Origin of the sequence: Vagococcus bubulae (assembly GCF_003950315.1) — a bacterium.
GTDB lineage: Bacteria > Bacillota > Bacilli > Lactobacillales > Vagococcaceae > Vagococcus > Vagococcus bubulae.
Window position 1 is genome coordinate 1 of sequence record NZ_NGJT01000016.1, and the last position, 53,408, is coordinate 53,408.

The window sequence follows — 53,408 nt, forward strand, 5'->3', positions numbered from 1 at the left end:
CTGTAGTAAAATTAGTCATGAGAAAGTCCTCCTATAAAATTTCGGTTGTGGTAACTTTAATTTTACAGAATGGACTTTCTTTTTATCTACCTAAAATTTCTATTTACACAAAATATTTTACGCTATCTTTTGGATAACCTCATGTGTCTTTTATTATTAATATAGTTATATATTTTTTAATAAATCTATTTTTTATTATACACTAAAAAAGAACAAAAAAGGTCGGAGATAAAGTTTTTCAATTGTCTGAATGTAAAACATTTCTGATAAACATCTATTGTAATATTACTTATAAAGCCATTACTATTTGAGTGTATTAAAAATATTTTTTAGTTGTCTAGCCTAATTTTACAATTGGCGTTAATTTAAAAAATAATGACAGAACTATCAAGTACAATGTTCAAAATAAAGACACCAAAATAAGGTATTTTTTGTCTTGGGAATCACCCTGGATTCAATATTACAATTAATAATGAGGTGAATAAAGAGGATTATTTTATTGAATTTCATCCTAAAACAAAGAAAACATTCATCCCTGTCATCACAGGATATCCTTCTTAATATAAAATAATCAAAAAAGTAACTATAAATAAATTAAGTCTTTCTGATGACTTATTCTCTGATTGCGTTCTTATTTTTGAAACTCCTGGTAAAAATACTGCCGTATTCACTTCGAAGCAACAAGACCAAAAAATATGTATTTCATATGAAATATACGCCTTTTTAAGGCATTTGGGAAACTTCTCTAGATAACACTCCTTTTGTTTGTATTAATCCATGATTGGTATGATGATATTGAAGAGATTGATGATAATTTATCGAAAAAAGGGGATTAATTCACTAAGTCCAGGAAAAGATTTTATTTGTGAGTATAATATGACGTTAGATTAAATCCATAAGAAACAATCTATAATCAGTATTTCCCATACTAATTATAGAGTGTTTTTCGACATGCTATTTGAGTAAATATTTTGGTAGTAATGTTAAAACCCTTCACTTAATTTGTACAATAAATTAAGTGAAGGATTGTTTATAAAACGATTTAATTATTTATCGATTTATTGATCTAGCAAAACGGGAAACGGTATGACGTTCTCCTCGAATTGCATCAGATAATTCTTTAATATTTTTTATCCCGACTAATCCCATATTAGCATCTCCAATATGTTGGATATCAATACCTAATATTTTATTTCTCAAACCGATTTCTCTGATAGTTTGCGGATTAGCGCTCTCTTGGGAGGTACCAATAGCACTCATCACTAAACGATTATTATTATGAGCCGTATCAACTGCTTCTTTGACCATTTCTTCTGTAATTCCCCAAACTGTTCCCACGGCTGGAACAAGAATAATATCCGCTCCTGCATCAATAAACGCTTGTGTAGAATCCTTACTTACTACAGGCTCGTCTACCCCGGCACTATGCATTTTACCAGCAATTATAACACCATTAAAGTATTTTTTTGCCAGTCTAATATTTTGTGCAATTAACTCGTTTGTTACACCTGTTCCCGGATTGCCTGTTAACAATATAAAATCGAAACCTAATTGATTCGCTAATTCAAAAGTATCTTTAGAAGCCTGTCTCCCCAAAGAAATATTTAATTTATTAGAAAACATCTCTGCGGAAGGATCTACAGGTTCGATATTAACACCGATTGGTAAACCAATCAGTTTCTTTAAATCGTGGATTATATCTGATGGTTGATGATTTTCTACATTTTGATACAACCCTTTAATTTCTGGAGACAACAAATCAAAACAGTTCAATAAAATCATATCTGCTCCATAAGATCTTGCAATTTCACTAGTGGTAATATCCTTAATCAAAGGCTCTTCTACAACTACATTTTCACTTAAAATAACTCGACCTTCACTTGCTTTGATGCTTTGAATTAAATCTTCTTTACTAAATGCTTCAATATCACTTGCATTAGCACTTATTAGTCTTTTAACCATCCTCTACCTCCAATTACTTAGGATCTGCGTAGCAAACACTATAAAGATCAATTATTTCTTTTGCTAAATCAATAAATGATATACTTGTCATTAAATGATCTTGTGCATGAACAAGTAATAATGTCACTTCCACATTATCTCCTGAAGCCTCTTGTGTTAATAAAGCTGTTTGTGCTCCATGAGCATCTACAATATGTTTTTCTGCCGATTCAATTTTTTGTCTAGCTTCATCAAAATGTTTTTGTTTGGCTTCTTGTATTGCTTCCATTGCATCACTTTTTGCATTACCTGATTGAACAATTAAACTCATAATTGTTGTTAATAATTCTTCTTTTGTTTCTCCCAAAATATCCCATCCTTCTCTTATAATTTACAGAGCATCAAAATCAAAATCTTCAAAGTTAATGTCATCTTCTAATTCTTCCGCATAATTTTTTTCTTCCTCAAGGTATTGGCGGTCCATCATTTTAACAAATGGATAATAAATGACCATACCTAGTAACAATAGTAAGACTTGTAATACTGCTCCTTGCCATCCACTTACTAAGAAACCTGAAAAAACTATTGGTGTTGTCCAAGGCAATTGAATTCCATTAGTAAAAGGAACTAATCCCCAACTCATCGCAAAGTAAGCAATAATTATATTAATTGTTGGAACTAACACAAATGGAACCAAAATAATAGGATTTAATACAATAGGTAAACCAAAGATAATTGGTTCATTAATACCAAAGAAACTTGGAACTATTGATAATTGTGATAATTTTTTGATACGTTGACTCTTACAAAATAAAACCATTACAATAACTAAAGATAATGTGGATCCGGCTCCACCAAATGTCGCAAACATATCTTGAAATTGTCCTGTAATAATATTTGGAATTTCCGTATGTGCCTTATAAGCTTCTAAATTTTCCATTGATAATGCTCTTAACACTGGATTAAAAACAGCTCCAACTACGCTACTACCATTTATTCCAAAGAACCAAAAGAAATGTAAGAAAAGATAAGCAACTATCATTGCTCCCAGAGTATTTCCTAAAGATAATAATGGTATTTGTAATAAATTAAAAATGATATCTTGTAAACTTCCATAAGATGTTAACGTTGCTAACCAATCAATGATAAAAAACACAAAAATAATCACAAAGCTCGGTATCAATGCTTCAAATGATTTAGACACGGTTGGTGGTACACTATCTGGCATTTTAATTTTCCAACCTTTTCTTACAACCCAAACAAATAACCTAGTTGCAACTAATGCTGTAATCATTCCTAAGAATAAACCACTTGATCCCATCCATTTTAGTGGTAAACTAGTGACTTCATAAACAGTCTCTGTATTTTCAGGGGTAAAAAATGTGGTATAAGGTGTTACTATAAAAAATGCTACCAACGAGATAATTGCCGCTTGCATCGCATCTTCATCAAACTGTCTAGCTAAACTATATGCAATCCCCGCTACTGCTAAAATTGTCATAACATCAAAACTAGCACTAGCAGGTACCATCATATGACTCGCCCATTCTTTACCAAGAATGGCACTCATCCACGAATCCCATTGATTCAGTGGAAAATTAGCGATAAGCAAGAAAAATGAGCCGACAATTAATACAGGTGTGGATAAAAGAAACCCATCACGTATAGCAATTAAATATTTGTTTTCACCAATTTTTTTTGCCATTGGTGACAATACTCTCTCTAAACTATCTAAAAACTTTTTCATCCCTCTCACCTACTTATTTTTATTATTTTTTGCTAATTTCAACGCTTCTTTTAAAGCTTTTTCTCCGTCCATCGCTCCATATATTTCTGGATCAATTACCATAACTGGAATCCCTTGTGGTTCATATTCTTCTTTTGTTTTATTAAGTAAAAAACGGACTTGTGGTCCTAGAAGAACTGCAATTGGTCTTTCTTTTTCAACAATTTCTTTAATCCTTGCAACTGGATATGCTGTAATATCTAAAGGTAAATTATGTTTCTTAACTACTTCCATCATTTTATTAACCATAATACTAGTAGACATTCCTGCATCACAAAATAAATATATTTTCTTTGTACTCATTTTTTATTCTCCATTCTTTATTTAGTCTATTGGTGCTTTAATTCTTTTTTCATATGCATCTAGCCATTCTTGGGTAATAGGCTCGATAACTGTTGTATGATTATCACCCATATTTGCTATGTAGATAGCTGCTTTATTTTGTGCATTCCCAACCGAAAAAGTAAACTCAACATTAGTAGCAACTCCCCAATCGCCTTTATTATTCATTGCAACTAAAGACATCGCTCCACATTTGCCGTATTTTTGAGTTAATTTATCGTGAAAAGAATATACTGCTTCATCACACGCTTCTTGTGGGGACATACCTTCCCCCATTTTTCGAACAATTTCGTAAGAGAGGATTCCTTTCATTAGGTCTTCACCCAGTCCTGTTGCGGCAGCTCCACCAATATCACTGTCCACATAAAATCCTGAACCAGACAATGGAGAATCTCCGACACGTCCTGGTTTTTTCATAAAAAGTCCAGAGCTAGATGTACCAGCACTCATACTCCCTGTTTTGTCGAGACTGATTGCCCCAATCGTATCATGCCCATCATAGGGACTAAGCGAGTGTTTTGCCATGTCATCTAAGCGTTTTTCCCATAGCCTTCTCGCCCGTTCGGTCAGCATGTTTTTTCTTTCGAATCCATTTGTCATGGCATACTTTGTTGCACCTTGACCAACTAAAAAGCTATTAAATTTTTCATGACTTAACTTTCTCGCAACAGAAATCGGATGACAAACATCTGTAATACCTGCCACAGCACCAATTTGAAACGTATCTCCATCCATAAACGCAGCATCCATTTCTAAAATACCCTCTATGTTTGGTAACCCTCCATAACCAACGGACTTGTAATAAGGATAGTCCTCGACATGTTTAATAATCATCTCAACTGCGTCATTAGATGTTCCTTCATTTCTTAGTAACTCTAAAGAAGACTCAATGCCGTCGTGAGACATTCGCCATGTCGCAATACTACCAAAATTCATTTAATCACCTCTTTATATTGTTATAACGCTTTCATTATACACTAGTATATACCATAATGTCTATACTGATTATAATGTTATTTTTAATCACAGACTAAAGCTAAAATTGCTTCCATATATATTTCCATATTCAATAATAAATCTTTTTCATCCATATATTCATCACTATTATGAGCTATCCCTTTTTGACCTGGAAATGAAGGCCCAAACGCAACAGTGTTAGGGAAAAAACGTGCATATGTTGCACCAGTTGTTGTCACTGGAGCACCATCTAAACCTGTTATTTGTTCATAGACTCTACTTAATTTTTTTACATGACTATTATCTTTTGGGAAACTTGTACTCTTTAATTGTCGAATAATTTTAATTTCACTATCTTTAGGCACAACTTTGTGTAATTGTTCTGTTACTTCTTCTTCTTTTGTTGAAACTGGATACCGAATAGCGATGCTTAGTTGAATCGTATTATGCTTAACTGTCAACTCGTAGGGTGTTAAAATTAATTTTCCACTATCTTCATCCTCAAAATCTAAACCAATCCCTTCACCATAATGTTTCTCTGAAAAACTCTCTTCTACCCATGAGAAATAATGACTCAACTGATTTGGTATTTCTTTGTTTTTAGATAGTTTTTTAGCTAGTGTAGTAATAGCATTTTCACCTAATTCTGGCGCATTTGATGGCGAACGTTTACCTAGGACTTGATATGACTCTTCATGAAACGTTGCTGTTAATTCATCTGGTACATGCGCGCTAGACTGATCACCTTTTATGATTAAATCTTGTAATACGTTTGAATCAAAATGCGTCGAAATAGTATAATTTACAATTCCTCTTTCTCCATAAACAACTGGGTATTTACAATCTGGTGTAAATGCAAAGATAGGGGCTCTTTCTTCTGCTAAATACAAAGGTAAATCTGAACTGCCACTTTCTTCATCCGTTCCAAAAATTATTCTAACGGGTTTGATTGGCTTAATCCCCATCTCTTTCAATAGTTTCAGTCCAAATAAACATGACATAATCGGTCCCTTATTATCTAAGATTCCTCTTCCGTATAATCTTTCATCTTTTTTACTCAATTTAAATGGTGGAAATGACCATCCGTCACCTGCTGGAACAACATCTAAATGTCCCACTATACCAATATAATCATCGCCTTCTCCAAATTGAGCGTAACCTACAGCATCATTAACAATATGTGTTTTAAAGCCATAATCTGAAGCTATCTTCATTACTTCTTCCAACGCTTGTTTTGGACCTATTCCAAAAGGGGCATTGTCCAAAGAGTCTCCCTTTACACTCTCAATTTGCATCACTTTATCTAAATCTTTATAAAATTCTTCTTTGTTTTTCTCTATTAAGTTTTTTATATTAACTGTCATCGGTCTTCTCCTTCATTATTTCCTCTTACTAAAGTATTTTTAAAAGTGTATCTATCAGCTCGATAGTACGAAATATCGTATAATATCGGAGTCGCGTTAATGGCAAATGTTATTGAATTTACTAAAAGTAAAGGATCTCCCACAGGAACATTTAACAACTCGGCCATCTCTTCATTGACTAAAATCGCTTCTATTTCTTGATGAGAATAGGCAATTTCTACTTTCGATTCAATCAATTTAAACAACGATTGATTAAAGTCTTCTTTTGACAACCCATCTACATATTTTTCACTTAAATAAATTTTTTCAATCGTCATTGGTTCATTATCTAAGCTTCTACATCTTACTAATTCATACACTGTATCAGATTCACTTAACTCTAATTGGGTCATTATTTTATCATCTAACTGTTTAATTTTTTCAAAAGAAATAACTTTAGTATCACTCGTTTTTCCATACGCTTTTGCGGCTTCAGTAAATCCTTGCAACCCATCACGGCCGCTTTGGATTTTTTGTTGTGACATGACATAACTACCTTTACCACGTTTTTTTACGATAATATTCTTTTTAATCAACAAATCTATCGCTTTTCGAATCGTTAATCTACTACATTCAAATTCTGTTGATAAATCATACTCAGATGGTAATTTTTGAGAGCTTACATAGATACCTTCTTTAATTCGTCTCTCTATTTCTTGTGCAACACTCACATATACTGTCTCCGTATTTTTTTTCTCTTTCACAAAAATCAAATCCCTACTTTTTTATTTTTTTCCCATTCTTTTTTTATTTCTTCTGACAAACGTATAATTCGCTTACCAACTTCTTCATATGACTCCGTTTCCAAGTTGGCCAGTGAAATTCTAATAGACCATTCATCACTACCAAAGTCATCTGTTTTTAGTAACAACAACTTTTCTTTTTCAGCTAATCTTGTTAATACTTTTGTGATTGTCCATTCAGATTGTAAATACTTCGAAAACGCTAGACCATATCGCGATTCTATCCAATCGATAAAATTAAACTCAAAATAATATGCTGTATTTAAAGATTCTACCTCTTCCTTGATACCTAAAGAATGAAACAATCGTTCTTCTCTTTCATGACATAAATTCATTACAGATGTTTTATAATCATCTTTAGTATCTAATAAAGAGTATAAACTAAATAGAGTCATCATGACTTGTTGAACAGAAGATAATCCCGCGGCATGATTCAAAGCAATATCTCGACTATCAGCTACCATGCGATCGATAAAGCGAATACTGTCACCTTTTTGATTGAGTGATTGATATCTTAATTTTAATTGTCGTTGTTGCTCAGATGGTAACTCACTAATTAATTTATCAAATATATTCTCTTGTGCCACAGCGACCGTCCCCACACGCCAACCTGTCGCACCAAAATATTTTGAATATGAATAAATACAAGCTGAATTATATGGTAATTCTACGAATAATGAATTAAAATCTGATACAAATGTACCATAAACATCATCAGTTAGAATCATTAAATTTGGATTATCTTTTTCTACAATCTCTTTTATTTGACGAATGGTTGATTGACTCATGGAATTAGCTGTAGGATTACTAGGATTAACTATAAATACCGCTTTGACATCTTTATCTTTTAGTTTATCAATTTCATGAGTCGGGTATTGATAGCTTAGATTTCCATCACAAATAGATTGTTCCGCATTAATTTTTAATACGTCAAAATCATACTGTGGTAATTCAGGAATTTCTAAATACGGGGCAAAACTAGGAACTAATAAAGCAATTTTATCTCCCTTATTTAAAATGAAATTGTTAACTAAAGTATCAAATAAGTAACAAATTCCTGCTGTACCTCCTTCTACCGCAAATATATCAAATGCCGTGTCAACACCAGAAAACAATTCATATCTCAAATAATTCTTTATTGGAGCTTCACAAGCGTCTAAACAACGAACTGGATTAGGATAATTATCACCTATGCTATAGTCTAACATTTTATCTAACCACTCTTGTTGATTCATACCAAAATAAACTACGCCATCTGTTAAAACTTGTTGTAAAAAAAGGGATCCTCTACCTGAGTTTTTTTCCAAAAACATTTGAAATCTTTTATATCTAGTTGAGTCATATTCCAGCATTCCACGTATCAAAAAATGGTTCATATCTGTTGTTTCCATTAAAGCAAATTGGGTCAGTAATATGAAAGCTTCTCTTGGAATAGGTGCTGTCCAATTAGGATTGCCTCGACCAGCGTTTAAAGATTTTCTTTCTGTCTGTATTTTTTTCTCCAATAATAAATTCAACTCAAACGAACTCAAATCCTCTAACATTTTTGTTTCCCCTTCTCTATATAGTATATACTATATAGAATATACTATTTTTGGTAACCTTTTACAAATGTTTTATTTCGTGAGTTTTTTAATAACTCGACAAAAATCCATAAAAACCATATCAATAGAATTCAATCCATCCACACGACTCAGTAATTCTATAATTTATACTGTTAGTAATGAAAGTTACAAGCAGTTTTTTATACACAAAAATATGCGATATCCGCTAGAATGAGATTGCAAAACAACAAACTAAGGAGGAAATCACCAAAAAAGATCTAGAAAACTAAAAAGCTTTCTAGATCCTAAATTCTAACGTTTGAACTATTACCAACAGTAGTTGACAAAGAACCGCAATTTATCAATATTTTGTCTACAGTCTGAACCACATCATTTATGATACGGTTCTCCGTACCATAAGTGAATGCGGTTTAGGGTTAAATAGAGTTCTCCGTACCATAAATAAATGCGGTTAATTTATTTTTTACTTCGATACTTCAAATATATTCTCAATCAGCGCTAATACGTTTCTTACTTCTTCATTTTTTACTATTGGTGTCGCGTGATTAACCACTACATCATAGAAATTTTTATAAAATCCATCATACTCTGCTGCTGCCTCGACAATTGGTAACGTGGTGGTCGCATCTTCTGAAGGAGGAGACATTGTTTTAGTTAATCCTTGTCCCGCTTTAATCGGTACTAAATTATGATGATCAATTTCCCCTGTTTGTTTAACTATCCTACCAGACAAATCCCAATCATCAATAACAGCTGTCCCTTCAAGTCCTTTGACATACCAGCGTGGTAATTTGACAAAATTGGTTGTGCCAACTTCAACTAATGCTTTTACTCCATTCTCAAACGTGATGTATGCAATAAAACCATCATCCACTTCGTCACCCAAGACATAGCTTAAGTCAGCGGACACCTCTTTTACTGGACTATCTACCATAAAAAGAAGTTGATCCAGTAAGTGAACACCCCAATCAAGCAACATGCCCCCACCGTGTTTTTCTAAATGACGCCAATCTCCTGGAATACCATTCGCACCATGAACACGTGACTCAATTTGAAATAACTCTCCAATCGGTTTCTTTTGATACATGTCTTGAATGATTAAAAAGTCATTGTCCCAACGTCTATTCTGATGCACCATAAACACTTGGCCCGTTTCGTTTGATACCAGAATCACATCATCTAATTCTTCGGTTGACATCATGGCTGGCTTTTCACAAATCACATGTTTTCCACTCGTCATCGCTTGAATAGCCAGCTCTTTATGCACATCATTAGGTGTCGCAATTAATACTGCGTCAATTGTCTTATCTGATAGCAAATCACTTAATGATTCATAAATTGTTAGCCCTGCATTCTTTGCTGCGTCCAAACGTTCCTTCTTTATATCATACGCCCCTACAACTTGCACACCATCTTCTTTTTTTATTAATTCACGGTGGTGATAGCTTCCCATACCACCGTAACCAATAATTCCTATATTAAGCATTTGACGACCTCCTATGCCCACCACATGTCAGTTGGTTTATCATGAATCATGATTGACTTAAGATTCGTCACTGCACGTGAGAACCCTTCATCAATTGACATCAATGGGTCTTCATGCTCGATACTTAGCACATAATCGTAACCATATAAACGCAACGCGCTAACTATGTCTGACCAATCTTGTAAACTATGACCACATCCTACTGATCTAAATGTCCATGCTCTTGATTGAACGTTTGTATAAGGCTGCATATCTGTCACACCATACATATTCATATTGTCTTGATCTAGGTAAGTATCTTTTGCATGGAAATGATGAATCGCATTTTCTTTTCCTAAAATTTTAATCGCACCAACTGGTTCAATTCCTTGCCACCATAGATGAGACGGATCCAAATTGCACCCAATGTTTTCCCCAGCTGCATCGCGTAATTTCAACATAGTGTATGGTGTATGAGCTAAAAACCCACCATGAAGTTCAATCCCGATTTTTACACCAGCTGCTTGACACTCGTTGTTAATATCTTTCCAATAAGGGATTAATTTATTCTCCCACTGATAATGGTAGATATCTGTGTAATCTGTTGGCCATGGTAAAACAGGCCAGTTCACAGAGGTATCTGTTGCATTTCCTCCACCAACACCAGAGAATCCATTTACCACTGGCACATTCATTAGAGATGCCAACTTAATTGTTTTTCTTAATAGATCGTCTGCTTCTTTTGCTTCTGCTGGTTTTGGTGAAATAGGATTATGATGTGCACTAAAGGCACTAATTTCTAATCCTTTATCATTTAATTTTGCTTGGTATTCTTTTCGGTTATCACTACTGGCAAGTAACGCATCCACATCACAGTGAGCACTTCCTGGAGACCCACCTGTTCCGATTTCAACCATTTGTAAGCCTTGCTCTGCTACTTTTTCAATCATTTGATCAAAAGATAAATTATTAAATAATGGGGTAAAAACGCCTAGTTTCATGTTTGTTTCCTCCTTGTATTATAACGTTTCTAATGGTACATGATGTCCATATGTTGGATAGGTGCTATCAATTGGATTACACCACTTCACTGCATTTTTAATCACTAGTTGAACTTGTTCGTTGTAATATGATGGATACGTTTCATGCCCAGGTTGGAAATAGAAAATTTTTCCGTTTCCACGTCTAAACGTACAGCCACCTCTAAATACTTCGCCACCTTTATACCAATTCACAAAAATCAATTCATCGGGAGCCGGGATATCGAAGTGTTCACCATACATTTCTTCTTTTTCTAACTCAATGTACTCGCCAACCCCTTCTACGATTGGATGGCTCGGGTTTACGTTCCAAATTCGACACGTTTCATCTGCTTCACGCCATTTTAAATCACATGACGTTCCCATTAACGACATAAAAATTTTAGACATATGCCCTGAATGGAGTACAATCAATCCCATACCTTGTAAGACACGTTGATGCACACGTTGAACAATCTCATCACTCACTTCATTATGAGCAATATGTCCCCACCAAACCAATACATCTGTGTTGTTCAGTACATCTTCTGTTAAACCGTGTTCTGGCTCATCAAGTGTCGCTGTTTTAACGTCAAACTCTTCTTTTAAAAAAGAAGCTAATTGTTCATGGATACCTTTTGGGTAAACCTCTTGTACAACTTTATCTGTCTTCTCATGTCTGTATTCATTCCATACTGTTACGTGAATCATTTTTCCACCTACTTATTAAGATATACTGGCTCGCCAGTTTGTGATGACTGATAAATCGCTTCTAAAATCTCTGTAACAACTAACGCTTGTTCTGGTAAAACAACTGGTTCTGTGTCATTTATAATTGCTTGTATCCAAGACTGTGCTTCTAAAAACGCTGGATCATTTCCTTCACCATCATAAAAATCAACACCACCTGTTTCTAGTTCAATGTGTTTTTCATACAGTAAACCATGATCTTCACCATTAATTGTTAACCCATCAAACATATCCGCGCCACCTTTTGTGCCCGATAAACTTGTTTTGGCTTCTCCGATTTGACGACTATTTAATGCCCAACTTGATTCTAAAGCAATCGTTGCGCCATCCTCCATCGTAATAAAACCAAATGCTGAGTCTTCTACTGTAAATTTTTTTGGATCCCAAGGTCCCCATGCATTGGCAGCATTTTTTGTTGGTGACAATTTATGATAGGTATTTCCCACAACATATTTCGGTTTATAATTGTTCATCATCCACAATGTTAGATCTAGCGCATGTGTCCCAATATCAATCAATGGTCCTCCGCCTTGTGCTTCTTCATCAAGGAATACTCCCCAAGTCGGAACTGCACGACGACGAATCGCATGTGCTTTACCATAATAGATATCTCCCAACTCTCCTTCTTCACATACTTGATGTAAATAGTTAGCTGCTGTTGTGAAACGATTTTGATACCCTATTGTCAATTTCTTTCCTGTTTCTTTCGCAGCTTCTAACATCGCTCTTGCTTCCTGACTTGTTTTAGCCATTGGTTTTTCACACATCACGTGTTTATCCGCTTTCATTGCAGCGATTGAAATCTCAGCATGAGAATTATTTGGTGTACAAACATGTACTACATCAATACTTTTATCAGCCAATAGATCCTGATAATTTTGATAAACTGTTGATTCTGCCGTTCCATACTCTTCTTTTGCTTTTTCAGCGCGTTCCACAATCACATCACAAAATGCGACCATTTCAACTTCTTCTACTTTGCTTAATGCTGGCATATGTTTTCCATTAGCAATACCACCACATCCAATAATCCCTACTTTTAATGTCATAAAAAAACCTCCATCGTTTTCTTGTTGATAGATTCATCATACAAAAAAATGATAAGGTTTTCTTCCTGTTATTTTGGTCAATTATTCCCATATATTGTCTTATGGTATTTTAATGGGGAAATACCCATATGCTCTTTAAAAACATGGTGAAAAGTTTTAACACTATTAAATCCTGAACGTTCTGCTACTTCAATCATTGGAATATTTTCATGAGACAGAATATATTTAGCTTGATTTAAGCGGTATTCTGTTAGAAATTGACTGAAGTTTTGTCCAGTATTTTTTTTGAAAAACCGTGAAAAATAGTATGGACTAAATCCAATATAATTAGCTATATCATCTAAGGTAATAACATCCTGAAAATGATTTTCTATATAGATAAAAACATCATTCAATCTTTCTAATGTTTGCTTTTGATGCGTTGATTCAACAAAATTCCCTTCTTTTAAGGTCTTACTTTTTTGAGGAATATCTCGATAGTACAACATTAATAATTGATATAAAAATCGCATAATAGCATACTCGTAACCAATTTCTTTTTGTTGAACTTCTTCAAAAAGTTTTTCTAAAATAAATCGCATCTCTTCTTCTAATTCTTTGCCCCAAAAACGACTAAAATTTTCTGCTTGTTCAAAGAGTGAGGTTATTTTTTTTTGATTAAATTGATTGACACTAGTTGTTTGAAAAACTGCTAAATCAAATTGATAAACAATCCTAGTACTGCCTGGTGAAGCTAAAAAATAATGAGATTCACCACTGCCAAAAATAAATACTTCTCCTTCTTGTACCTGAAATAATTGATTGTCATATCCAATATTAACCAGACCCTTTGTTACATAAATCATTTCTATTTCTTTATGCCAATGCGGTTCAACTACGACTTCTCCTTCATTTTCAAAGGCTCTAAACGGTAATATATTATTCCATTCTGGCATTTCCAAATATAAGCTCATCTCTTCACTCCCTTTTTAGCTAATTACTATGTTTTTCTATTTTTAAAATCTAACTATAAAAAAAGTGAAAGAAATTCTTCTCCCACTTAGTTTAAATATGACAAATTGTTGCTTAGTTTTAATCAATAAAATTTCTTATTAAATGATCTAACACAAAAATTTAAATCAATAATTCATTCATTACAAATTGTTACACCTAATTTTTTTAATCTTTTTATCACTAGTACTAGATTTTATACAAAGTTTATCAAGAGGAGATTCTGAAAAAAATCTCATGGACATTGTTTTTTCTCCCTTACCTATAAACACTTCTAAGCTACTATTATCAAAAATAATATCAACATTACTGCATTTAATACTATTATCATCTTTCCATTTTCTAGAATTCGTAAAATGTTCTTCTAATCCATCAATTTTAACTTTCAACGCGCTTCTATCTATATTGTAGTTTGACTGATTCTTTGTAAATACTATTTGTTCATTTCCATTATATAATTTTACTTCGAAATCTGCCAATTGTTCATAATCAATATGTAATATATATGATTTTCTATCTACTACAAATGAATATTCTTCTATGTTTTCAACAGAAAAAACATTATTTTTCTCAAAAATATAAGGCAACTGAAGTAACTTATTTCCTTCAATGGATAATTTTCTAAGAACTGTCATACAGCCTGCCCAACCATGATTTAATTCGTGCGTAGGTATACTTCTATCCCACATTTGCATCCAAGCAATCATTAAAACTTCTCCTTTATCGTTGGTTGTCACTTGTGGTGCATAAAAATCCAATCCCGCATCTATCTCATCAAAATAATGGTAACTAAACTGTCCTTTGTTCCAATCCATCTTTCCAACAAAATATAAAGAAGAACACTTATTTGAAAATTTATAATCTTTTTTAGCCATATTTATAGTTGATAAAATTAGAACATCGGAAGATTCAAATTCTATAATATCTGGACATTCTATCATTTCCCCATATGTACTGTCTAATGTTAATACAACAGATTTAAATTCCCACACTTTTAAGTCATCTGATGTATATAATACGAGTTTCCCCCTATTATTCTCTTTTGTTACAACAAACATATAATATAATCCATGCCTATATATCACTTTAGGATCTCGAAAATCAGTTTCCGAAATACCATTGTCGACATCCGCACTAACTATGGGGTTCTCTATATACTTATCGTAATGAATAAAATCGATAGATGTAGACAAACATTGTTGCTGCTTTTTAACTCCATCTTCTTCCATTCCTCCAGTATAGAATAAATACATTTTATTCTCTTTTATGATAGAGCTTCCAGAAAAACAGCCAAGATTATCATATTCAGAATCAGGTGCCAATGCTACTGGCAAATTTTTCCAAAACATGCCATCAACACTTACAGCATGTCCCCAATGCATAGGTCCCCACTTACTATCATATGGATAGTACTGATAAAAAACATGGAATTCATTATTAAAAAAAATAAAACCGTTCGGATCATTCATCCATCCTATTGGAGGTTGCAAATGTATATGTTGTCTATATATTTTTTTTACTCTTTTCTTATTACTATCAATATAACTATTAGCTTTGTTAACATCAAACACAAATACCACTACCTTCTATGGATTAGACAAGTATTTTTTCCCATTATCATATATACAAAATTCTTTAGTATCTAAATTTGCTTCAAGTATCGCTGTATCTGTCATTTCCTTATTTGTTCTTGTTATTTTTATCTCATTATCAGTTAGTGTTTCTACCGATATAGCTCCTTCTAAATCAAATGCTTTGGACTGATTCCTAAACTTAAATATAGAGAATAATTGTTTTACAACTGGACGCTCTACCTCTGTTTCAACCTCATCCTTTGTGTAATAATGTCTATTTATGTTTCTGCCTTCTTTTGTTTCTTCTAATAGCTTAATATCATTTTCCCCTGCTAACATACCAACATAATATACTTGAGGAATTCCAGGTGCAAAACACTGAATAGCTCGCGCAAGTAGATAACTGCTGTCATCATTTCCAAGTGCACTATAATAAGTACTATTTATTTGATAGATGTCCAAGTTATTATAGTGAGCAGATGAGTATATTTTTTTTACATTAGCTCCTACCTTATATAATTCTTCAGAAGTGTATTTTAACTCTTCATCTGTTAATAAATCTTTTGCATCAACAACACCTATACCATCATGAGTATCCAGTGTGGTGAATTGTTTCATGGGGCTAATATCTAACCATTCTTTTAATCTTATGCTATTACCACTATATAATGAATACAATACAATCATAGGTAACGCAAAATCATATATGTAATAGTCATGATCTGCTATTTTCATCTGAATGCTATAGTGTTCGTGTATCTCTGGTAATAGTTCCATATCATATTTCTTAGCTTCATTTCTAATAATTTCCAATAACCCCCATATTTCAGGCTCTACAAAAAAATCATTTGTATCTAATTTTTTTATAGCATAAGCAAACGCATCCAACCTTAGTATAGAGCATCCATGTAAAGCTAAATTTTTTATCGTATTTTTTATAAAATCTAGAGTAACTGTCTTTGTAACATCTAAATCTATCTGTTCTTCACTAAACGTATTCCATACTTCTGTTGTTTCACCATCAGCAAAAGTGATTTTTTGAAAAGGTGCCTTATCTTTTCTTTTATAAATCAAGTCTATATCCGCTTGATTAGGTCTATTATCTGGGAAAAACTCTGAAATTTGAATAAACATGTCTTTGTATTGAGAATTACGATGTTTCATTATAAAATCTTGAAAATAAACAGATTCTTTAGAGATATGATTGATCATAAAATCAAACATTAAATAATATTTTTGAGATAATTCTTCAATTTCACTCCAATTGCCAAAATTACTGTCTACTTCATCGTAATTAGTAGGTGCAAATCCTCTATCTCCAGTTGACGGAAAGAATGGCAGTAAGTGAATACCTCCAACTACTTCTGAAAAATATTGATCTAATAAATAGGTCAAGTCTTCTAGATTATGTCCCAAACTATCAGCATATGTTATTAACATAACTTCATTTTTTATTTTCATCAATCTTATCTCCTATATTAGTTATTACTATACTCTCAAAAGGCCTTAACGTGCAATGTCCATCCTCATTTATCACACTATCCTCATAATTACTTAAAATAATATTTGTAAATTCGTTACCTAAATTAATTGATTTTTTTGTACTTTCGTAATTAATCAATACTAGAATCTTGTTATGACCTAACTTTCTTTCATAAGCAATAATCGAACTCTCAGGTATATTAAATTCTCCAAATTCCCCATATATAACAATATCTTTAAAGATACTTTTAGTACGTAAAGCGACTAGTTTCTTATAATACGATAAAACTGAATGTTCATCTTCTCTTTGAGACTGAGCATTAATTAATTTATAATTTTCATTTACTGGTAACCAAGTATTATCTGATTTTGAAAAACCAGCATTTTTTGATCTATCCCATTGAATTGGGGTCCTAGAATTATCTCTACTTCTATTGTTCATATGCTCTAATGCTTCTTCTTCACTCATACCTGAAAGAACTGCACGTTTATATTGGTCTTTTGTTGCAATGTCATCGTAAATATCAATATTTTTTATAGCTATATTTGTCATCCCAAGTTCTTGCCCTTGATAAATAAACGGCGTTCCTCTTAGCATCATAAATAATGTTGCAAGCATTTTTTTACTATAATCATTTATATGTTCTTTAGGAATATACTTATTAATTGATCTAGGTTGATCATGATTCTCTAGATATAATGCTCCCCATCCGTTATTTTGTGTTATATATTGACTTTGATATATATTTTCTTTCATCTCTTCCCATGTCCAATTACGCTGTTTATACCACTCACCAGTTTCTGGGACATCGATATCAGTATAACTAAAATCAAACACCATTGAAAAATACCCATTATCTCCAATATACTCTTTTAATCTATTTTCTGGGACGTCAGCTTCTGCAACAGTCATACTATTATGAGGTAAAAATGTTTTCTCATTCATTTCATTTAACCACACTTCTATTCCAGGCTGATTTAAAATCCATTTACCTATAAATACTAAATCATCCTCACCATCTGGTTCAAAAAAACCATACTCAAATCTTTTTTTTATATTTAAAATAGCATCAATTCTAAAACCGGCTAGTCCTTTATCCAACCAATAATTTATCATTTTGTAGATTTCTTCTCGTAGTTCTTCATTTTCCCAATTTAAATCAGGCTGTTTTTTTGAAAAAGCGTGAAGATAGTACATATTTTCTTCACCATCGACTTTTTCCCAAGCACTCCCACCAAAATATGATCGCCAATTATTAGGAGGACCACCATCTTTTCCTTTTTTAAAAACATAATAATTTCTATACTTACTTTTTGGATCTGCAAGAGCCTTCTCAAACCATTCGTGTTCATCAGATGTATGATTTACTACCAAGTCCATCAAAATTTCTATATCGTACATTTTTGCTTTATTAATTAATTCATCCAAGTCTTCATTATTACCGAACATATCATCAACTTGATAATAATCTGATATGTCATAGCCTCCATCATCCATAGGAGATTTATATATAGGACATATCCATATAACATTTATACCTAATTCATTTAAATACTCTAATCGATTAGTTATTCCCTTTATATCTCCTATACCGTCTCCATCACTGTCCTGAAAACTCTTAGGGTAAATTTGATATACTACTGATTCTTTCCACCAATCTTTTTTCTTTTCCATATGGATTAAACTCACTTTCATGACACTAATTTATTTGATTGCTCCATCAACTACACCAGCAATGATTTTCTTTTGCATAATAAAATAAAAAATTAATATTGGTAATAAAACTAAAACTAAAGCTGCCATTGCTACGCTATAATTAGACGTATATTTTCCAAAAAAATAGAATGTTGATAAAGGCAATGTTCTTACATTATCATTAACTAATACTAAAGAAGGAAGTAAAAAATCATTCCACACCCATAAAACATCCAATATCGCAATTGTTGCTGTGATAGGTTTTAGAATTGGAAAAACTACTTTAAAAAACACTTGTAACCTATTAGCTCCATCAATAATAGCTGCTTCTTCAAGCTCAACAGGAATAGTTTTTATAAATCCATGAAACATGAATGTCGCCATACTTAAACCAAACCCCAAGTAAAAATAAATTAGCATTCCTCTACTATTTAACAATCCTAAATTCCCAAAAATTGTTACAAATGGAATCATCAAAGACTGAAAAGGAATAATCATTGATGCAACCATCAACATAAATATGAATTTATTAAACTTAGAATCAAAACGGACCAAGTAGTAAGCTAACATTGAAGAAAATAGAATTATTACTACTACAGAAATAGTTGTGATAATCAGTGAATTAATTAGAGCATTACCATAATTCATTGTATTATAAGCTTCAACAAAATTATCCAATGAAAAAATTTTAGGTAAAGACATTGGATTTTCTAATACTTCCATTTTTGTTTTAAATGAGTTAATCATTATTAGCAAGAACGGAAAAATATATAAGACAAATAATAATATACAAAATGTAAAAGTAATAATCTTATTTAAATTTTTCTGTAATTTCACTATGCCTCTACCTCCATTCTTTTCATCACTACTACCTGAGTTACTGCTATAGAAGCAACTATTAGAAATAAAATAACTGCTTTAGCTTGACCTGTTCCATAGTTTTGATATAGAAATGCGTCATTGTAAACATGCATTGATATCATTTCTGTTGACCTATACGGACCACCTTTAGTTAATGATAGATTCGTATCGTATACCATAAAACTTTTTTGAAGAGTCAAAAATATACTAATAGTAAAAGAAGGAATCATCATAGGTAATTTTATATTTTTTAAAATTTGCCAATTATTTGCACCATCCAATGATGCAGCTTCAACTAATGAGTTTGGAATACCTGATAATCCAGCGATATACAATAGCATCATGTATCCTGAATTTTGCCAAACACCCACTATAACTAATGCCCACAATGCCATTTTAGGGTCTGATAACCAAGAATTAGATAACAATTCTATTCCTGTCCCTTGACCTATATAAATAAGAATTCTCGCAAAAATGAATTGCCAGATGAAACCTAAAATAACACCGCCAATAAGATTAGGTGTAAAAAAACCCATCCTGAAAAAGTTTTGGCCTTTAAATCCACTGGTCACAATTAGCGCTAAACAAAACGCTATAACATTAGTTAAAATTAACGACCAAAAAGTATACTGAAATGTAAGTTTTAAAGAGTCCCAAAATATAGGATCTTTAAACGCATCCGTATAGTTTTTGAATCCTATAAACTCAGTTGAAATATTAGTACCTGTTGATTTAGTCAATGTCATATATATACCTAATAGAAACGGTACAATAATAACAGTTAAAAATACAAATATAGGAATAGCTGCGAATAATAGAAACATTTTCCCTTTGACTGAAAATTTTGAGCGTGTATTCATGAGATTTACCTCCTAATTATTATTGGAAAACAAGTGCTTATTTAGCACTTGTTTTCCAATAGTCTTCTAGCTCTTGCGCTAATTCTTTTCTATCTATTTCTCCAGATAGGTACTTTTGTAAAGAAGCTCCCATCGCAGGGAATGCAGTTGGTGGATATTGAGCATTCATCCATTCTAACGTTTTGTCTTCTTTTACATAATTTAAAATCTGTTTAGACAATTCATCGTTTGGTTCAACTTTAGCATTGTCATTTATAGGTATAAATCCCATTTTATTAACGTAGTATTCTTGGCCTTCTTCCGTTTCATATAACCAATTTATAAAATCTTTCGCTCCATCTTGCTCTTCTTTACTTGATTGTTCTCCATCAATGGCCCAAGTTTGAGGTACTCCGACCGATATTTGATCATTGCCATAAGCGTTTACTTTATCCGAGATAGGTACTGGTAAAATGCCATACTTGGTTTCGGGATTAGCTTCTTTTAGCTGAGGATATGCCCAATTCCCCATAAACCATAACCCAATTTCTCCATTCGCTAATGCCATTGTTGCAGCATCATAATCTGATGATAGAGGTGAAGATTGACTCATGTTATTTTTTTTCATTAGATCAAATGTATCAATCCAATTATTATATACATCATTGTTCATTAAATTTTCTTTCCCGTTCATCATTTGATCCATAAAAGCGTATCTCTGATCCTTATTCTCTGATTGGTCTGTAAATAATAAATTAGAATAATGAGCTCCTAATGACCAATCCATTGGTGAAATCTCAACAGCTGATTTCTCTGTCTGTTTTTCTATATTTGCCATCAATGTTTTTAGATCCTGTCTAGTTTTTACACTACTCGGATTAAATTTTCCTCCTGATGCTTTATCTAATACTTCTTGATTATATAAAAATCCAAAAGCTTCTATTGTTGTTGGGATACCAATAACTTTCCCATCGACTGTACCAGCTTCTAAATATTTTTTATCGATATGTGTTACTAATTCCATATCTGATAAATCTAAAAATTTGTCTTTCCATTGTTCTAATTCTGTATAAACACCCGTATTCATGAGTACTGGAGCATTTTTAGAAGCGTATAAAGAAGTAATTTTTTCCGTTGAATTCTGACCTGCTAAAGGAATTACTTTTACTTGGTACTTATCTTGTGAGTCATTGTATTTAGAGATAGCTTCGTCAAGTTCATTTGCTATCTCTTCTTTTCCTATTAGCATACTAATTTCAGTTTTACCTGAACTTTTTTTATTTGTATCATCTTTGGAACAAGCTCCTAGTGCAAATACTGTCAACATAGATACTGTACATAAAGCTAATTTTTTTAATTTCATAAACAATCTCCCTCTACTAATTATTTTGAAAAAGAATACGTTTTCTTTATAAGAAAAGTATATGTCAATCGTTTTCATATGTCAATCGTTTTCATATACTTTTTTTGTTGATTTATTGGTTTTCTATAATATAATAGTATTCATATAATTATATAAAGGAGATTAACATGGCTAATATAGAAGATGTTGCAAAAAAAGCTGGTGTATCAGTTACGACAGTATCTAGAACTCTAAATAATCATCCCTATGTTTCAAAAAAAACAAAGGACAAAATATATCGTGCTATGGAAGATTTAGAATATTATCCAAACAACGTAGCTCAGCAGCTTCGTGGAAAAAGAAAAAAAATGATAGGTGTTATCATTTCCTATATTACTAATCCTTTCTTTGCCTATCTTGTCGATGCAATTGAAAAAACAGCTTTAGAATATGGGTACACATTAGTTGTGTTACAAACTCGTGGAAACCAAAAATTAGAAAAATTATATGTTGAATTAATTCCAAAAAAGCAACTAGATGGGTTAATTATTACCAATCTAGAAAATGCAACCCCACAAGTCATTAATTTGATTAAAGAAGGGAAAATAGTTTTATGTAATCGCTATATTGGAAATAAAGATATACCTGTTATTTCTATAGATGAGGAAAAAGCGAGCTACGAAGGAACAAAATACTTAATCGATAGTGGACATAAAAATATCGCATTTTGTACAGGGAATGTTAAAAACACGCATGATTATAGGTTCAAAGGCTTTCTAAAAGCATTAAATGAATCCAATATACCATTTGATAATTCTTTATTTTTTGAATATATATTAGGTGTTGACGGTGGGAGAAGTTTTATTAAAAAATTCATTGGTTTAGAAAATCCACCTACCGCTGTATTTTCAAATGGAGATGAAGTTGCAGCAGGGATAATAAGTGAAGCAAGAAAATATAGTGTTAAAATTCCCGATGACTTAGCGATTCTTGGCTTCGATGACCATCCGCTAGCTTCTCTTACAAATCCTGAAATTACAACAATACATCAACCAATTACAGACATAGGCGAAATTTCAACATTAACACTTCTTGCAAATTTAGAAGGAACAAGTTTACCTGAACCAAAAGAATTAGAAACTTCAATTATTATAAGAGAAACTACTTAGTTACCCACATGCACAAAAAAATAAGATTCAAAAAACCTGTTATTAAGGATAATATAACAGGATTTTTGAAAATAAATTATATTATAATAATTATTAATACTTCATTTTTTATCTCTAAATGTTGTAATACCTAAAATCATACATTTCTATTACGTACGGTTAACTTATTTTCTGATAGTACAATATTAATATTGCTCAAATCATCAGGTATATCATAATTATGTACTTGCAACAATGTTCTCATTCTATCAATATGATCACTCTCGTTAAGATTATCACTCGTTATTTCTGTCAAATTATGTAGTAGTACTCCTATTCCTATAACTTTAGTATTTCTTAAATTTATTTGAGTACTGTCTGTAACAATATTTGAATCAATATCTCTAATCAGACCTTTATGGAATAAATCTAATAATTCTTGATAAATAGAAATCACATTATATCCATCTAGTACTTCTTTCTTTTTTGGTAAGTAATGATAATCATCTGGCAACGTTTGACCCACGCCAACCATACCTAACAATAATAGCTGCCTATAGCTTAACGATTCAAATAACCTGATCAACTGACTGGCTATCTCTTTTGATATGGTCTCATCACAACTAATATTCGCTATTAGATTCGCCATATATTTTATCTTCTTTTCTTCATATTCTCTTTGACATACCATTAGAGCTCCTTCAGCTATTTCTTCAAAAGAACTTCTCTCAAATTGATTAGGTTCAAAAAAATTATCTGTTCGTAATGATTTTTGACTTTCAAAATTTTCATTTAATTTTTGTGCTGTTAATGTAAAAAGAGCTCCAACTTTCACACTTTCTCTAGTAGACATATTTCTTTCAGAAAAATCATTTCCCGTTTTTAAAAATAAATCCCAAATATGAGTTAATGCTCCTGTCAAAAAAGCTGTAGGCATATGGTCTATCCCATTAACCATACCTTCCGCTAATGATGCCGAAGCTCCTGTTTGTATAATATGACTACCATTGGTTATCATTTTTTTCATTTTTCCATTCATTTCTTTCATATTACTACTCCTTAATTATAATAAAAAGAACAGATGTTCTCTTTTTATTATATCACCTATTTTTATTATTTAAAAATAATTTTGGAACACGGATTTGTATTTTTATAAACGAAATCCTATTCTATCTTTGTATACAAAAATAGCCATATCTCCTCGAGATATGGCTTCTTGATAGATAGTATTCAGTTGATTGACTATGGCTTCATCAAAGTAAAGGTGTAACTGAAATTGATCTTTTGTCTCTTTGTTAAACGTGATTTCTTTGATGAAAGATTGATAGACTTGCTTAATCTCCTTCTTTGAACTTTTATTTATGAATTGTTGAATCGCTTCTAATATCCGACTGATATCAGTGACTTGAATCGGTTGATTCTTAGTTTGTTTAAGACGTTCTATCTCTCGTTGACGTTGTTGAATCATAATGGTATCGTTCTCTAGTTGTTCCAATCGTTCTTTCAATTCAGAATATAACTCAGGTGTATCATCTAAGACTTGCTGCCACTTCGCTTGTTTCGTTTGAATTTCAACAAGTTGCTTCTGTAGTGTTTGTGATTCTTGTTCAGCTTGACGGGCTTGTTGGTTGATTTCCTTATTCAACGCATCCACTAACCCTTCCAGTATCTCAGGCACTTGAATGACTTCTTTGAGTCTATCTGCCACAAACTGTTCGGCTTTATCAGCTCTTACAGAGTTCGCATGACAGACACTTGCCCCCTTATTTCGAAAATTAGCACAAGAGTAGTATCGTATCCGTTTCTTCGTCCCATCTTTTAGCGTATTGGTTGTGTTACTTGCTGCCATCGGTCCACCACAATCTGGACATCTGAGTAGCCCTGTCAAAAGGTTTTCTCCTCGCTCGTTCCATTGTGGCTGTTTCTTCGCAACTTTCATGCGTGTCTGGACACTCTCAAATAGGGTTTTGTCAATGATTGGCTCATGGGTCCCCTCAACCACTATCGGTTGAGGGTTCTTTCCCTTTCGTCTCTTCTCTTCCCAATTGACATACTTCGCATACTCTAAATAACCACCATACGTTTTATTCATCAAAATATCTTTAATAGCCACAGTTGAAAATGAATTACCTTTCACTGTGTGATAACCTAAACGGTTTAAGTCATTGGCTATCGCACGATAGCCTTTTCCATTTGCGTAGTCTTGATAGATTTTTCTCACAATCACTGCTTCCTCTTCTTGAATCACTAATCGCTTTCGACCCTCATCATCTACCGTACTCACATATCCCAACATGCGTCCACCCGCAAATCGTTTTTGATCTCGCACCAATGATCGCATTGCCAGTTGAACATTCTCACTAATTTGATTCCGTTCAAACTCACCAAATGACCCTAATAGTTGAAGCATTAATCGTCCTGTACTCGTACTAATATCAAACTGTTCACTAATCGAATAGAAACTCACATTATGTTTATAGAGTTCTTCTGTAGTATTTAAGATATCTCGATTATTACGACCTAAACGAGAGAGTTTCCACACTATCACCATATCAAATAAGTTTTCTCTTGCGTCTGTCATCATACGCTGAAAAGCTGGACGATTCTCTGTCCGTTTTCCACTAATCCCTTCATCCGCGTAAACTTCATAGACATCATACCCTCGTTGTAAACAAAATTGACGAATGACTTGTTCTTGTGCGGCCAATGAATACCCATGAACCGCTTGTTCTGTTGTCGATACTCTTAGATAGAGTGCTGCCTTTGGTTGGTCTAATGAATCAGACAACGTCTGATTGAATCCGAATGCCATATAAAAGAACCTCCTTTAATTGTTTGTCTAGTGTAACTTGTACGTGGTCAATATAAGACCAAATGACATCTTGAATAGTATTGTCAGATAGATGGAGTAATTGAGTTACTCTCTCTTCTAATTGTTCTTCAGTCAACGTAATAGATGTCACATCATTCAGTTGTTTTGTGAGTATATCTAGTTGTTGAACCATCTCCTTTTTGGATAGTATTCCTTGTTCATATTGATCAAATATGCAAGACTTCCGTTTCATCAAATCACTCACAGTTGCCTCTTTTTGCTTCGCTACTTGTGATAGCTGTTTCTGTAGTTCATCCAGTAATATTGTGAGATTATTGGTCTCCGTCAGATACGTTTTAATAGAGCTTAGTACCTCTTTTTCTATGGTTGGGGCATCCAATCGATAGCCTATACAGTCTTCATAACCACACGCATAATAATGATAAGTATGCTGGTAGATACTATCACTCTGCATTTTTGGGCTTAGTTTTCTACCACAATGCGGGCAGGATATTTTCTTTCTTAAAGGATACTCTCGTGTATCCCTCTTCTTTGGTCGACGTCGTGTTCGTTTTTCTGTGGCTTGTTGAAAGATATCTGGGTGAATGATCGGTATCACATCATGTGATAGGTACGGTGTTAGATTCTTACTGCTGTGTCCAATTTGTCCAATATAAACGGAATGGCGTAAGATAGTGGCAATATGATGTTTCTTGAATGGTTTACCTCGAAAGGTCTTTCCTTCTTTTTGAAGTTGTTGGGCAATTTTTTGATAGCCCATTGAAGTGGACGTATAGAGAGAAAAAATTTGTCGGACAACCGTGGCTTCAGATGGATGAGCAACAATCTTTCCTTCTTGATACCGATACCCAAAGGGGACTTTTGCACTCAATACTTTCTTTTCTAACTTCTTCTGTGCCAATCCTTGATTGATATTTTCAATCGTGACACTTCGTGTGAACTCAGCTAGTGAAAAAAGGATTTGAACAAACAACAATTGAGTGGCTTGTTTGTCACCTAAAGAAGAAGGTATCGGCTCTAACACCGATACCACTTCAACATGATGTGTCTGACATAATTCAAGGAAATCAAGCGCATTGGAAACATTTCGGGAAAGTCGATCATACCGTGTCACATAGAGTGTTCTGGATTGTGTTGAGGATGTTACCCATTCGGTCAATCTGGCAAAATCTGGACGATTGATGGTACTTCCTGAAAGACCATCATCAATGAACCACTTGGATATATCTTGTTTGACATGTTGTTGGATGACTTCCTTCTGCATCTCAATCGATACCTTATGGTCTCTTCTAACCGACGTTCGACAATAGGCTACATGCATTGTTTCACCCCTTTTCCAATCTAAACTTCCCCGATTTCCCGCTCATTTTTTAGGCACTAGTCAATACTTTAGACTCATTCAAACTCATCCTATTCCCATCAATCATCCTATCTATATTTGTACAAAACTATAGATAGAATGACAAAGTCGGGAAATCGGGAAATCTATTTTCTATATGAGTGATATGCCTATTTTTTTGACGGGTTTTCGGGTATTGGATAGTGAATGAGATATGGAAGTAGGTGTTTTGAAAACTCCTCCATGAATCGTTTGTTATCAAATTTCATCCCATCTTCTATCATTTGAATGCTCCTTTCTTTGCCAATCTATCAGCCATATCATTATATTTATTGTGACTATGCGCTTTTACTTTTACAAAAGATAGATTGATTTTTTCTACTTTCTTTTCCATATAATAAACATATGCTTCAGATATAGGTACGTTGGCCTTCCACTCACCAGAGGCCCATTTTTCAATCCCCATATAATCATAATGTATCGTTACATGGTCATACCCATTTTTGATAGCATAATCAATGCCCTGTAATACGGCAACAATCTCACCACCCACTTGCTTACTGCCAGTATATTTAGGATTCGAACTTTTTCCATGCTGTGTAAACTTAATATCATCTTCTATCACAGCAACAAATCCCCAACCATACTGTTCCTTACTTTGACACCATGATCCATCTACATAGATATCAACGGAATTAGAAAAATCAGATTCAGATATAGAAGATTGAGACACTTTAAGTGTCTCATCTCCTTTTGATAAATAACGCTCTGCTTCTTCCAATGAAGAAAAGGATTTATATGTTGCTCCTGAAAATCCCTTTACGTGTTTTTCACATTCTTTCCAAGACGTATACACACCTGGACGAATTCCACTTTTTACTGCATAGTATTTACTCATATTTAGACTCCTCCTTCTGTTGATTACCATGAACATCAATTGGAACGCCAAGAAGCACAAATTGTGACTTATTCGAATCTCGGTAGTATAAACGATCTGATTCGGTTTTAGTAATACCAGTCTGTTTCCATTCTTTCAAAATTGAAGTTGCTGACGGTAGGCCTAAATCAACAATGATGGTATCAAACACTTCTTTACGTATTTTTACATACCCATTTTTTGTATTAATTTCTCCAAGGTAATCACCAGAATTTATTGGTTTATCACCATCAATAGAGAAAAAATTCTGTTTCTTTACAATCCATGAAATCAATAATTCTAGAGTAGTTGCATTATAATCAAGTAGTAAAGCTTGTTTCTCAATAATGCTACACAAAATCGTATCCATTCCATCTATATCTAAACTAACCTCAAAGCAATGTTGGATTAGTTTAGCCGTTAGCATCACAGCTGCTATACGTTTGATAAAACGTTGTACTTTATTATTTGCTTTTGGAAATCTTTGATGATATTGACTGACAATATCATCAAAGGAGCTCGATAATTCTGACACATTATAATTAGTCAAAAATTCTGCAAACATAGGGGCAGCAAAACCAAAGTTTTTTTGAAATACACTCTTAATTTGTTCAGCGTGTTCTGAAGATTTTGTATAGTTTAAGCCTGCTAATTCATAATACCTAGCACCTAACCCGCCATTCTTTTTAGTATATTGTTCAAGCGATTCCTCTCCAGTTACTAACACTTGCGTGACAAAAGAAGCTCCCTCCTTCATCTCACTCGTTTCTGATAACCGATCTTTTTCTTTCCCATTGCCAATATTATAAATCAAATCGCTAACATCACTGGATGAAGAGGATGATAGATCATCAAAACATAGCATAATACCATTAAGGCCTGCCAAAGACTTAATCATTGAATTCTTAGTAGATGAAAAAGACTTCATCAAGCTGCCAGCTTTTTGAGAGGTAGGTTCACCAAAACAACTTAGAGCTAAAATAGCTGAACAAGTTTTGCCTGTTGAACTATCCCCAAATAGATTGACTACACCAGATCCAATATCCTTTCCGAGTGTAAAAGAATCAAATGCTATAAAAACACTGGACAAAGATATTGATAGTACCAATTCCAACTCGACATTTTCTAGGACAAAGTCTTTAATACCTTGTAGCCACTGGTCGTAGCTACCCACTTTATTAAGTGATAGATTACCACCAAAAGATAAGTCCTCACTATCTTTTGTAACAAATGACAAAACATCCTCTTGCAGGTACCAGCCAGCTTGATTAATCACTTTAGTTGTTTTTACCATTTGCTTTTGCAACATTAAATAACGAGATAGTTCAGAAGAATACATAGGATCAATAGCTACTCCATACTTGCTAAGATAATTAATTTTATTTGGTAGTATTGCATCTGGCTCAATCATGATTGAACTAAACTCCCCTTCAAAATAAAACGTTAGCTGGTACTGTTGCTCCATGGTTTCCTTACTTTGCAAAATACGAGAAATGAACACTGAGCGGCTTATTCTGCCGTTTGGTCCTGAAACAGCATTTTTATCGACACTAAATTTATCTGCAACTTCGATTTTTTCTCCTGATTCTATCACACTTTTAAAATCATTCATTCTTGATACCTCCTATTTATTGATTATTTGAAGCATATGGTTGTAATAAATTAATTACTTGAATCGCAATGAGGTCTGAGTAAGAATGATGAAGCCCTTGCCCTTCCCTATATGTGATTAATACTTTAGCTCCAATAATCTTACTAAAATCAATAACGTGCTGAGACCAACAAATCCTTCCTATAGAGCTTAATACTGCACGTTGAACATACTTATCGTTTAGATTAAAGACAAATATATCTGAGCTAATAGATTCTGTCCCCTTTGATAAAGCTATTTTTAGTGTCAATACGTTATTACTAAACTCAACGAATTCAACTGTGCCCAAAAAATAACGTAAATAATCTTGAGGAACCTGATAACATGGAAACATAAAAATTACCCCTTTCAGATTTTTATAATATTTACTTACCGGTAGTAAATTAGTTATAACAACCAACGAGATGTTTGAGCATATCGCGTTGCCTGTTACAACTAATCTACTACATAAAATAAAGAACGTTTTTATCATTATTTACAAATATCAAATAATGATAAAAACGTTAAAATAAAAAGGTTCTTTTTTATTAAAATTTTTTAATAACCTGTTTAAAAAACATAAAATGGTATAATGATATATAAACTTTTATCTTAAAAAATTGGAGGAATGAGATATGACAATACTATTTCAAGATATAGTCGATAATGTACTCTACTTGAAAGAGGATATTGAGTATAGTACATTGGAATTAGTTCCGTTAAATGAAATGCCAAAAAGTCAACTTCAGCATCTTTTCAGCAAAACAAAAGTCTTACTAAAATCTGTACCTGAATTTAGTAAAGAATATTGTGATTTATTAAGTTATTTTCCAAGTTCGAAAAAGCAGTCACCTTCAGACGATTTGTATTCATACTCAATCTCTACTGAAAGGGCAGTCATTTTATGGACAGTTTTATCAAGTCATTTCTTATGGAATAGGTCAAATAAAAAAACTACTTTAATTAAAGAAAAGTATATTTATAAGAATATAGCCCATGAAAACAACGCAATATTACCTAAAAATGAATATCACAATAATCGATATACTTCGAAGCATATCGAAAATAATAGATTTGATTTAATGCAAAATAATGATTTCAATATAAAACTAAATAATCATTTAGAATATAACAAAGCTTTTGATTCAGATGATATAGATCTTGATAAAAGACAAAATTTTATATTTTCTCTTGCTAATTTCTGTCATATTTTAACTTACAAAAATATTGATGATGTTGACAAACAAGCCATGGAAGTATACACACTTTTAACAACAGAAAATACTGATATTGACGAATTTTCATACCAAGATATAAATGAAAGATATAAAAATTTTTTTAGTATAGTTTCTGATTTTAATAAAAATACAGTCAAAAATATGCTATTGAGCATTGTATACCCTCATAGCGGACCCAATTATTTACAATCTATAAAGAAAAAAAATATTAATTTATTAAAGATGAGAAGAAAAAATATGAAAGCTGAAGACGAAAGATTACTGGACTCGTTAACTGATAATTATCTTTTTACCGATTCATGTATGGAAGAGCATCAGTCAAATATTGATAAAAGGATGTATAATAGCATAAGATTTGAATCAGACCTTTATAATTTTTTACAAAATTATAAAACTAAAGATAATGAGACAGATACTTACTAAATATACCAAATCACTTTTACTGTAATTTGATATAACTGCAACAATAATCCCCATAAAATCATTTGTCAGAAAAATGATTTCATGGGGCATTTATATTTTATTCATTTACTTATTCACTATCCAAATACAAAACTAGTCATCATAATGACATAGAGTATCAAACGTTTCACTATTTACCCTCCTTTTCTTTCTTTTTCTCACCTAGGCCAGATAAGTTTTTGTCTTGTATCGCTTGTTTCACACTTTCTTCCGTCACGTTAAGATGAAAATAATCTATTATTCCTAAAGACAATACCACAACATTACTGATTAAATATAGCCAACCACTTAGACCAAAACCCGCTTTAAAGGACACCGCATACGATGCCGCTGCCGCATTCCCTAATCCTACGGTATCTTTCACATTCAAGCGAATAACGATAAGAACTAATAGAGATGCAATTGGTAAGACAAATCGCCACAACGATTCTTTCTCTTTTAACTTATCAAATTGAGTCATCAATAGTAAAAGAACTGGTACTACCAATAAAACTAAACTATAAATAGTCGAGCCATTAAACAGTATATGATAACCTGAGATACCATAGGTATCTGTATACTTTCCAAACGATTCCCCGTAAGTGATCAAACTACCCACAAACAGTGTCACAATCATTACTATGCTACATATATTTCCTATTGTTTTCTTTGATAGATGTTGTTTCATGTTAAGACTCTCCTTTATTCCTATTATTTATGCCACATCGTTTTACGTCGCTGTATTCGTTCTTCCAATATAATTCTAGCTGACCTTTTTTCATCTAAGCTGTTCCCGTTATACATGATGTATTCTAATTCACTATCACTTAGTTTTCGATACTGGCTGTGTCGATTAGCGATATCACGATTAATGGTTCGATCTCTTTTTGTTACTAATGCATACAAGCTAACTAATCCCACGAGTAGTGCTATCGGAACTTGCCACCACTTAAATTCCGTATCCAGTTGGTCATTCACCCATGGTAAAATATACTTCACAATGATGTAGCCTATGGCTACTAAAAATAAGATGCCCATTCTCTTTCACTCCTATGTATCTTTACGTCTATTTATGAACTAAAATAGACTTAATCATTCTCTTCTCCCTCTTCTGATCGTCTCTCTTCCAACCATTTTGTAATATAAACTAACTCCTCTTCCTCTACTCGATTAGATGTACTATCTTGTCGAATGTCACGCAAAAACCGTCGCATTTGGCGTTCTGAATAATCAAATTTTCTAGCTAACTGTTGAAGCTCTCGACTCGATAGTTGATGCCCTTTTTGTGTTTCTTTTTTAAGATACTGTTTCACATAATCCGCACTAATTAATTTGGTTGGAAACGTGATAGTCAAACCTTTAAACTCCTGATATAGTCGTAACGCATCATCTAATGACGTGACCTTCGCAATTGTTTGATACACCTCATTCAAACTACTTAGTTCTTTCGTCACATAAAGTCACCCTCCTTCCCATCAATTAGTATCAGTGTATCGGGTTTCTTTGGCCATTGCCTGTTCGCTTGTCTAGTCTATTGTCACTGACATTGACACTCTATTCGTCAGACAGTCATTCCATTAGCTTTTACTATCGATCAACCGAATCACCTCACAAATAATCGTTGTCCCTACAGTCAGACAAAGCTTTACCCATTGATTCATTTGCTGTCCTCCTTTTCAGTTAATGTCGCGATGACTTGTTTCAAACACGCTATAATCACTTGTCTATAGTTAGTCATTCCTATCACACTCCACGACAATAGACGATACTAATTTAGGACCGTGTAATAATCCATATAACAGCTGAGATGAGTCTTTTAGCGGCATCACATACACGACATCTTCTACCCCATAACCATAAAAAGAGACCGTTAGGGTCTCTGGTAATCTATCTAGACAATCGGTTGGTATTAACTCAGGCGATAACTCGTCTTTTTCCAACTCAACGGTTTCTTCTGACCACTCCTCTTGCTTCGTTTGTTTCCCTGTTTCCTGCTCAAACCATTCTTTCCAATCCATTTTTCTGCCCCTTTCTTCACTTTCAATATATGACGGCTATTCAACCTAACTTTTGATGTTCACGAAATGAGTAGTAACGCTCTTCTCCAATAATCAAATGGTCGAGTAATTCAATTCCCAATAACTCACTCGCTTTATAGAGTTTTTCCGTTAAACGTTCATCTGCTTCTGAGGGTGTCGGGTCACCGCTCGGATGATTGTGTCCAATCATCAAACGGGTCGCATTTGATAATAAAACTGACTTTAATATATCTCGAGGTACTGCGATACTTTGATTTGCTGTCCCAATATGAACCAAATGAACCACTGTTGGTTCATTTTTACTATTTAAGCCAATGCTCACTAAATGTTCTCTGTCCTTATTTTCTATGAATAGACGAATTAACTCATAAGCATCATCTGATGTTTGACAACGTCTTGGACCATACAACAGACTAGATTCTTTCACTAATGATAGGCTCACAATTGATACGCGTTTACTTGGTAATAGAGTCATTCTTTTCTCTCCTTATAGTTTAATTTTTTTCAATGTCCATGGTTGATTTCGAATACTTGGGACAAGTGGATGAATAGGTCGATTATCGTCATCCACAATCGCCACCACTTTGTGTTGGTTCGTCTTAGTCAGTAGGGATAAAATCTCTTTCAACCGATCCTGTGCAAATCCTTTTTGCGTTACTGCTGATCCACAACCGATGATGATTTGTTGGACCTCTTTTTTGTTTAATACTTCTTTCAACAATTCATCTTCTGTTTCCCTATCCAGTAATGTTTCAGATAGTTTCTTTGTGGAGTCAATTCCTGAGACAAGGTTTGCGACCAAATAGCCTTGATATCCCATCTCAACCACATGGTTTTGAATCAACATGGTAGTTAGGTCATTTTCTACCCCGCTCACTGACACTGGCTTCAACGTAATCACTGCGACAATTGCCTGATTTTCTGATCCCCATGTCCGTTGTAGTAAATAACGATTCTTTCTGTCATCACTCAAAAAGACTTCATTTTTTATCGTATGCGTTTCTACTTTCATCTTGTTTCCTCCTTAATATTCTTCTGGTAGTAACATGGTTTGATCTTGGCCATCATCAATTGCCCATATCTTTTTCACACTAAGTGAGTGGTATTCTTCAAACAAGTGAAGATGATATATCTGTTTCACTTCTGGTTTTTCTTGGCGATGAACAATCGTTAATAGTTCATGTTCAGTATCCACATCAAATTCAATGATTTGTAGGTAATCCATTGTTGGTTCTTTTTCTTTTGCCCGTTGTAAAATCAACTGCCAACAAAAATATTGAAGTTGATACGGTACGGCTTCTTGTACTCCTTTTGTCACGTAATATTGATTCTGTCTATCAAACATCTCTTTTCCTCCTTCTATTTTTGTGTACACAAAAAAGCCCAACAACCTAATAGGCTGTTGGGCTCGTGGTTATAATATATATTTAAAAATTTTTTAATTTCTGATTATTTTTTTCAAAAATATCATATGGCTTATTCTAAACATTAACATCTTCTATAATAATTAAAATCTTCTAGTTATCTATAACGTAAAAATTATTACTTCTATTTGATTTTTATTAATAACACTGTTCTGTTAAATTCCTAGCTCAAAGTATTTTGATAAGTCACCAAAATATCTATTTACTAGTTCATCTGTCCCTGACGACAATAACTTTCCAATAATCAAAAAATGTGGTATTACGCTTTCTTTTTTAGTCATCAGAACATATCCTACACTCAAATCTGAGCTCGGTACAGTTAAAGTTATAGCTCCAACCATATTAGCTACTCGAATAAAGCCCTTGTTAGCTATATTTTGCTTCTTTTTTGTGAAATCAGAAAAATGACCATAAATGCTATCTCCTACTCCATTTAAATCGACTGGTCCTTCCTTTGAAATCACTAAGTCAAAAGTACTTAAATAATGCTCTAGATCAACTATTAATCCTCTTCTATCCTTGGTATACTTATCATCCATTCCTATTAATGTTGATCTATACTCATTTTCTGTTAATTTGGCAGCTTCTTGCAATGCTTTATTATCTATACCTATTGATATATTTGGCAGGCTGGAGATTTCAAAAAACTTAGTCATAATTTTTGTAATATGATCTAACTCCTTAGATATTAAGCCAATTGATGGAGAGAAGGGAATACCATCTGTTGATACCTTTAACTCTTCATTCACCTGATGCTTTTTTCCTAATCGTGGATGAATAAACCCGTAAAGATTTAAACAAATTGCTGGTGCTAAAACAGATCCCCCACCATCGGTTCCAATTCCAACATCATTTATACCTAAAAATACATTTAGTGCAGTACCGCTTGATGATCCTGTCATATAATTGCCAGTTAATGGATTAATCAGTTCTAAATCAATCGCTCGACCAGATAAACTTGCTTTATCAACTGTATGATAAATATAACCTAATTGATTTAATTCCGTAATAAAACTTTCTGGAATTACTCTAACTTCTTTAACACCTAAATAAAAGCCATTCTCTTCTGAAATATAATCAATACTATTCGGATATACTTTTTTTACCGAGTTATATCGATTATCTAGAGCTAAGAAAGTCTTCTTAGCATATCTCTTTATTCTATTTGCCATTTTTAAGTCTCCTAAAAAAAGAAACCATGATCAAAAGATCACAGCATATCTTTTATTAATTATTTAGATTTTTTAGAAATGATGTCCCATTCTGTGGTTTTGATACATTAAAGAAATCTGCCACAGTTGATCCCACATCTGCTAAAGTCTCTCTTAATCCTATCTCTATTTTTTCTTTTCCTGGACTATAAACAAGCAGAGGTACGCGTTCTCGGGTATGATTGCTGTGACCAATAGTCGGATCATTACCATGATCAGCCATAATAACTAAAATATCCCCTTCAACAAGAACTGGAAGAAGTTCCTTAATTCTTCTATCACTTAACTCTAATCGATCAGAATATCGTGCTACATCTTCAGCATGACCTGCTAAATCAGTTTCTTGTATATTTAATGCAATAAAACCTGTTTCGATATCTTTCACTTCATTAATCAAGCAATCAAACAAGTAGTTAGAGTCCACTCCTGGAAATAATCTAGTACTACTGGTTTGAATTATATCAGCAATCTTTCCTAAAAAGGAAACAGTAATACTTGCATTATCTAAAATAGTTGGTATTTGTACATTTTTATCGATGCCATACCCTAAATGAACTACTTGATATCCATAATTGTATACACCAGATTCAGGAGCATCTACTCCTGCAATCTCATCATTTTTTACTTTTCTAGCTTTTAGTAAATCGTCAAGAGTTACTCGTTCTCCACCAAAAGTTATTACTCTAGATACTTGAACAACTTCACGAACAACATGTCCCAAATCTTTTAAGTCTTCAAAACTAATTAAATCTAAACAAGCTGACACATTATAAACTTGCCCGTAATCAGTTTCTAAATTATCACCAACAGTAGCGACTTCATTAACCACAAGTATTTGTTTTCCTTTTTCTCCCACACGTCTAACTTTATAATTATTTTTTAATAAGTTTTCTTCAACTTCATCTATTTTTTGATTGAAAGGCTGAATTAAAGGAACTTTAGGAGTTGTTCCCATTATTTCCTGGTGACCTAAAAAAGAATCAGCACCATAATGCGCTAAATTTGAGGTACCAAATACTGCAGATTCCGATTTTTTATGGTCACCTATTTCATAACCTAGTGCATTCATCAACCCTAATTTTTCTAAAGTTGGTATTTTGATACTTGGATTTTTTTTTATAATATGACCTGCTGTACTACTTCCAATATCTCTAGGTCTAACTTCAGATACATCATCCATTGCTCCTATTCCAAAACTGTCTAATACAATTAAAACAAATCGACTCATATTATCACCTTCTAATTAAATTTCCTAAACTATTATATATTCCCTCTAATTTAGGATTTGCTGAGCTGATTCCTGAAACAACTGCGATGTCACTTCTTGTAACAAATATTTGTGTTCTAAAAGCCGCTATAACTGTCGATCCAACTGAATGACTATTTTTGGCAGTTAAATAATAATCTATACTCTCATTACCAAAAGATTCTATAGTATCTTTAACATAATTATTTTTTTCATCAATAACAAGTAGATTTTCCAAGTGTCCTCGTCGATAATATCCACCACCATAAAAATATGCTTTTCCATCTAAATTATGAGATACTTCGCTTAAGTAAACCATACTAGGTAATTCTTCTAAATCCATTTCAGCATGAAGTGGCGTTGTACCAGTTAATGCATGTCCTGGTTCACCCTGCGTTCCACCAATTTGTTTGATTAAAGGAATTGTTTTACTACAAGTAGCTGATGGAATATTTAATTCTGAAATATTGATATCATTCTCATTTAAAATTACTTTAGCCCTTTCAATAGTTTGTATATTAGTAGTTGGTTTTAATGCGTTTTTTCCATCAAATAAAAAACATGGAAACGAGGTAATTCCAACAATTTCTATATTTTTTAAGTCCTTGGAGAATTTAGAAACCGCCTCTAGATCAGCCAAGTGAAAGCCTCCAAATTGTCCCTCATATACCTCATCTGTCGGTTCGATTACCTTTAATAAAACTTTTTGTTTTTTCCTAAGCTTTTTTGCTACATTATTGATTTCTTCTAGCATTTCAGTTGAAAAAACTGTCATATATTTTGGGCCATAACCTATAACCTTTTCTAATAATGCTTTAGGCACTTGAACTAAATGTCCCACATTACCTATCGGAAGGTTATTTTCCATCATAATTATAGCTTCTTTGAAATCAACTACGACAGCATTTTTAATACCTATTTCACTTATTTTTTTAGAAATAAGCGGATTACGACCAATTTGTTTAGTCATATAAAACAGTTCAATCCCAGTTTCATCTGCTTTTTTCTTGAGTATTTTTGCATTTTCCACAATTTGATCTAAATCAAGCACATAAGTATCTGGTAAAATAGCCCCATCTCTATGCAATTTTATAGCAGCTTTAATTAAATTTGGATTCCTACGCTCTGTTGTTTCTAAAAACACATTACTCCTCCTTTAATAAATTAATTATATGTAAATATAGATAATCTAACTCTGCTTCTTCAAAGTCTTTATCAACCATTTTATTCAGATCCTGCCACAGCTCTTTAGAATGCCAGTATTTTGGATCGGATTCAATCTCTGACAGGACAAAATCATCAAGACTACTTATCAATTCATTACTTTTTCGCCTTGTATCAGCCATTGCTAAATGCGTCAAAAAAACATCGGCTTGTTCTATGCTATTTATTACTTCTCTTTCAAGAAGATACTGCAGTACTTTTAAAATATAATTTTGTGTATCCTCGTCAATTACACCACTATCAACTAATATTTTTAGCTTTTCTTTAATCATTACTGTCTCCTTAATATCTAGGAACTAACTTCCCATCTTTTACTTGCTGTTGAATATCCATGACATGTTCTAAATTGAAGCCTTTAGTAAAAAAAGCTTCCATTAATTGATCTTCCTGATGACAAACAATAACAGATGTGCTCATTTCATCGGCAAGTTGATTATTTTCAAAAGGTATATAATTTAATTCCTCATAATTTTTATCTCGAATTTCGTCAAAATTCCAAATTCCAGCATCTATTTGTCCATCCTTCAATGAATGTATAATTTGATGTCCTGGCATTTCAACTAGCTTAACCTGTATTCCATTAATAGCATCATTTGTCAAAATTTGCTGATCAAGGGAACTGTAATCTATTGCAATCCTCATTCCATCCTCAATATGATTTTTTTTACGATTAGCAAATAATACAACATGTCCACTTAAATAAGTCTGCTTACCAAAATTAACTACTATCCTCAACGGATCACCGTTTTGAATAGCACGTTTAGCCGCAAATTCAGATACAATTGCAAAACGATACATCTTCATTGAAATGGTTCTAATTCTTTCTTTAGATCCGCGAATATAGGCTAAGTTTAATTTGATATTTCTTTCCTTAAATTCTTCATAAATACCTGTAGCAAGTCCTTCATACAGCCTTGAGTATGGTAAAGTCATTGTCCCTAAAACATATTCTGATAAAGCATACTCTTGAAGAATTGAGTAATCAATTTTTTCTATAAAAGTTCCTAAGTGTCCTTGACTTTTAGTTGATAGAGCGCCCTCTTTTTTTAAAAACGTCAGTGCATTCTGAACAGTACCTCTAGCAACTTTGTATTTATCCTGATATTCAGTTATGCTAGGCATTTTGTCACCTTTTTTCAACTGTAATAAATCAGAAGCCAAATAATTAATTGTAACTCCTTTTTTTTTTAAAAATTGATTACCCACTTTTATTCCCTCACTTCTTCACTATATTTATCGCTTCTTTTAATATTCTTATTATTGTTTCTACACCTGCCCGATTAGGATTAATTCGAATCATTGACTCTTCCGCCTCAGGGTCTGTCTTTATAAATGTACCGGATACTCTATAAATAAGAGGGGAAAATTCATATTTTGATTCAGCACCTACTGGATGAGGCAGAGCCCCTAATTTTCTCGCTGCTTCTATTATTTCCTTTGCATTTTTTTCTAATAATTTAACAACAACAACTTTCGATTGTGCATTCACTACAAATGCCTTTTCAAGTCCCGGAATTATTCCCTCATTAATTCTAGCACATAATTTTTCACTGACATCTGAAGAAATAGCGAGCGACACTGGAGCATAAACCATTCCTTTTAAAACATCTAATGCTTCATGTCCCTGAACTTGACTACCCCCAGAATAGTTATCTTCTCTTAACTTATTTATATAATTTTTATCTCCAACAATACATCCAATACCTTCAGGACCTAATAATTTAAATGTAGAAAAGCATGCTAAACTTCCACCAAATTGTGTCCCAATACCTTTAGTTTTCATTGCTGAATAATTATCATCTGTTACTATAGGTAAAGAATCACTCAATTCTCTGATTGTTTTAATAACCTCTTCCAAATCATAAGAATCATCAATTTTTTGTCGGGTGACTTGAACTAATACTCCTGTTAATTCTTCATGAAGAATAGCCTCTTTAAGTAAATCCAATCTGTTGAAGTTTACTCTTATAATGCGAATTCCTAGCATATCAATTGAGACTTGTGTTGTAGGATAAACTGCTGCATCATGTACAAGCAAAGTTCCATTAACTCCAACTGAAGCATATAGCGCCAATCTGATAGCATTTGTTCCAGATCCTCTAACAAGAATTGCACTCTCAGCTCCAAAAAAGTCAGCTAGTACCCTTTCAGCCTTTTCCGTAACTCTAGGTTGATTTAGACCTTTTACTACACCTAAATCTCCCCTAGTTAAAATTTCATTTCCTGGAAAAAAACGAGTAATTGAATCGACTAATTTAAATTGTAGTGCAGTCGCTTCCTCTATAGTTAAGCTTTTCAATGGATATGTTTTCATTTTTTTAAACCTCTATTCATAAATTCTGCCGGATTTTCTTCTAACATTTTTGTAATAAATTTTGAAGAAACACCATTTTCTAATGCCAATGGAACAAATTTATCTAATAAATAAGAGTAACCAATACCGCCCATATATTCTAGATTTGATTTTCTAGTAATATCCATTGATAGAAAAACTCTATCAGTGTAACCTCTTTTTTCAATTTCTTTCAACATGTTAACTCTTAAAAGGTCAGGTTGATAATTTTCTTTTCCAACAGTATCAAATTCAACGTATACACCTTGATCTAACATATGTAAAATGTAATCAATATCCCCTGTTAAATCTACATGACCAATAACTATTTTGCACAGATTTGCACCATGTTCTTTAAAAAAATCGATTTGTTCATGTCCGTATGTTCCTAAGGTTGTATGTGTAGTAATAGGAATACCTGTTTCTTTCTGCGCTATAACCGAGGCTTCAAAAACTTTTTTTTCTCGTGGGGTCATCATATCTTTACTTGTGCCAATTTCACCAATGATTTGAGCTTTAATATCAGTGTTAGCAATTCCCTCATTGATCTCTTTAATCATGAAATCTGTTAATTGTTTAACTGTGTGGTTTGTTACAAATTCAGGTAAAAATTTATCTTGATAAAAACCTGTAGCTTGAATAATATTCATATTCGTTTCATCTGAAACACGCTTAACATACATTGGATTTCTTCTCATATCCATATTAGTTACATCTACTATATTACGAACACCTTTAGAATACAATTTTTTGTATTCTGCAACAGTTTCATCAAAACAATTTAAATTTGTATCATCAATATTTTTTAAACGTGATAAATCAATCGTTGTATGCTCATGCATGTATGTAATTCCTTTTTGTAATACCATAACTCTATTATCTCCTTTTTAACCAGTTACTACAGGTGTAAATAGACCAATTAAATTTAAAAGATTAACGATAATACCAAGTAGAATAGCTGCAATTGGTCCTACTGCTAACGCCACAACGGGTCTTTTCGCTTTTTGATTTAGTAATAATAACCCTATTACCCAGAAATACCCTATACCTGGCGCAATTGATTCTGAAGCCATTGCACCACCTATTAAAAGAGCAATCTCTAAAACTTTATTCATTGCTGTTCTAATATGTTCCCCCATCTCTCTAATACCAGGGAATCTATCTAATGCTTTCGCCATTACTGTTAATAATTGAACTTCAACAAACATTAACAGTACTCCCACAATAAATGCCATTATTGGGTTTCCTCTCAACAAAATTCCAGCAACAAAAACAAATGTTGTCCCTGCTGGACTATAAACACCTGTTACAATAGCTGTTGAGAATACTAAGGGAATAAAACCAATTCCTCTAGCAAATGCTGCAAGCGCTGCCTCATTAAATTTACCTTCAGACATAAGATTTAGAGAAATTGGGTCTCCAGCAATTAATAATAAGCTAGTCGCAGCAGAAATTACACCGCCTGTAACAGATAACCAAATCCAATTCTTCTTGATCTTATTAACACGTTCTAAGAAAACACTGACTAAACTTTCATTTGAATTACTTCCATCACTTTTTACTTTAATAGCATAATAAATCATAAAAATCATACCTACTAAAAGTGATAGCCCTTCTGCGCTAAGAGTTAGTGTTGTGCCATTCCCCAAATTAAATGTTCCAAATTGTTTAACAATAAATAATGTCAATAAAGTTGCAATAAAAGAGATACTTCCTTTTTTAAAACCATGTTGACTAGCAATTGCAACTGCTGGAAAAATACTAAAAGAAATAACAACTGGAGCACCTACTTGTGATAATGAATCCATAAAATTAACTGGCATTAGGGCAAATGCATCTACAACTGCTTGTAGCCCTAACACTAAACCTACTCCATAAATAGCACCTACTACCCCTGAAATTATAAGACCTTTTTTACCAGATGGAGCCCAAGTACCTATAATATCAGTCATTAAGAGAACACTATGTACTAATAAGATAGAAGCGCCAATTGAAACAGGAATACCGAATCCAATAACCAATCCAAAACTCATCGCAAAACTTGTAGCTGCTAATTCTTTTTTACTTATTTTTCCTTCTAAATACTCTGGTACAACAGGACGTAACCCATCATTAAAAACTGCTATACCTTTATTTGCTAAAATTGCTGCTAAACCACCTACAATAGCTATAGTCACTATTTCAACTAATTTCGAAGAGTCCATACTATTTTCACCATTTCCTTTTTAGTTTTATAATTTATCAAGTTCATCCATAATAATTGGTACAACAATTTCTTTATGTTGCGCTGTAAAACCAAAAGCCTTTTTACCAGATAACACTTCTTTTCTTATTTCTGCTTCATCCATCACTTTTGAAGGCATTGAAACAGTAACACAATTTTCACGTCCTAATAGTGCTAGTGCCATAGCTAAAGCACCCCCACCACCTGTATTACAAGCACCCATATAAAAATCTGCTTGTCCATTTTTAACAGCCATAGCTGCGTCTAGATCACTTTTTACATCAATATCAAAATTACCATTTCCATATTCCTCTACTAATTTCCTTACTTCTTCCTTATCAATTTGTCCACCTACGACTATTTTTTTCATTGTTATTTCTCCTTTCTCAATATACATTTTTTTGTATATTGAATCAAAATTATTAATACGCTTTCATTATAATTCATATTAACAGAATTGCAAGCCTTTTCTAAAAAATAGGGGTAAAAAAAGAACATAACTAAAAGAGTGGTGCTGACGCAATAAAGAATGGGACGATTCGATACAAACATTATCTGCGATGTCCCTTGTCGGGACATACTAATGTGATGCTTTTTTATGTATTTCTTTTTGATAACGGTATGACATATACACAAAAACTTAATAACTATAAAAAATACAATTTTGTAGTTGTGGAAGTTAAGATAATATTCCTAATACGAAATCAACATCTTACTTTTCTCCAAAGTATATGCAAGAATTTCTCCGTTGTATAGGTTCATCATAGAAGATAAATAAAATAGTTTTCTTCCAAATGATATATATATAATATCCGTTGCAAGTTTTTTAATGATTCATTAGATTTAAAATCACGATTCAATATTTTTTTGGAAACCTTGGATGGTTATACTACTTTTTTTTATTTTTACTTTGCATCTTCAATGATATTTTGCATAATCCGTTGAATTGTATTTTTACAACTTTCCTTTTCTTATTAATATAAAGCAGTTATTTTTCTATAACCATATATACTTATTTTTTCACATAATAATTGTATATCTGATTCTAACTCAGTTAATTTTTCGAATGGTTTATTATTACAACATCTATAATAGGTTAATCTAGGATTGTTAAACAAACCATATAAGTCAATAATAATCATATGATTTTTTCTATCGTTAACTATCTCTACGATTGTTCCGTATTTAGGGTAAGTTCAAAACGACCTACAAACATCTTTAAATCTAACACAATATTTAGACACAATGGGAGAATGCAATTTAACTATTTTGAATTTCTATTTAATTTAAAGTAACGAAACTGACATAAAAAACTTGTATAGGTAATAATTTATACAATAAAAAACAGTTGTGTAGATCATTTTTTAATAAAATTACATAATTAAGTTTACTTAGTAAAGACTAAAATCTATAAATAAGTTTTAAAATATGTTTTTCTGCTCATTAGAGAATCAAGTTAAGAATTTTTACTAATTAAAACATCCATTAACCGCATCATTTATGATACGGTTCTCCATTATTAATTCTAAAAGTTCGATAGATTTGTTCTGTTAAAACCAATTTCATTAATTGATGTGGATAAGTTAGTCGACCAAATGACAGTTTTTCATCACTTCTCTTTAACACATCTGTGGATAACCCAAGTGATCCTCCGATAATAAAAACAAATTGACTTCTCCCACGTGTTGTTAATTTATCTAGTTCGCTTGCAAATTCTTCTGAAGATAATTGCTTGCCTTCAATAGCTAACGCAACAACATAATCTTGGTCGCTAACTTTACTTAAAATTCGTTGTCCTTCTTTCTCTTTGACTTGCTCCATCTCTATCTGGCTTAGGGTTTCTGGTGCTTTTTCATCTGGTACTTCTATCATCTCTAATTTGCAATATCGGCTCAATCGTTTACTATATTCTTCTATCCCTTGTTTTAAATATTTTTCCTTTAACTTACCTACAGTAATAATTTTTATTTTCATATTTTAGCCACCTATTCTCTATCTATTTAACGTTTAAAAAGTTATCCACACTTATCCACATTTTTACTCACAGAAAAAAATTTCATATTATTGAAAGTTTTCCACTTATCCACTGATTTGTGGATAAGTGTTGTTAATAACTTTTATTTTTTATACACTTCATACTTTTTTCTTAATTTCATCATTTCTTCATAGTTTAAAAAAATATCTTAAGATTTTCAAGTATTGTTCAATAATAGCCACTAATATTAGACTAATGACTCATATATATCTTATAATAAATTAAACACTAATTTAAAGGAGGATGACATCTATGAGAAAAGACGTCACACCAAACGAAGAACAAAAACGTGAAACTATACATAAAAAAACTAATTCAGCTGCACCAAAACAATCATTATTTAAACGTTTTGGTATTTCCCTAGCTGCTGGAGCATTGGGAGGATTACTTGTAGTTGGAGGTTATACTTACATAAATGGTCAAAACACAACTACTTCCAATAGCGCCTCAACCACTACAGCACCTGTTGAAAAAGGAAAAACGACTGTGAGCAATGTCAATGTTAATGTTGAATCCGAAGTCACTAAAGCAGTAGAAAAAGTGGAAAATGCCGTTGTGTCCGTCACAACTTATCAAAAGAGTAACACAGAACTATCTGATATAGAAAAAATATTTGGTCAATCTGCAGAAAGTACAGAAGATGAACTACAAGAATCTGGCGAAGGTAGTGGTGTTATCTACAGAAAAGATAATGGTAAAGCTTATATTGTAACCAATAACCATGTCGTGACAGGAGCAAGTGCCGTGAGCGTCATGCTTAATAGTGGCAAAAAAGCTGATGCAAAAATTGTCGGAACAGATACTTATAGTGACTTAGCTGTATTGGAAATACCTGATACAGATGTTAAAACTATTGCAGAATTTGGTAACTCAAATAACATTAAAGTTGGGGAAACTGTGTTAGCAATAGGGTCTCCTCTTGGTTCAACTTTTGCAAACTCTGTTTCTCAAGGGATTATCTCAGCAAAAGATCGTATGATTACAAACCAAACCTCTGACGGGGCAATTATCAATAGTAAAGCCATCCAAACAGATGCTGCGATTAATCCTGGTAATTCTGGTGGAGCTTTAATTAATACTGCTGGACAAGTTATCGGTATTAACTCAAGTAAAATTGCTCAAGCAGCTTCAGGGGTTAGCGCTGAAGGGATGGGATTTGCTATTCCAAGTAATGAAGTAGTAAACATCATTAACCAACTAGAACAAGGAAAATCTGTAGCTCGTCCAATGCTTGGTATTAAAATGGTCAGCCTAAATGTATTAAAAGCTGAAGATAAGAAAAGCTTGCTAAAATTAGATGATAAAATTACTAATGGTGTCGTGATTGCCTCTGTTGAAAAAGATACTCCTGCTGCGGCTGCTGGGTTGAAACAATATGATGTAATTACTCAAATTGATGGTAAAGATATTGCAAGTACAGCCGAATTACAATCCATTCTTTATTCTAAAAATATTGGTGACAAGATGGAATTAACATACTATCGTAATGGTAAAGAAGCAAAAGCAACTGTTAACTTGACTCAAGATTCTAGCAAACTAGAAGAGCAACAAAAGAAAGCTCAAGAACAACAGACTGAAGAAAGTAGTAGTGCTAAGACTAATCCTTTTAACTAAATAAAAGAAGAAAGGCTCAACCAGCTAATTATCACTGTTGGTTGAGTCTTTCACTTTATTAAATAGCAAATAAGTCACACGCTTTGTCTGGATCAGTATCCATAATCTTCACTTGACCACCAGCATCAATATCATGCTGTTGCAAAATACCTGTGACAGTCATGTTTGCTAGTTCTTTCATATTATTTTCTTTACTTAAATGACCTAAATAAATATGTTTAGTACGATCACCAATTATTTCTGTGGCAGTCAATGCCCCATCTTCATTTGATAAATGCCCTTTATCCCCTAATATACGTTGTTTTGTATTCCAAGGATAGCGTCCCATACGCAACATATTTGGGTCATGATTACTTTCTAGTAAATAAGCATCAGCATTTTTTATGACACCTTTAACTTGTTCACTACAATAACCTGTATCAGTCAAGACAACAAAAGATTTATCGTCTTTATAAAATCGATAAAATTGTGGCGCTACCGCATCATGAGACACGCCAAAACTTTCGATATCCATATCACCAAAAGTCATCACTTTTCCCATATCAAATATATGTCGTTGTTCAAAAGGAACATTGCCAATTGATTTTTCCATTGCATGCCAAGTTAATTCATTGGCATAAATATCTAAATGATATTTTCTTGCTAAAACCCCTACACCATGTATGTGATCACGATGCTCATGTGTCACAAGAATCGCATCTAGATCATCCGGAGAACGATTAATGGATGCTAATAAACTCGTAATTTTTTTTCCACTAAGACCAGCATCGACTAGCACTTTTCGTTTATCTGTTTCAATATACAACGAATTTCCAGTACTTCCACTAGCCAACACACTAATATTAAAACTTGTTTCTGACACTATTATATGCATCCTTCCTACTACCTACTTATTAATGACCTCTGATACAGAAGATGAGATGACCGCATTAGTAAAGGCGTTCACACGTTCTGTTTGTATCACATTTTTACTACTCTCAACTGAAACAAACCATGCTGGAATGTAGACATTTTTTCCTCTAACAGTAAAAATTCTAGTATACCCCAAATGAATCCATTTAACAGTATCGCCTGATTGAATACGATTGTTCGTATATAAACTAATAATCGCATCTCTTTCAGAAATCACACTTTGTACCTCACGCAGTGGCTCAATTCGACTAATATGTGTTTGTTTATAACTAGATATTTGGTCACTTTCAAACTTATCTTGAGAAACAATCACTGATAACTGTGCTGTTTCATCATAAAATGGAATGCCTTCATATGTTTGATTATAAATATAATTTTTTAATGGAATGGTTTCTTCCTCATTTAATACATAATCTTTCCCATACAACACATTAGATGGGTTACGGATAAATTGATTAATCGACTCAATATCTTTTGATTTTTTTATCACAGTATCTGATTGAGCCATTATTTGACTAGTGAGTTGATCATTGTTCACTTGCCAAGATTGATCTGCCAATTTTTCACGTGCATCAGCAACTAATTCATCTTCTTCTGCCGAAAGATAGTAACCTTCTCTTTTTATTTTTGACAAATCTTTGGGAACTTCAATATGGTCTGCCTTTAAACGTTCTTCTAAATTTTCTGAAATACTACCTGTTGAAATATAATCTTGAGGCTCTCTTCCTTCTTGGTAAATATAGAATAGAAACATATTTAAAAATAAAAACACGATAAAAAAGATGCCTTCAACTCGTCTAAAATCCATTAAGTTTGGCCTCCTTTAGTCAATGTTTTTTCTAACTTTTCTTGAGTCATCCACATGTTATCATACTTAATGTACCATGAAGGGACTAAATCAATGGCCTGTTGGGTTTCTTTATTTTGTTCCCATCTATAACCTATCTGGATATCCATTATTTTGGACATATCAACACCTTGATTTTTCAAACTATCCACGAGTTCTTGTGTTGGCACAAGTGTCACAGAATCATCTGATGGTAGCGGAATTTGCAAGGTATCTTGGTTTGCTTTAATAAACACATTTTTATTTTGAACGGTTGTCGCTAAACTACCTTTCATATTTTCACCAAACACTGGAAAACCTTCAACGTAATTTCTATAAACCACTTCATTGCTTGTATCTGAAAAATACCTTAAATTTCCTAAAGAGGTACCCATGTCTTCTACATATTGAAAGGTATCATAGTACAAACTATTTTCACTACCAGAATGATTTTGTTTTAGTTTACCAAAATAATTAACCTCACCTGTTTGACTATCGATTGTTAAGGATTCGCCCTCGCTATTCGATAAACTTAAATTTTCTCCTTCGTTTGAGAACAAATCATTTGGCTGATTGAAAAAACCTCGTGAAAATGTTGTAAAGGACTGAGTAGCAATAATATAACTATAAGTTTTTAGCTTAGCACTATCCGCCAAATAATAGATACCAGCAACGTTATCTGTTGGTAAAAAAGCATTCACATAGTTATTGCTTTCAGCATCAAGTATCGAGGTAATGCTTGCAATATTTCCTTTAACCTCTATTTCTACCCCTGATTTATTTTGATAATTAACAAAATACAATTTGTTATCATCTAATGACATAATTAGCCAATTAAACATTAGATTTTTACTGTCACGAGGTAGCGTGATGGATAAATTATTCATATTAATAAATAAAGAAGCTGGAATAGCACTTGGATAAACTAAATTAAATAAATCTCGTTGGGTTGTTAAGCTCTCAACTTGTGCCGTTGTCATAGTACGCGAGGTATCAAATTCAAGTGACACAATTTTTTCATGTAAACTTGTCATAGTGGACTCTTTATTAGTATATAAAAAATGATCCCCAGTCCCGTGATGATAAAACAATTTAGTTGGCATATACACTTCTGTCATGTCTTTTTTTTGCACAACAGCTTTAACTTTAGCTGTTCTATCCTGAAATCCTCGGTTGGCAGGTTTGGTCCAAATCTTCCATGATAAAAATAGACTCAGTAGCACCATGCAAATGACACCGATTTTTAATATATTCTCTCCCATTTTACTCATTCCCATAGATCCTCCTCGTAAGGTTCATAAGGTAGCGAAATAAAGAATGTCGAGCCTTTATTTTCTTCACTTTCAGCCCAAATATTTCCACCATGAGCCAAGATTGATTCTTTTGAAATAGCTAATCCCAATCCAGAACCACCCATTGCGCGAGATCGTGCCTTATCCACTCGGAAGAATCGATCAAATACACGTCCAAGGTTTTGTTTTGGAATACCTAATCCCTCATCTGAAATACTTAATACGACATTCTTATGCGTTTCAAGTAAGCGACACGTAATCGTACCGCCATCTGGTGAATATTTCATTGCATTATTTAAAATATTATCTAACACCTGAATCATACGATCGGTATCAATGTCCACCCAAATCGCTCGTTGAGTAAATTCTCGTTTAATCACATAATTTCTATCACTATCTTTAATAACCATATCAAAACGATCTAACACATAATTAAACAATTCATTTAAATTAACCAATTCTTTTTGTAATTCAATCTTATTGGCATCCATACGTGATAATTGAAGTAAGTCATTAATCATACGAATCATGCGATTGGTTTCTTCTTGTGTGACTTTTAAAAATTGTGGGGCAACTTCTGGGTCTTGCCATGCACCGTCAAGTAAAGCTTCAATGTAACTCTTCATACTTGTGAGTGGTGTTCGTAACTCATGAGACACATTGGATACAAATTGGCGACGCTCTTCTTCGTCTTTTTCCTTTTTGGTCACGTCATGAAGCACACACACTAACCCACTAATAAAACCAGACTCTCGGCGAATCATTGAAAACTCTGCACGAATAAGAGTTGTTTCACTAAAATCTTCACTAAAATCGAGTAACACATCTTCTTGTACTTCTAGTAAATCTCTAAAGCTATACTCATCTCCCAATTTTAGTAACTCTAAAATAGATTGATTGATAACATCTTCCGTGCCAATTCGAAGTAAGTTTAATGCTGTGTCATTAATTAAAATGATGTTTCCACGACGATCCGTCCCAATAACGCCATCAGACATATGCGTTAAAACACTATCCAATCGACGTCTTTCAGCATCCATGGTTTCTTGTGTTTCTTTGACACGATAAGAGAGTTCATTAAATGTTTCCCCTAACTGCCCTAATTCATCTTTTCCATAAACTTCTACTTGACCTGAATAATCACCATTAGCAATTCTGTCTGCTTGTTGTTTCATTTCACCAATGGGTTTTGTAATGGTTCTAGACACAAGCAACGCAATAATGAGGGTAAAAATAAGGGCTATCATCGAAGCATAAAAGAAAATCATCGTAATTTCACTGACTTGTTGGTACTTACTTTCTATATTGCTTTTAACATATAACGACCCAATAACCGTATCTCCAGTAGGCGAGTAAATTTGCTCAATGTTAATAAATACCCTTTGCCCAGTTTGAGGGTCTGTTCGCTCTTCTTTTTTCTGATTAAACGAGTTAAACAACTCATAATCATTTTTCTTCCCAACATCTCCTTGAAGATTTGGGTCACTTGTCGCAATAACAATCCCTTTATCATCGACTAAACGAACTTCTAAAATATCATTTTTAGAAAATTCATCTAAAATTCTCTTCAAGTTGGATTCTTGTTGTGAGTCATTTTTCTTACTGATTTCAGAACTTAAATTGGTGGCGAGTGTTTCAACTTGATTTGTCACATTCTCTTCAAAGGTTTGAATGGTTGATGTTTCAAGAACTCGAATAAAAATAGCCCCAATAATTTCAATCGAAATCATCAGTAACAACACAAACACCAAGGCAATTTTAAAGTGAACCGATGAAAAAAAGGGCGTTCTATTTTTTTTCATTATACGATTCACCTAATCTTGTTCTGGATTTCTAAGATAATAACCAACGCCACGTCGGGTAATCAACCAATTTGGATGACTAGCATTATCCTCTATTTTTTCTCTTAAACGTCTAACTGTCACATCTACTGTACGCACATCACCAAAGTAATCATATCCCCAAACAGTTTGTAACAAATGTTCACGAGTCATTACTTGACCAATATGTTTAGCAAGGTAGTGAAGTAACTCAAATTCACGATGGGTTAACTCAATGGTTTCGCCTCGTTTGGATACCACATAAGCATCTGGATGAATGGTTAACGCACCGATTGTTAACTCATTACCCGGTGCTTCTTCTGTCTTAGCTGTCGTATTATCATGTCGACGTAAGTTAGCTTTCACTCGAGCCACTAACTCGCGGTTAGAAAATGGCTTTGTCACGTAATCGTCTGCACCAAGTTCTAATCCCAATACTTTATCGATTTCAGAATCTTTGGCTGTTACCATGATAATTGGGGTATCGTATTTTTTACGCACATCACGACACACTTCTAGTCCATCTTTTTTGGGTAGCATCAAATCTAAAATAATCAAATCAGGGGTTACCTCATCAACCATTTCAATCGCTTCTTCTCCATCAAAGGCAGTAAACACCTCGTATCCTTCTTTTGTTAAATTAAACTTCACTATATCTGAAATGGGCTTCTCATCATCTACAACTAATATTTTTTTCACTATCCGTCACCGTCCTCATTATTCTTTCTTTTTCATAAAAGTCGTCCTTACTATTATACAACATTTTGAATACTTAAAAAACATTTCCGATTTTCAGAATCATTTCATACTTTTTTGACAATTTTCAGTAATTATTACTTATTTTATTTCGGGTTTTTGCGTATGTATGAGAAAAAAATGATAACTCTAAATTGGTTGATATATCAATGTTTATAAACATTCTAATCTGCGTTATTTAATTAACTTGTCCTTTTCCATTGTGACTTTCCTACATATAACTTAAACTTAAAGTATAAATTAATTCATTTAATTTATTCGGCTAATAATTGAAGTAAGACTAGGTTTCCCCTTCCCTTACAAAGTCTAGTCTTATGGAAGCAAAAAAAGTTGAGATTAATTCTCAACTTTTTTTGTGTTCTTTTGTTATTTAATTATTTTTTAGGATTTAACTTGTGCTTTGATTGAACCTAATTTTGATTTTAGAGAGTCAATATGACTGTCAGCAGGTTCTGTTTCTAATCTTTCAAATACACCAACCATTGTTTTTAATTCTTCATCATCTAAATCATCTACAATGTCTAATAAGTTTTGATTGTCTTGTAATTTATCTTTTACTAACAATTTATATTTTAGACGATTCACAGATTCTGTTGTTTTTTCAATCCCTTTTTTTGTTAATTTTGTTACGGCAATAATACTTACGACACCTGTCGCTGCAATGGCACATTTTGTTGATTTCTTCATACAAATCATCCTCCATTTCTTTACATGCTATTATAACATCAAAAGATTTTTTCTCGTACTAAAAACCCTTCTTTTTAAAATCATACTCCTATCATCTTTCGACTAATTGAATTTTATATGAAAAAAAATAAACTATTTTAATATCAGTCATTGTCTTTTAAGAATTTAAATACAAAAAAAGACCTAGAAAACAACTATTTCCAGATCTTTACGGCTCTATAATTTAAAGGACTTATGAATCAAAATCTGATTCATCAGCCTTTTTTAGTTTATTTTATTTAAAAACATGTCGTCTATCTAGTAAAATTTAAGTACCAAACAAAAATATCAGATAGAAAGGACGACATGTCATGAATAATCATATCAAAAAAATGCTAAGAATAACAGATGACAATTTAAATTTAATTAGTACAGAGG

The 53,408-nt window shown here is 32.9% G+C and carries 51 protein-coding genes; 3 read left to right on the plus strand and 48 right to left on the minus strand.

The features are described from left to right. Positions 1 to 1,050: 1,050 nt before the first annotated feature. From CBF36_RS08585 to CBF36_RS08675, 19 genes are all read right to left on the minus strand, one after another. Positions 1,051 to 1,962: a DUF7916 family protein gene (locus CBF36_RS08585; RefSeq protein ID WP_125958046.1), complete on the minus strand. Its 912-nt coding sequence runs from the start codon at positions 1,960 to 1,962 to the stop codon at positions 1,051 to 1,053. A gap of 13 nt (positions 1,963 to 1,975) precedes the next feature. Then, entirely contained in the window at positions 1,976 to 2,272 is a 297-nt protein-coding gene (locus tag CBF36_RS08590) for a PTS sugar transporter subunit IIA (RefSeq protein WP_125958094.1), read from the minus strand. 60 nt (positions 2,273 to 2,332) lie between these two features. Continuing rightward, complete coding sequence (gene celB, locus CBF36_RS08595; protein ID WP_125958047.1) at positions 2,333 to 3,688, minus strand: PTS cellobiose transporter subunit IIC; 1,356 nt, start codon at positions 3,686 to 3,688, stop codon at positions 2,333 to 2,335. A 9-nt stretch (positions 3,689 to 3,697) separates the two neighbouring features. Beyond that, positions 3,698 to 4,030 carry a PTS sugar transporter subunit IIB gene (locus CBF36_RS08600; protein WP_125958048.1) on the minus strand — a complete coding sequence of 111 codons (333 nt, stop codon included), beginning with the start codon at positions 4,028 to 4,030 and terminating at the stop codon, positions 3,698 to 3,700. A gap of 21 nt (positions 4,031 to 4,051) precedes the next feature. Further along, a complete protein-coding gene (locus tag CBF36_RS08605; RefSeq protein WP_125958049.1) occupies positions 4,052 to 5,005 on the minus strand; it encodes a glycosylasparaginase in 954 nt (317 codons plus the stop codon). A gap of 83 nt (positions 5,006 to 5,088) precedes the next feature. After that, positions 5,089 to 6,390, minus strand: a complete 1,302-nt coding sequence (locus CBF36_RS08610; protein WP_125958050.1) for a Sapep family Mn(2+)-dependent dipeptidase — start codon at positions 6,388 to 6,390, stop codon at positions 5,089 to 5,091. Beyond that, the gene (locus CBF36_RS08615; protein WP_125958051.1) at positions 6,387 to 7,133 is read right to left on the minus strand and encodes a GntR family transcriptional regulator, LSA1692 subfamily; all 747 of its coding nucleotides are present in this window, start codon (positions 7,131 to 7,133) and stop codon (positions 6,387 to 6,389) included. Before CBF36_RS08615 ends, CBF36_RS08610 begins: the two co-directional genes overlap by 4 nt. Positions 7,134 to 7,138: 5 nt before the next feature. Continuing rightward, the gene (gene aspD, locus CBF36_RS08620; protein WP_125958052.1) at positions 7,139 to 8,716 is read right to left on the minus strand and encodes an aspartate 4-decarboxylase; all 1,578 of its coding nucleotides are present in this window, start codon (positions 8,714 to 8,716) and stop codon (positions 7,139 to 7,141) included. Positions 8,717 to 9,200: 484 nt separating this feature from the next. Next, entirely contained in the window at positions 9,201 to 10,223 is a 1,023-nt protein-coding gene (locus CBF36_RS08625; protein ID WP_125958053.1) for a Gfo/Idh/MocA family protein, read from the minus strand. 11 nt (positions 10,224 to 10,234) lie between these two features. After that, positions 10,235 to 11,203, minus strand: coding sequence for a sugar phosphate isomerase/epimerase family protein (locus CBF36_RS08630; protein WP_125958054.1), 969 nt, complete (start codon positions 11,201 to 11,203; stop codon positions 10,235 to 10,237). Positions 11,204 to 11,221: 18 nt separating this feature from the next. Then, positions 11,222 to 11,932 carry a ThuA domain-containing protein gene (locus tag CBF36_RS08635; RefSeq protein ID WP_125958055.1) on the minus strand — a complete coding sequence of 237 codons (711 nt, stop codon included), beginning with the start codon at positions 11,930 to 11,932 and terminating at the stop codon, positions 11,222 to 11,224. 8 nt (positions 11,933 to 11,940) lie between these two features. Continuing rightward, the gene (locus CBF36_RS08640) at positions 11,941 to 13,020 is read right to left on the minus strand and encodes a Gfo/Idh/MocA family protein (protein ID WP_125958056.1); all 1,080 of its coding nucleotides are present in this window, start codon (positions 13,018 to 13,020) and stop codon (positions 11,941 to 11,943) included. Between the two features lie 77 nt (positions 13,021 to 13,097). Then, complete coding sequence (locus tag CBF36_RS08645) at positions 13,098 to 13,973, minus strand: AraC family transcriptional regulator (protein ID WP_125958057.1); 876 nt, start codon at positions 13,971 to 13,973, stop codon at positions 13,098 to 13,100. A gap of 180 nt (positions 13,974 to 14,153) precedes the next feature. Next, positions 14,154 to 15,581, minus strand: coding sequence for a glycoside hydrolase family 32 protein (locus CBF36_RS08650; RefSeq protein ID WP_125958058.1), 1,428 nt, complete (start codon positions 15,579 to 15,581; stop codon positions 14,154 to 14,156). A 15-nt stretch (positions 15,582 to 15,596) separates the two neighbouring features. Then, positions 15,597 to 17,045, minus strand: coding sequence for a sucrose phosphorylase (gtfA, locus tag CBF36_RS08655; protein WP_125958059.1), 1,449 nt, complete (start codon positions 17,043 to 17,045; stop codon positions 15,597 to 15,599). Then, a complete protein-coding gene (locus tag CBF36_RS08660; protein WP_243638002.1) occupies positions 17,029 to 18,741 on the minus strand; it encodes an alpha-glucosidase in 1,713 nt (570 codons plus the stop codon). Before CBF36_RS08660 ends, gtfA begins: the two co-directional genes overlap by 17 nt. 30 nt (positions 18,742 to 18,771) lie before the next feature. After that, positions 18,772 to 19,599, minus strand: a complete 828-nt coding sequence (locus CBF36_RS08665) for a carbohydrate ABC transporter permease (protein ID WP_243638003.1) — start codon at positions 19,597 to 19,599, stop codon at positions 18,772 to 18,774. Continuing rightward, a complete protein-coding gene (locus CBF36_RS08670; protein WP_125958060.1) occupies positions 19,599 to 20,483 on the minus strand; it encodes a carbohydrate ABC transporter permease in 885 nt (294 codons plus the stop codon). Before CBF36_RS08670 ends, CBF36_RS08665 begins: the two co-directional genes overlap by 1 nt. A gap of 37 nt (positions 20,484 to 20,520) precedes the next feature. Next, positions 20,521 to 21,825 carry an ABC transporter substrate-binding protein gene (locus CBF36_RS08675; protein ID WP_165865440.1) on the minus strand — a complete coding sequence of 435 codons (1,305 nt, stop codon included), beginning with the start codon at positions 21,823 to 21,825 and terminating at the stop codon, positions 20,521 to 20,523. Between the two features lie 167 nt (positions 21,826 to 21,992). Here CBF36_RS08675 and CBF36_RS08680 point away from each other — a divergent pair, with 167 nt between their 5' ends. Further along, on the plus strand, positions 21,993 to 22,973 hold the full coding sequence (locus tag CBF36_RS08680) for a LacI family DNA-binding transcriptional regulator (protein WP_243638004.1): 981 nt from the start codon (positions 21,993 to 21,995) through the stop codon (positions 22,971 to 22,973). 136 nt (positions 22,974 to 23,109) lie between these two features. On the opposite strand, the gene CBF36_RS08685 is transcribed toward CBF36_RS08680, so the two are convergent. The 6 genes from CBF36_RS08685 to CBF36_RS08710 all read right to left on the minus strand — a co-directional run bounded on the left by CBF36_RS08685 (position 23,110) and on the right by CBF36_RS08710 (position 30,025). Beyond that, positions 23,110 to 24,000, minus strand: a complete 891-nt coding sequence (locus CBF36_RS08685; RefSeq protein ID WP_125958063.1) for a hypothetical protein — start codon at positions 23,998 to 24,000, stop codon at positions 23,110 to 23,112. Between the two features lie 102 nt (positions 24,001 to 24,102). Beyond that, positions 24,103 to 25,764 (minus strand): recombinase family protein, encoded by a 1,662-nt coding sequence (locus tag CBF36_RS08690; protein WP_125958064.1) that lies wholly within the window; start codon positions 25,762 to 25,764, stop codon positions 24,103 to 24,105. Further along, positions 25,733 to 27,106, minus strand: a complete 1,374-nt coding sequence (locus tag CBF36_RS08695) for a recombinase family protein (RefSeq protein WP_125958065.1) — start codon at positions 27,104 to 27,106, stop codon at positions 25,733 to 25,735. Before CBF36_RS08695 ends, CBF36_RS08690 begins: the two co-directional genes overlap by 32 nt. A gap of 298 nt (positions 27,107 to 27,404) precedes the next feature. Next, positions 27,405 to 28,022, minus strand: a complete 618-nt coding sequence (locus CBF36_RS08700) for a ribonuclease H1 domain-containing protein (protein ID WP_165865441.1) — start codon at positions 28,020 to 28,022, stop codon at positions 27,405 to 27,407. Next, positions 28,015 to 29,652, minus strand: coding sequence for a DUF927 domain-containing protein (locus tag CBF36_RS08705; RefSeq protein WP_125958067.1), 1,638 nt, complete (start codon positions 29,650 to 29,652; stop codon positions 28,015 to 28,017). Before CBF36_RS08705 ends, CBF36_RS08700 begins: the two co-directional genes overlap by 8 nt. Positions 29,653 to 29,668: 16 nt before the next feature. Beyond that, positions 29,669 to 30,025 carry a hypothetical protein gene (locus CBF36_RS08710; protein WP_125958068.1) on the minus strand — a complete coding sequence of 119 codons (357 nt, stop codon included), beginning with the start codon at positions 30,023 to 30,025 and terminating at the stop codon, positions 29,669 to 29,671. Positions 30,026 to 30,305: 280 nt separating this feature from the next. Here CBF36_RS08710 and CBF36_RS08715 point away from each other — a divergent pair, with 280 nt between their 5' ends. Further along, positions 30,306 to 31,331 (plus strand): hypothetical protein, encoded by a 1,026-nt coding sequence (locus CBF36_RS08715; protein ID WP_125958069.1) that lies wholly within the window; start codon positions 30,306 to 30,308, stop codon positions 31,329 to 31,331. A 169-nt stretch (positions 31,332 to 31,500) separates the two neighbouring features. On the opposite strand, the gene CBF36_RS08720 is transcribed toward CBF36_RS08715, so the two are convergent. From CBF36_RS08720 to rlmH, 17 genes are all read right to left on the minus strand, one after another. Beyond that, positions 31,501 to 32,037 (minus strand): hypothetical protein, encoded by a 537-nt coding sequence (locus CBF36_RS08720; RefSeq protein ID WP_125958070.1) that lies wholly within the window; start codon positions 32,035 to 32,037, stop codon positions 31,501 to 31,503. Positions 32,038 to 32,060: 23 nt separating this feature from the next. Next, the gene (locus tag CBF36_RS08725; protein ID WP_125958071.1) at positions 32,061 to 32,387 is read right to left on the minus strand and encodes a hypothetical protein; all 327 of its coding nucleotides are present in this window, start codon (positions 32,385 to 32,387) and stop codon (positions 32,061 to 32,063) included. 50 nt (positions 32,388 to 32,437) lie between these two features. Then, on the minus strand, positions 32,438 to 32,803 hold the full coding sequence (locus CBF36_RS08730) for a hypothetical protein (RefSeq protein WP_125958072.1): 366 nt from the start codon (positions 32,801 to 32,803) through the stop codon (positions 32,438 to 32,440). A gap of 276 nt (positions 32,804 to 33,079) precedes the next feature. Then, complete coding sequence (locus CBF36_RS08735) at positions 33,080 to 33,367, minus strand: hypothetical protein (protein ID WP_125958073.1); 288 nt, start codon at positions 33,365 to 33,367, stop codon at positions 33,080 to 33,082. A 40-nt stretch (positions 33,368 to 33,407) separates the two neighbouring features. Beyond that, positions 33,408 to 33,863, minus strand: a complete 456-nt coding sequence (locus tag CBF36_RS08740) for a JAB domain-containing protein (RefSeq protein ID WP_125958074.1) — start codon at positions 33,861 to 33,863, stop codon at positions 33,408 to 33,410. 12 nt (positions 33,864 to 33,875) lie between these two features. After that, on the minus strand, positions 33,876 to 34,400 hold the full coding sequence (locus tag CBF36_RS08745) for a DUF1643 domain-containing protein (RefSeq protein WP_125958075.1): 525 nt from the start codon (positions 34,398 to 34,400) through the stop codon (positions 33,876 to 33,878). A 12-nt stretch (positions 34,401 to 34,412) separates the two neighbouring features. Then, positions 34,413 to 34,733 (minus strand): DUF960 family protein, encoded by a 321-nt coding sequence (locus CBF36_RS08750; RefSeq protein WP_125958076.1) that lies wholly within the window; start codon positions 34,731 to 34,733, stop codon positions 34,413 to 34,415. 234 nt (positions 34,734 to 34,967) lie between these two features. Further along, complete coding sequence (locus CBF36_RS08755; protein WP_125958077.1) at positions 34,968 to 35,984, minus strand: amidase family protein; 1,017 nt, start codon at positions 35,982 to 35,984, stop codon at positions 34,968 to 34,970. Between the two features lie 55 nt (positions 35,985 to 36,039). Further along, positions 36,040 to 37,251: a phosphopentomutase gene (locus tag CBF36_RS08760; protein ID WP_125958078.1), complete on the minus strand. Its 1,212-nt coding sequence runs from the start codon at positions 37,249 to 37,251 to the stop codon at positions 36,040 to 36,042. 4 nt (positions 37,252 to 37,255) lie between these two features. Next, positions 37,256 to 38,413: a YhfX family PLP-dependent enzyme gene (locus CBF36_RS08765; protein ID WP_125958079.1), complete on the minus strand. Its 1,158-nt coding sequence runs from the start codon at positions 38,411 to 38,413 to the stop codon at positions 37,256 to 37,258. A 1-nt stretch (position 38,414) separates the two neighbouring features. Continuing rightward, on the minus strand, positions 38,415 to 38,765 hold the full coding sequence (locus tag CBF36_RS08770; protein WP_125958080.1) for a PRD domain-containing protein: 351 nt from the start codon (positions 38,763 to 38,765) through the stop codon (positions 38,415 to 38,417). Positions 38,766 to 38,775: 10 nt separating this feature from the next. Then, positions 38,776 to 39,699 carry a GntR family transcriptional regulator YhfZ gene (yhfZ, locus tag CBF36_RS08775; protein WP_125958081.1) on the minus strand — a complete coding sequence of 308 codons (924 nt, stop codon included), beginning with the start codon at positions 39,697 to 39,699 and terminating at the stop codon, positions 38,776 to 38,778. Between the two features lie 10 nt (positions 39,700 to 39,709). Next, positions 39,710 to 40,807 carry an aminotransferase class V-fold PLP-dependent enzyme gene (locus tag CBF36_RS08780; protein WP_125958082.1) on the minus strand — a complete coding sequence of 366 codons (1,098 nt, stop codon included), beginning with the start codon at positions 40,805 to 40,807 and terminating at the stop codon, positions 39,710 to 39,712. Continuing rightward, complete coding sequence (locus CBF36_RS08785) at positions 40,804 to 41,694, minus strand: phosphotriesterase family protein (protein ID WP_125958083.1); 891 nt, start codon at positions 41,692 to 41,694, stop codon at positions 40,804 to 40,806. Before CBF36_RS08785 ends, CBF36_RS08780 begins: the two co-directional genes overlap by 4 nt. 18 nt (positions 41,695 to 41,712) lie before the next feature. Continuing rightward, positions 41,713 to 43,029, minus strand: coding sequence for a YhfT family protein (locus CBF36_RS08790; RefSeq protein WP_125958084.1), 1,317 nt, complete (start codon positions 43,027 to 43,029; stop codon positions 41,713 to 41,715). Between the two features lie 27 nt (positions 43,030 to 43,056). Then, complete coding sequence (locus CBF36_RS08795) at positions 43,057 to 43,419, minus strand: DUF2620 domain-containing protein (RefSeq protein WP_125958085.1); 363 nt, start codon at positions 43,417 to 43,419, stop codon at positions 43,057 to 43,059. Positions 43,420 to 44,543: 1,124 nt separating this feature from the next. After that, on the minus strand, positions 44,544 to 45,023 hold the full coding sequence (rlmH, locus tag CBF36_RS08800) for a 23S rRNA (pseudouridine(1915)-N(3))-methyltransferase RlmH (RefSeq protein ID WP_125958086.1): 480 nt from the start codon (positions 45,021 to 45,023) through the stop codon (positions 44,544 to 44,546). Between the two features lie 313 nt (positions 45,024 to 45,336). Here rlmH and CBF36_RS08805 point away from each other — a divergent pair, with 313 nt between their 5' ends. After that, positions 45,337 to 46,698, plus strand: coding sequence for a S1C family serine protease (locus CBF36_RS08805; protein ID WP_125958087.1), 1,362 nt, complete (start codon positions 45,337 to 45,339; stop codon positions 46,696 to 46,698). Positions 46,699 to 46,756: 58 nt separating this feature from the next. Here the strand turns inward: CBF36_RS08805 and CBF36_RS08810 are convergent, their stop codons facing one another. The 6 genes from CBF36_RS08810 to CBF36_RS08835 form a co-directional block, all read right to left on the minus strand. Next, a complete protein-coding gene (locus CBF36_RS08810; RefSeq protein WP_125958088.1) occupies positions 46,757 to 47,572 on the minus strand; it encodes an MBL fold metallo-hydrolase in 816 nt (271 codons plus the stop codon). Between the two features lie 12 nt (positions 47,573 to 47,584). Beyond that, positions 47,585 to 48,418, minus strand: coding sequence for a two-component system regulatory protein YycI (locus CBF36_RS08815; RefSeq protein WP_125958089.1), 834 nt, complete (start codon positions 48,416 to 48,418; stop codon positions 47,585 to 47,587). Then, the gene (locus tag CBF36_RS08820) at positions 48,418 to 49,707 is read right to left on the minus strand and encodes a YycH family regulatory protein (protein ID WP_165865442.1); all 1,290 of its coding nucleotides are present in this window, start codon (positions 49,705 to 49,707) and stop codon (positions 48,418 to 48,420) included. The genes CBF36_RS08815 and CBF36_RS08820 overlap by 1 nt, the downstream gene beginning before the upstream one ends. Then, entirely contained in the window at positions 49,704 to 51,530 is a 1,827-nt protein-coding gene (walK, locus tag CBF36_RS08825) for a cell wall metabolism sensor histidine kinase WalK (RefSeq protein WP_125958091.1), read from the minus strand. The genes CBF36_RS08820 and walK overlap by 4 nt, the downstream gene beginning before the upstream one ends. 12 nt (positions 51,531 to 51,542) lie before the next feature. Next, positions 51,543 to 52,247 (minus strand): response regulator YycF, encoded by a 705-nt coding sequence (gene yycF, locus CBF36_RS08830; RefSeq protein WP_125958092.1) that lies wholly within the window; start codon positions 52,245 to 52,247, stop codon positions 51,543 to 51,545. Positions 52,248 to 52,685: 438 nt separating this feature from the next. Continuing rightward, a complete protein-coding gene (locus CBF36_RS08835) occupies positions 52,686 to 52,991 on the minus strand; it encodes a hypothetical protein (RefSeq protein WP_125958093.1) in 306 nt (101 codons plus the stop codon). Between the last annotated feature and the right edge of the window lie 417 nt (positions 52,992 to 53,408).

What these genes read in the sequence shown, in the direction of transcription:
- CBF36_RS08660 (WP_243638002.1), bottom strand. Translation starts at nt 18,741, where the DNA reads ATGGAAAAGAAAAAAGATTGGTGGAAAGAATCAGTAGTATATCAAATT.
- CBF36_RS08630 (WP_125958054.1), bottom strand. Translation starts at nt 11,203, where the DNA reads ATGAAACTAGGCGTTTTTACCCCATTATTTAATAATTTATCTTTTGAT.
- CBF36_RS08670 (WP_125958060.1), bottom strand. Translation starts at nt 20,483, where the DNA reads ATGAATACACGCTCAAAATTTTCAGTCAAAGGGAAAATGTTTCTATTA.
- CBF36_RS08600 (WP_125958048.1), bottom strand. Translation starts at nt 4,030, where the DNA reads ATGAGTACAAAGAAAATATATTTATTTTGTGATGCAGGAATGTCTACT.
- CBF36_RS08820 (WP_165865442.1), bottom strand. Translation starts at nt 49,707, where the DNA reads ATGAGTAAAATGGGAGAGAATATATTAAAAATCGGTGTCATTTGCATG.
- CBF36_RS08645 (WP_125958057.1), bottom strand. Translation starts at nt 13,973, where the DNA reads ATGAGCTTATATTTGGAAATGCCAGAATGGAATAATATATTACCGTTT.
- CBF36_RS08790 (WP_125958084.1), bottom strand. Translation starts at nt 43,029, where the DNA reads ATGGACTCTTCGAAATTAGTTGAAATAGTGACTATAGCTATTGTAGGT.
- CBF36_RS08675 (WP_165865440.1), bottom strand. Translation starts at nt 21,825, where the DNA reads ATGAAATTAAAAAAATTAGCTTTATGTACAGTATCTATGTTGACAGTA.
- CBF36_RS08785 (WP_125958083.1), bottom strand. Translation starts at nt 41,694, where the DNA reads ATGGTATTACAAAAAGGAATTACATACATGCATGAGCATACAACGATT.
- CBF36_RS08700 (WP_165865441.1), bottom strand. Translation starts at nt 28,022, where the DNA reads ATGAGTAAATACTATGCAGTAAAAAGTGGAATTCGTCCAGGTGTGTAT.
- CBF36_RS08755 (WP_125958077.1), bottom strand. Translation starts at nt 35,984, where the DNA reads ATGGCAAATAGAATAAAGAGATATGCTAAGAAGACTTTCTTAGCTCTA.
- CBF36_RS08605 (WP_125958049.1), bottom strand. Translation starts at nt 5,005, where the DNA reads ATGAATTTTGGTAGTATTGCGACATGGCGAATGTCTCACGACGGCATT.
- CBF36_RS08640 (WP_125958056.1), bottom strand. Translation starts at nt 13,020, where the DNA reads ATGACATTAAAAGTAGGGATTATTGGATGTGGTGGTATTGCTAATGGA.
- gtfA (WP_125958059.1), bottom strand. Translation starts at nt 17,045, where the DNA reads ATGAAAATAAAAAATGAAGTTATGTTAATAACATATGCTGATAGTTTG.
- CBF36_RS08750 (WP_125958076.1), bottom strand. Translation starts at nt 34,733, where the DNA reads ATGTTTGATAGACAGAATCAATATTACGTGACAAAAGGAGTACAAGAA.
- CBF36_RS08680 (WP_243638004.1), top strand. Translation starts at nt 21,993, where the DNA reads ATGGCTAATATAGAAGATGTTGCAAAAAAAGCTGGTGTATCAGTTACG.
- CBF36_RS08740 (WP_125958074.1), bottom strand. Translation starts at nt 33,863, where the DNA reads ATGACTCTATTACCAAGTAAACGCGTATCAATTGTGAGCCTATCATTA.
- CBF36_RS08760 (WP_125958078.1), bottom strand. Translation starts at nt 37,251, where the DNA reads ATGAGTCGATTTGTTTTAATTGTATTAGACAGTTTTGGAATAGGAGCA.
- CBF36_RS08685 (WP_125958063.1), bottom strand. Translation starts at nt 24,000, where the DNA reads ATGAAAGAAATGAATGGAAAAATGAAAAAAATGATAACCAATGGTAGT.
- rlmH (WP_125958086.1), bottom strand. Translation starts at nt 45,023, where the DNA reads ATGAAAATAAAAATTATTACTGTAGGTAAGTTAAAGGAAAAATATTTA.
- aspD (WP_125958052.1), bottom strand. Translation starts at nt 8,716, where the DNA reads ATGTTAGAGGATTTGAGTTCGTTTGAGTTGAATTTATTATTGGAGAAA.
- CBF36_RS08635 (WP_125958055.1), bottom strand. Translation starts at nt 11,932, where the DNA reads ATGATTCACGTAACAGTATGGAATGAATACAGACATGAGAAGACAGAT.
- CBF36_RS08610 (WP_125958050.1), bottom strand. Translation starts at nt 6,390, where the DNA reads ATGACAGTTAATATAAAAAACTTAATAGAGAAAAACAAAGAAGAATTT.
- CBF36_RS08770 (WP_125958080.1), bottom strand. Translation starts at nt 38,765, where the DNA reads ATGATTAAAGAAAAGCTAAAAATATTAGTTGATAGTGGTGTAATTGAC.
- CBF36_RS08585 (WP_125958046.1), bottom strand. Translation starts at nt 1,962, where the DNA reads ATGGTTAAAAGACTAATAAGTGCTAATGCAAGTGATATTGAAGCATTT.
- CBF36_RS08805 (WP_125958087.1), top strand. Translation starts at nt 45,337, where the DNA reads ATGAGAAAAGACGTCACACCAAACGAAGAACAAAAACGTGAAACTATA.
- CBF36_RS08835 (WP_125958093.1), bottom strand. Translation starts at nt 52,991, where the DNA reads ATGAAGAAATCAACAAAATGTGCCATTGCAGCGACAGGTGTCGTAAGT.
- walK (WP_125958091.1), bottom strand. Translation starts at nt 51,530, where the DNA reads ATGAAAAAAAATAGAACGCCCTTTTTTTCATCGGTTCACTTTAAAATT.
- CBF36_RS08810 (WP_125958088.1), bottom strand. Translation starts at nt 47,572, where the DNA reads ATGCATATAATAGTGTCAGAAACAAGTTTTAATATTAGTGTGTTGGCT.
- CBF36_RS08690 (WP_125958064.1), bottom strand. Translation starts at nt 25,764, where the DNA reads ATGGCATTCGGATTCAATCAGACGTTGTCTGATTCATTAGACCAACCA.
- CBF36_RS08705 (WP_125958067.1), bottom strand. Translation starts at nt 29,652, where the DNA reads ATGAATGATTTTAAAAGTGTGATAGAATCAGGAGAAAAAATCGAAGTT.
- celB (WP_125958047.1), bottom strand. Translation starts at nt 3,688, where the DNA reads ATGAAAAAGTTTTTAGATAGTTTAGAGAGAGTATTGTCACCAATGGCA.
- CBF36_RS08710 (WP_125958068.1), bottom strand. Translation starts at nt 30,025, where the DNA reads ATGTTTCCATGTTATCAGGTTCCTCAAGATTATTTACGTTATTTTTTG.
- CBF36_RS08735 (WP_125958073.1), bottom strand. Translation starts at nt 33,367, where the DNA reads ATGGATTGGAAAGAATGGTTTGAGCAGGAAACAGGGAAACAAACGAAG.
- CBF36_RS08745 (WP_125958075.1), bottom strand. Translation starts at nt 34,400, where the DNA reads ATGAAAGTAGAAACGCATACGATAAAAAATGAAGTCTTTTTGAGTGAT.
- CBF36_RS08625 (WP_125958053.1), bottom strand. Translation starts at nt 10,223, where the DNA reads ATGCTTAATATAGGAATTATTGGTTACGGTGGTATGGGAAGCTATCAC.
- CBF36_RS08715 (WP_125958069.1), top strand. Translation starts at nt 30,306, where the DNA reads ATGACAATACTATTTCAAGATATAGTCGATAATGTACTCTACTTGAAA.
- CBF36_RS08780 (WP_125958082.1), bottom strand. Translation starts at nt 40,807, where the DNA reads ATGAAAACATATCCATTGAAAAGCTTAACTATAGAGGAAGCGACTGCA.
- CBF36_RS08795 (WP_125958085.1), bottom strand. Translation starts at nt 43,419, where the DNA reads ATGAAAAAAATAGTCGTAGGTGGACAAATTGATAAGGAAGAAGTAAGG.
- CBF36_RS08590 (WP_125958094.1), bottom strand. Translation starts at nt 2,272, where the DNA reads ATGAGTTTAATTGTTCAATCAGGTAATGCAAAAAGTGATGCAATGGAA.
- CBF36_RS08695 (WP_125958065.1), bottom strand. Translation starts at nt 27,106, where the DNA reads ATGCATGTAGCCTATTGTCGAACGTCGGTTAGAAGAGACCATAAGGTA.
- CBF36_RS08815 (WP_125958089.1), bottom strand. Translation starts at nt 48,418, where the DNA reads ATGGATTTTAGACGAGTTGAAGGCATCTTTTTTATCGTGTTTTTATTT.
- CBF36_RS08725 (WP_125958071.1), bottom strand. Translation starts at nt 32,387, where the DNA reads ATGGGCATCTTATTTTTAGTAGCCATAGGCTACATCATTGTGAAGTAT.
- CBF36_RS08720 (WP_125958070.1), bottom strand. Translation starts at nt 32,037, where the DNA reads ATGAAACAACATCTATCAAAGAAAACAATAGGAAATATATGTAGCATA.